At 67.8% G+C, this 54561-nt stretch carries 63 protein-coding genes; 31 read left to right on the forward strand and 32 right to left on the reverse strand.

The annotated features are described in order from the left end of the window. The coding region (locus GOAMR_RS07635; RefSeq protein WP_040514697.1) for a transglycosylase domain-containing protein at positions 1–909 on the reverse strand (909 nt) is incomplete at its 3' end. A gap of 324 nt (positions 910–1233) precedes the next feature. On the opposite strand from GOAMR_RS07635, the gene GOAMR_RS07640 reads away from it, so the two are divergent. Further along, positions 1234–1536: a WhiB family transcriptional regulator gene (locus GOAMR_RS07640; protein ID WP_040514685.1), complete on the forward strand. Its 303-nt coding sequence runs from the start codon at positions 1234–1236 to the stop codon at positions 1534–1536. 397 nt (positions 1537–1933) lie between these two features. On the opposite strand, the gene bagB is transcribed toward GOAMR_RS07640, so the two are convergent. Both bagB and bagA read right to left on the reverse strand, forming a co-directional pair. Continuing rightward, the gene (gene bagB, locus GOAMR_RS07645; RefSeq protein WP_005185048.1) at positions 1934–3028 is read right to left on the reverse strand and encodes an ArsA family ATPase; all 1095 of its coding nucleotides are present in this window, start codon (positions 3026–3028) and stop codon (positions 1934–1936) included. Further along, positions 3029–4060: an ATPase BagA gene (gene bagA / locus GOAMR_RS07650; protein ID WP_005185052.1), complete on the reverse strand. Its 1032-nt coding sequence runs from the start codon at positions 4058–4060 to the stop codon at positions 3029–3031. 44 nt (positions 4061–4104) lie between these two features. Here bagA and sp36 point away from each other — a divergent pair, with 44 nt between their 5' ends. Both sp36 and GOAMR_RS07655 read left to right on the forward strand, forming a co-directional pair. Then, a complete protein-coding gene (gene sp36 / locus GOAMR_RS24470; RefSeq protein ID WP_005185054.1) occupies positions 4105–4269 on the forward strand; it encodes a Sp36 family protein in 165 nt (54 codons plus the stop codon). Positions 4270–4274: 5 nt separating this feature from the next. After that, a complete protein-coding gene (locus tag GOAMR_RS07655; protein ID WP_005185055.1) occupies positions 4275–4742 on the forward strand; it encodes a RidA family protein in 468 nt (155 codons plus the stop codon). 73 nt (positions 4743–4815) lie between these two features. Here the strand turns inward: GOAMR_RS07655 and GOAMR_RS07660 are convergent, their stop codons facing one another. From GOAMR_RS07660 to GOAMR_RS07675, 4 genes are all read right to left on the reverse strand, one after another. Further along, a complete protein-coding gene (locus GOAMR_RS07660) occupies positions 4816–5400 on the reverse strand; it encodes an MFS transporter (RefSeq protein ID WP_005185057.1) in 585 nt (194 codons plus the stop codon). Between the two features lie 55 nt (positions 5401–5455). Further along, positions 5456–6055 (reverse strand): TetR/AcrR family transcriptional regulator, encoded by a 600-nt coding sequence (locus GOAMR_RS07665; RefSeq protein ID WP_005185060.1) that lies wholly within the window; start codon positions 6053–6055, stop codon positions 5456–5458. Beyond that, positions 6039–7394 (reverse strand): MFS transporter, encoded by a 1356-nt coding sequence (locus GOAMR_RS07670; RefSeq protein ID WP_005185063.1) that lies wholly within the window; start codon positions 7392–7394, stop codon positions 6039–6041. Before GOAMR_RS07670 ends, GOAMR_RS07665 begins: the two co-directional genes overlap by 17 nt. A gap of 105 nt (positions 7395–7499) precedes the next feature. Continuing rightward, positions 7500–8492 carry a helix-turn-helix domain-containing protein gene (locus GOAMR_RS07675; RefSeq protein WP_005185065.1) on the reverse strand — a complete coding sequence of 331 codons (993 nt, stop codon included), beginning with the start codon at positions 8490–8492 and terminating at the stop codon, positions 7500–7502. A 72-nt stretch (positions 8493–8564) separates the two neighbouring features. Between GOAMR_RS07675 and GOAMR_RS07680 the strand changes: the two genes are divergently transcribed. The 4 genes from GOAMR_RS07680 (at position 8565) to GOAMR_RS07695 (ending at position 13337) form a co-directional block, all read left to right on the forward strand. Beyond that, positions 8565–10358 carry an FAD-dependent oxidoreductase gene (locus GOAMR_RS07680; protein WP_005185069.1) on the forward strand — a complete coding sequence of 598 codons (1794 nt, stop codon included), beginning with the start codon at positions 8565–8567 and terminating at the stop codon, positions 10356–10358. Continuing rightward, complete coding sequence (locus GOAMR_RS07685) at positions 10355–11467, forward strand: maleylacetate reductase (RefSeq protein ID WP_005185071.1); 1113 nt, start codon at positions 10355–10357, stop codon at positions 11465–11467. Before GOAMR_RS07680 ends, GOAMR_RS07685 begins: the two co-directional genes overlap by 4 nt. Next, the gene (locus tag GOAMR_RS07690; RefSeq protein WP_005185082.1) at positions 11464–12429 is read left to right on the forward strand and encodes a hydroxyquinol 1,2-dioxygenase; all 966 of its coding nucleotides are present in this window, start codon (positions 11464–11466) and stop codon (positions 12427–12429) included. Before GOAMR_RS07685 ends, GOAMR_RS07690 begins: the two co-directional genes overlap by 4 nt. Before the next feature lie 83 nt (positions 12430–12512). Next, complete coding sequence (locus GOAMR_RS07695; protein WP_005185085.1) at positions 12513–13337, forward strand: MBL fold metallo-hydrolase; 825 nt, start codon at positions 12513–12515, stop codon at positions 13335–13337. Between the two features lie 193 nt (positions 13338–13530). On the opposite strand, the gene GOAMR_RS07700 is transcribed toward GOAMR_RS07695, so the two are convergent. Together GOAMR_RS07700 and GOAMR_RS07705 are read right to left on the reverse strand one after the other, a co-directional pair. Continuing rightward, positions 13531–14205, reverse strand: coding sequence for a Crp/Fnr family transcriptional regulator (locus GOAMR_RS07700; RefSeq protein WP_005185087.1), 675 nt, complete (start codon positions 14203–14205; stop codon positions 13531–13533). A gap of 178 nt (positions 14206–14383) precedes the next feature. Then, the gene (locus tag GOAMR_RS07705) at positions 14384–14677 is read right to left on the reverse strand and encodes a hypothetical protein (protein ID WP_050942630.1); all 294 of its coding nucleotides are present in this window, start codon (positions 14675–14677) and stop codon (positions 14384–14386) included. Between the two features lie 355 nt (positions 14678–15032). Between GOAMR_RS07705 and nth the strand changes: the two genes are divergently transcribed. From nth to GOAMR_RS07725, 4 genes are all read left to right on the forward strand, one after another. Further along, positions 15033–15731 (forward strand): endonuclease III, encoded by a 699-nt coding sequence (gene nth, locus GOAMR_RS07710; protein WP_244427321.1) that lies wholly within the window; start codon positions 15033–15035, stop codon positions 15729–15731. Continuing rightward, positions 15728–16483, forward strand: a complete 756-nt coding sequence (locus GOAMR_RS07715) for a TlpA family protein disulfide reductase (protein WP_040514689.1) — start codon at positions 15728–15730, stop codon at positions 16481–16483. Before nth ends, GOAMR_RS07715 begins: the two co-directional genes overlap by 4 nt. Beyond that, positions 16480–17289: an NUDIX hydrolase gene (locus GOAMR_RS07720; RefSeq protein ID WP_050942631.1), complete on the forward strand. Its 810-nt coding sequence runs from the start codon at positions 16480–16482 to the stop codon at positions 17287–17289. Before GOAMR_RS07715 ends, GOAMR_RS07720 begins: the two co-directional genes overlap by 4 nt. 66 nt (positions 17290–17355) lie before the next feature. Further along, positions 17356–18555 (forward strand): MarP family serine protease, encoded by a 1200-nt coding sequence (locus tag GOAMR_RS07725; RefSeq protein WP_005185098.1) that lies wholly within the window; start codon positions 17356–17358, stop codon positions 18553–18555. A gap of 153 nt (positions 18556–18708) precedes the next feature. Here the strand turns inward: GOAMR_RS07725 and GOAMR_RS07730 are convergent, their stop codons facing one another. From GOAMR_RS07730 to acs, 3 genes are all read right to left on the reverse strand, one after another. After that, positions 18709–19659 (reverse strand): alpha/beta fold hydrolase, encoded by a 951-nt coding sequence (locus GOAMR_RS07730; RefSeq protein ID WP_005185100.1) that lies wholly within the window; start codon positions 19657–19659, stop codon positions 18709–18711. A gap of 2 nt (positions 19660–19661) precedes the next feature. After that, on the reverse strand, positions 19662–20225 hold the full coding sequence (locus tag GOAMR_RS07735) for a phage holin family protein (protein WP_083836887.1): 564 nt from the start codon (positions 20223–20225) through the stop codon (positions 19662–19664). 81 nt (positions 20226–20306) lie between these two features. After that, positions 20307–22259, reverse strand: a complete 1953-nt coding sequence (gene acs, locus GOAMR_RS07740) for an acetate--CoA ligase (RefSeq protein ID WP_005185105.1) — start codon at positions 22257–22259, stop codon at positions 20307–20309. Between the two features lie 279 nt (positions 22260–22538). Here acs and GOAMR_RS07745 point away from each other — a divergent pair, with 279 nt between their 5' ends. From GOAMR_RS07745 to GOAMR_RS07800, 13 genes are all read left to right on the forward strand, one after another. Continuing rightward, entirely contained in the window at positions 22539–23285 is a 747-nt protein-coding gene (locus GOAMR_RS07745) for a Fic family protein (RefSeq protein WP_005185108.1), read from the forward strand. A 1522-nt stretch (positions 23286–24807) separates the two neighbouring features. After that, complete coding sequence (ssd, locus tag GOAMR_RS07750) at positions 24808–25878, forward strand: septum site-determining protein Ssd (protein ID WP_005185111.1); 1071 nt, start codon at positions 24808–24810, stop codon at positions 25876–25878. Between the two features lie 100 nt (positions 25879–25978). Continuing rightward, entirely contained in the window at positions 25979–27163 is a 1185-nt protein-coding gene (locus tag GOAMR_RS07755; protein ID WP_005185114.1) for a TadA family conjugal transfer-associated ATPase, read from the forward strand. Further along, on the forward strand, positions 27163–27969 hold the full coding sequence (locus GOAMR_RS07760) for a hypothetical protein (RefSeq protein ID WP_005185116.1): 807 nt from the start codon (positions 27163–27165) through the stop codon (positions 27967–27969). The genes GOAMR_RS07755 and GOAMR_RS07760 overlap by 1 nt, the downstream gene beginning before the upstream one ends. Next, positions 27966–28574 carry a type II secretion system F family protein gene (locus tag GOAMR_RS07765; protein WP_005185127.1) on the forward strand — a complete coding sequence of 203 codons (609 nt, stop codon included), beginning with the start codon at positions 27966–27968 and terminating at the stop codon, positions 28572–28574. The genes GOAMR_RS07760 and GOAMR_RS07765 overlap by 4 nt, the downstream gene beginning before the upstream one ends. 44 nt (positions 28575–28618) lie before the next feature. Further along, entirely contained in the window at positions 28619–28756 is a 138-nt protein-coding gene (locus GOAMR_RS25085; protein WP_005185130.1) for a DUF4244 domain-containing protein, read from the forward strand. 82 nt (positions 28757–28838) lie between these two features. Continuing rightward, positions 28839–29234, forward strand: a complete 396-nt coding sequence (locus GOAMR_RS07770; protein ID WP_005185131.1) for a VRR-NUC domain-containing protein — start codon at positions 28839–28841, stop codon at positions 29232–29234. Positions 29235–29297: 63 nt separating this feature from the next. Further along, the gene (locus GOAMR_RS07775) at positions 29298–29681 is read left to right on the forward strand and encodes a hypothetical protein (RefSeq protein WP_005185133.1); all 384 of its coding nucleotides are present in this window, start codon (positions 29298–29300) and stop codon (positions 29679–29681) included. Then, positions 29678–29866 carry a hypothetical protein gene (locus GOAMR_RS07780; RefSeq protein WP_005185134.1) on the forward strand — a complete coding sequence of 63 codons (189 nt, stop codon included), beginning with the start codon at positions 29678–29680 and terminating at the stop codon, positions 29864–29866. Before GOAMR_RS07775 ends, GOAMR_RS07780 begins: the two co-directional genes overlap by 4 nt. Continuing rightward, positions 29863–30420, forward strand: coding sequence for an antirestriction protein ArdA (locus tag GOAMR_RS07785; RefSeq protein WP_005185139.1), 558 nt, complete (start codon positions 29863–29865; stop codon positions 30418–30420). The genes GOAMR_RS07780 and GOAMR_RS07785 overlap by 4 nt, the downstream gene beginning before the upstream one ends. 29 nt (positions 30421–30449) lie before the next feature. Beyond that, positions 30450–30683 carry a hypothetical protein gene (locus GOAMR_RS07790; protein ID WP_005185143.1) on the forward strand — a complete coding sequence of 78 codons (234 nt, stop codon included), beginning with the start codon at positions 30450–30452 and terminating at the stop codon, positions 30681–30683. A gap of 44 nt (positions 30684–30727) precedes the next feature. Next, on the forward strand, positions 30728–31063 hold the full coding sequence (locus GOAMR_RS07795) for a hypothetical protein (protein ID WP_005185147.1): 336 nt from the start codon (positions 30728–30730) through the stop codon (positions 31061–31063). A gap of 26 nt (positions 31064–31089) precedes the next feature. Further along, the gene (locus GOAMR_RS07800) at positions 31090–31692 is read left to right on the forward strand and encodes a hypothetical protein (protein WP_005185154.1); all 603 of its coding nucleotides are present in this window, start codon (positions 31090–31092) and stop codon (positions 31690–31692) included. Positions 31693–31755: 63 nt separating this feature from the next. Here the strand turns inward: GOAMR_RS07800 and GOAMR_RS07805 are convergent, their stop codons facing one another. Next, positions 31756–31947: a helix-turn-helix transcriptional regulator gene (locus GOAMR_RS07805; protein WP_138943639.1), complete on the reverse strand. Its 192-nt coding sequence runs from the start codon at positions 31945–31947 to the stop codon at positions 31756–31758. Between the two features lie 229 nt (positions 31948–32176). On the opposite strand from GOAMR_RS07805, the gene GOAMR_RS07810 reads away from it, so the two are divergent. Further along, positions 32177–33307: a DNA methyltransferase gene (locus GOAMR_RS07810; RefSeq protein WP_005185157.1), complete on the forward strand. Its 1131-nt coding sequence runs from the start codon at positions 32177–32179 to the stop codon at positions 33305–33307. Between the two features lies 1 nt (position 33308). Here GOAMR_RS07810 and GOAMR_RS07815 read toward each other — a convergent pair whose 3' ends face one another. From GOAMR_RS07815 to GOAMR_RS07830, 4 genes are all read right to left on the reverse strand, one after another. After that, complete coding sequence (locus GOAMR_RS07815; protein WP_005185158.1) at positions 33309–34673, reverse strand: 5-methylcytosine restriction system specificity protein McrC; 1365 nt, start codon at positions 34671–34673, stop codon at positions 33309–33311. After that, positions 34670–35632 (reverse strand): McrB family protein, encoded by a 963-nt coding sequence (locus GOAMR_RS07820; RefSeq protein WP_005185161.1) that lies wholly within the window; start codon positions 35630–35632, stop codon positions 34670–34672. The genes GOAMR_RS07815 and GOAMR_RS07820 overlap by 4 nt, the downstream gene beginning before the upstream one ends. Further along, positions 35625–36287, reverse strand: coding sequence for a hypothetical protein (locus GOAMR_RS25330; protein ID WP_005185166.1), 663 nt, complete (start codon positions 36285–36287; stop codon positions 35625–35627). The genes GOAMR_RS07820 and GOAMR_RS25330 overlap by 8 nt, the downstream gene beginning before the upstream one ends. 257 nt (positions 36288–36544) lie before the next feature. Continuing rightward, a complete protein-coding gene (locus GOAMR_RS07830) occupies positions 36545–36868 on the reverse strand; it encodes a GntR family transcriptional regulator (protein WP_005185171.1) in 324 nt (107 codons plus the stop codon). Between the two features lie 243 nt (positions 36869–37111). Between GOAMR_RS07830 and GOAMR_RS07835 the strand changes: the two genes are divergently transcribed. The 4 genes from GOAMR_RS07835 (at position 37112) to GOAMR_RS07850 (ending at position 39991) form a co-directional block, all read left to right on the forward strand. Then, complete coding sequence (locus GOAMR_RS07835; RefSeq protein ID WP_005185173.1) at positions 37112–37696, forward strand: recombinase family protein; 585 nt, start codon at positions 37112–37114, stop codon at positions 37694–37696. A 443-nt stretch (positions 37697–38139) separates the two neighbouring features. Then, on the forward strand, positions 38140–38430 hold the full coding sequence (locus GOAMR_RS07840; RefSeq protein WP_005185175.1) for a helix-turn-helix domain-containing protein: 291 nt from the start codon (positions 38140–38142) through the stop codon (positions 38428–38430). 49 nt (positions 38431–38479) lie between these two features. After that, the gene (locus GOAMR_RS07845; RefSeq protein ID WP_005185178.1) at positions 38480–39574 is read left to right on the forward strand and encodes a J domain-containing protein; all 1095 of its coding nucleotides are present in this window, start codon (positions 38480–38482) and stop codon (positions 39572–39574) included. 24 nt (positions 39575–39598) lie between these two features. Then, entirely contained in the window at positions 39599–39991 is a 393-nt protein-coding gene (locus GOAMR_RS07850) for a hypothetical protein (protein ID WP_005185179.1), read from the forward strand. Positions 39992–40055: 64 nt separating this feature from the next. On the opposite strand, the gene GOAMR_RS07855 is transcribed toward GOAMR_RS07850, so the two are convergent. The 7 genes from GOAMR_RS07855 to GOAMR_RS07885 all read right to left on the reverse strand — a co-directional run bounded on the left by GOAMR_RS07855 (position 40056) and on the right by GOAMR_RS07885 (position 43781). Next, positions 40056–40403 (reverse strand): hypothetical protein, encoded by a 348-nt coding sequence (locus GOAMR_RS07855; RefSeq protein ID WP_005185181.1) that lies wholly within the window; start codon positions 40401–40403, stop codon positions 40056–40058. Between the two features lie 67 nt (positions 40404–40470). After that, a complete protein-coding gene (locus GOAMR_RS07860) occupies positions 40471–41391 on the reverse strand; it encodes a hypothetical protein (protein ID WP_005185183.1) in 921 nt (306 codons plus the stop codon). A gap of 1 nt (position 41392) precedes the next feature. Further along, positions 41393–42034 (reverse strand): hypothetical protein, encoded by a 642-nt coding sequence (locus GOAMR_RS07865; RefSeq protein ID WP_005185187.1) that lies wholly within the window; start codon positions 42032–42034, stop codon positions 41393–41395. After that, positions 42031–42318, reverse strand: coding sequence for a DUF3040 domain-containing protein (locus GOAMR_RS07870; protein WP_005185190.1), 288 nt, complete (start codon positions 42316–42318; stop codon positions 42031–42033). Before GOAMR_RS07870 ends, GOAMR_RS07865 begins: the two co-directional genes overlap by 4 nt. Beyond that, positions 42305–42709 carry a hypothetical protein gene (locus GOAMR_RS07875; protein ID WP_138943640.1) on the reverse strand — a complete coding sequence of 135 codons (405 nt, stop codon included), beginning with the start codon at positions 42707–42709 and terminating at the stop codon, positions 42305–42307. The genes GOAMR_RS07870 and GOAMR_RS07875 overlap by 14 nt, the downstream gene beginning before the upstream one ends. 29 nt (positions 42710–42738) lie before the next feature. After that, the gene (locus tag GOAMR_RS07880; protein ID WP_005185205.1) at positions 42739–43593 is read right to left on the reverse strand and encodes a hypothetical protein; all 855 of its coding nucleotides are present in this window, start codon (positions 43591–43593) and stop codon (positions 42739–42741) included. Next, positions 43593–43781: a hypothetical protein gene (locus tag GOAMR_RS07885; RefSeq protein WP_005185209.1), complete on the reverse strand. Its 189-nt coding sequence runs from the start codon at positions 43779–43781 to the stop codon at positions 43593–43595. The genes GOAMR_RS07880 and GOAMR_RS07885 overlap by 1 nt, the downstream gene beginning before the upstream one ends. 112 nt (positions 43782–43893) lie before the next feature. Here GOAMR_RS07885 and GOAMR_RS07890 point away from each other — a divergent pair, with 112 nt between their 5' ends. Then, positions 43894–44139, forward strand: coding sequence for a hypothetical protein (locus GOAMR_RS07890; RefSeq protein WP_005185211.1), 246 nt, complete (start codon positions 43894–43896; stop codon positions 44137–44139). Further along, positions 44136–45593 (forward strand): type IV secretory system conjugative DNA transfer family protein, encoded by a 1458-nt coding sequence (locus GOAMR_RS07895; protein ID WP_005185215.1) that lies wholly within the window; start codon positions 44136–44138, stop codon positions 45591–45593. Before GOAMR_RS07890 ends, GOAMR_RS07895 begins: the two co-directional genes overlap by 4 nt. Before the next feature lie 77 nt (positions 45594–45670). On the opposite strand, the gene GOAMR_RS07900 is transcribed toward GOAMR_RS07895, so the two are convergent. The 8 genes from GOAMR_RS07900 to GOAMR_RS25090 form a co-directional block, all read right to left on the reverse strand. Further along, positions 45671–46060, reverse strand: a complete 390-nt coding sequence (locus tag GOAMR_RS07900) for a hypothetical protein (protein WP_005185218.1) — start codon at positions 46058–46060, stop codon at positions 45671–45673. Positions 46061–46144: 84 nt separating this feature from the next. Continuing rightward, positions 46145–46393: a hypothetical protein gene (locus GOAMR_RS07905; RefSeq protein WP_005185219.1), complete on the reverse strand. Its 249-nt coding sequence runs from the start codon at positions 46391–46393 to the stop codon at positions 46145–46147. Further along, on the reverse strand, positions 46393–48360 hold the full coding sequence (locus tag GOAMR_RS07910; protein WP_005185220.1) for a hypothetical protein: 1968 nt from the start codon (positions 48358–48360) through the stop codon (positions 46393–46395). Before GOAMR_RS07910 ends, GOAMR_RS07905 begins: the two co-directional genes overlap by 1 nt. Positions 48361–49288: 928 nt before the next feature. Then, positions 49289–50431, reverse strand: a complete 1143-nt coding sequence (locus GOAMR_RS07915) for a DUF2637 domain-containing protein (protein ID WP_005185221.1) — start codon at positions 50429–50431, stop codon at positions 49289–49291. Continuing rightward, the gene (locus GOAMR_RS07920; RefSeq protein ID WP_005185223.1) at positions 50428–50979 is read right to left on the reverse strand and encodes a hypothetical protein; all 552 of its coding nucleotides are present in this window, start codon (positions 50977–50979) and stop codon (positions 50428–50430) included. The genes GOAMR_RS07915 and GOAMR_RS07920 overlap by 4 nt, the downstream gene beginning before the upstream one ends. Beyond that, entirely contained in the window at positions 50976–51212 is a 237-nt protein-coding gene (gene nrdH / locus GOAMR_RS07925; protein WP_005185225.1) for a glutaredoxin-like protein NrdH, read from the reverse strand. The genes GOAMR_RS07920 and nrdH overlap by 4 nt, the downstream gene beginning before the upstream one ends. Beyond that, entirely contained in the window at positions 51209–53371 is a 2163-nt protein-coding gene (locus GOAMR_RS07930) for a DNA primase family protein (protein ID WP_005185228.1), read from the reverse strand. Before GOAMR_RS07930 ends, nrdH begins: the two co-directional genes overlap by 4 nt. Positions 53372–53504: 133 nt before the next feature. Continuing rightward, positions 53505–53675, reverse strand: coding sequence for a MerR family transcriptional regulator (locus GOAMR_RS25090; RefSeq protein ID WP_170319131.1), 171 nt, complete (start codon positions 53673–53675; stop codon positions 53505–53507). Positions 53676–54561: the final 886 nt, after the last annotated feature.

Below are 54561 nucleotides of genomic sequence, written 5' to 3' on the forward strand. Positions count from 1 at the left end.
GGCCGCGATGCAGCCCTGCTGCGGGGTGCGCGGCTTGCGCAGCACCCCCAACGGCTCGGCCTGTGCCTTCTCGATCTCCGCCCGCATCTCCGGGAAATTGGTGATCATCGTGTCGAGCACCGTGTTGCGGCGCTCCAACGAACCCTCAGGATTGGTGTACGGGTTCAGCGCCTCGCTCGACTGGACGGTGCCGGCCAGCAGCGCCGACTCGGCCAGCGTCAGATCCTTCGCCTTCTTGCCGAAGTACGTCTGCGCGGCCGCCTCGATGCCGTACGAGTTGTTGCCGAACGGCACCACGTTCAGATACCGGGTGACGATCTGCTTCTTGGCCTCCTGCTTGGCGGCGGCGTCGCTCAGACCCTTCTCCCGCTTGGCCTGATCGCGCAGTGTCTGCTCCATCGTCAGCGCCATCCGCACCTCGCGCAGCTTACGGGCGGGGGTGGTCTCCACCGCCGACTCGCGCTCGGCCTCGGTGCGCGCCAGTACCAGCAGCTGATAGTTCTTGATGTACTGCTGATCCAGCGTCGACGCACCCTGCTGGACCTCACCCGACGACGAGTTCTTCAGCGCGGCGCGGATCGTGCCCTTCCAGTCCACGCCGTCGTGCTCCAGGAACCGGCGGTCCTCGATCGAGATGATCGCGCGGATCATGTTCGGCGAGATGTCGTTGTAGCCGACCTGATAGCGGTACTGGTCGTAGAGGACCGCGAGCGGCTTGCCGTTGACATCGGTCATCGTCGTGACCTCGGGCATCGCCCCGTCGACCAGCTCCGACGACACGTTCTCCACCGCCGACGCCGCCCGGTTGGACACCACTCCCAGCCCGCTCGCCGCGGGGTACAGGAGCCCCGCCACGAGGACTCCCGCCAGGAGGCACGCCCAGGTCAGGGGCCAGAGCTTCTTCAGCAGCAACACCCCGACAGGATACGTGCCGATCACACGACGCCGTCAAACCTCCACACCCGGCGGGCCGTCGGGACGATGAGGACCGACGCGGGACTTCCGGACCTTGCCACCCGTTTGGACGGTGGTGCCAATTTTGTCCGCTCCTGGACTTGCATACGCAATCGCGGAACCCTAGATTAAGGATCGAATGTGACTCACGTAACATTCGATTTCCAGAGTGGCGCAGTACTCGTTGTGATTGCGGCCCGCCGGTGCTCCCACACCGGGCGACCAGGTCACACGCGCACCGCGCAGACGCTGAGACAGGGCGAAGGAAAGGGTCGGCGGATGGCGACAGCGGCGGTTTTCATCGGAGAAGATCGGCAAGTATGGGTTTCCCAGGCCAGATGCCGCGGCGGAGACCCCGACGAACTGTTCGTCCGCGGCGCAGCCCAGCGCAAAGCCGCCACCATCTGCAGACACTGCCCCGTCCAGCTCGAATGCGGAGCCGACGCCCTCGACAATCGCGTCGAATTCGGAGTCTGGGGCGGCATGACCGAACGCCAGCGGCGCGCCCTCCTGCGCCAGCACCCCGAAGTCACCTCCTGGGCCGAATTCTTCGAAGCCCAAAAGCGCCGCCAGGCTGTGTAGGATTGCGCCCGCTCGCTTCGCTCGCGGATCGCGGGTCTTGCGGGCCGGAAGTCGTGTTCTTCCCTCGTCGCACTCGGTCGCAGGCTCCCTCGCGCTCCTCAGTCCAGAACACGACGGCCCTCCAGACCGTGGTGGTTGCGGTAGGTGGGCGCCCGCTCGCAGGCTCGCGGATCGCGGGCCGGCAGGGCCAGGAGTCGTGTTCTTCCCTCCTCGTTCGCGCGGGCTCGCAAGCTCCCCCGGCTCACTCCTCGGTCCAGAACAGGTGTTTCCCGGTGGTTGAGGTGCGAAGAGCCGCCAGGCGATGAGCCTCGAAACCCGGTGAGACGACGTTGTCATGGTGCGGGGTTTCGAGGCTCGTCGCTCACGCTCCTCGCACCTTAACCCGCGGAGGCGAGAGTCACCCCCGGCTGACTATCTGTTCGGCGACCGCCTGTAGGGCGGCCTTGTCGGCGACCTCGAAGGGGAGGGCCGGGACACCGACGATCGGGACGGCCGGATGGGCTGCCGTGAAGCGCTGCAGCAGGTGGAGTTCGCGCTTGGCCGTCGTGGCGCGGTCGGCGTGAATGGTGAGCACCCCGCGGGTCAGCTCGTCGGCAACCCGATCCAGGGCCACCTGCACCGACGAATCGGTGACCGACGTCAGATTCGGATGAGTGCGGTTGAGGATCAGGCCGGCCAGCGGCATCGACTCCTCCGACAACCGGTCGACGAAGAACGCGGCCTCGCGCAGCGCGTCGGCCTCCGCGGCCGCGACCACCACGAACCGGGTGCCGGGCTGCTTGAGCAGCTCATAGGTTTTCAGCGCCCGCTCCTGGAAACCGCCGAACATCGAATCGAGGGACTGCACGAACGTCGCGACGTCGCGCAGCATGTCGCCGCCGATGATCGTCGAGACCCCGCGCATCGCCAGACTCATCGCGCCCGTCACCATCCGGCCCACCCCACGGCCGCCGCCCACCAGCATCTTCATCAGACGACCCGACAGGAACGAACCCAACCGTTTCGGAGCATCCAGGAAATCGAGCGCGTTCCGCGACGGCGGCGTGTCCACGACGATCAGGTCCCAGCGATTCTCCGAGAGCAGCTTGCCCAGCTTCTCCATCGCCATGTACTCCTGCGTCCCCGAGAACGACGACGCCATCGTCTGATAGAAGGAGTTCTCCAGGATCGCCGCCGCCCGCTCCGGCGTCGAATGCTCGATCACCATGTCGTCGAACGTGCGACGCATATCGAGCATCATCGCGTCCAGCGACCCGGCACAGTTGAGCTGCACCGGCTGCGGTTCGTTCGTCAGGGCCGTCATCCCCAGCGACTGCGCGAGCCTGCGCGCCGGATCGATCGTCAGCACCGCCACCCGTCGGCCCTGCTCGGCGGCATACATCGCCATCGCCGCGGCCGTCGTCGTCTTACCGACCCCGCCCGCACCGCAGCAGATCACCACGCGCGTGCCCGGATCCTTCAGGATCGACGCCATCTTCAGGTCGACAGCCATCTACGCACCAGCCTTCCGCAGCATGCCCGCCAACTCGTACACCGCACCCAGGTCGATGCCGTCGCCGATCTCCGGCAGATCCAGGACCGGCAGGTCCACATTGTCCAGTTGCCCGCGCGCTATCTGCTGGGCCTGATGCCTGCGCGCGTAGTCGATGGTCTCCGTCAGCAACCCGGCCACATCCGCGTCCGACGCGTGGAACCCTGCGTCGGCCAGCTGCTCCTTGATACGTCCGGCGTCGATCCGGCCGTCGGCGATGTCATCGACCTCGGCCTCCGGCAACAGTGGCCTGCGCACCCGGTTGACCAGCACCGTCCCGATCGTCAGCTGTTTGCTGTGCAGCTCGTCGATCGCCTCGATGGTCTCCTGGATCGGCATCGCCTCCAACAGCGTCACCAGATGCACCACCGTCTGGTCCGAATGCAGCAGACGCACCACACCCTCGCTCTGGTTGCGGATCGGGCCCGACTTGGCCAGATCGGCCATCGCCTTGGTGACGTCCAGGAACGACCCGATGCGGCCCGTCGGCGGCGAGTCGACCACCACCGCGTCGTACACCGCCTTGCCCTGCTTGTCGACGGCGATGATGCGTTCCTTGATCTTGCCGGTGATGATGACATCGCGCAGACCCGGAGCGACCGTCGTCACGAAGTCGATGGCGCCGATCCGCTTCATCGCCCGGCTCGCGAAACCCAGGTTGTAGAACATGTCCAGGTATTCCAGGAGCGCGTGTTCGATGTCGACGGCCAGCGCCGACACCTCGCCGCCGCCCTCCGCGGTGGCGATGCGGGTGTCGGTGGGCGGCAGCGGCGGAATGTCGAAGAGCTGCGCGATGCCCTGCCGGCCCTCTACCTCCACCAGCAGGACCTTCTTGCCGTCGGCGGCCAGCGCGAGCGCCAGCGCGGCGGCGACCGTCGTCTTACCGGTGCCGCCCTTGCCGGACACGAAATGCAGCCGCGCGCGTGCGGCACTGGCGGGCCAGACGTCGGTCTGCGACGACGCGTCGGGCGTTAGGGGTACCTCATTGACCACACCGATCACCTTAATGGGAAGACCCCGCCGGTTAGGGTAGGTCCATGAGTGAACTCACCGCGTGGGAGTACGTGACCGTGCCCCTGCTGACCCATGCCACCAAACAGATCCTCGATCAGTGGGGCGCCGACGGCTGGGAACTGGTCAGTGTGCTGCCCGGCCCGACCGGCGAACAGCACGTCGCCTACCTCAAGCGACCGAAGGGCTGACCGGAATGAGCTGGTCGCAGCGTCTCACCGAACTCGGGATCACCCTGCCGGCGGTCGTGCCGCCCGTCGCCGCGTACACGCCCGCGGTGCAGACCGGAAACCTCGTCTACACGTCGGGACAACTGCCGATCGTCGACGGCGCACTGCCGCTCACCGGCAAGGTCAGTGAAACCGCCGAAGGCGTGGTGAGTCCCGACGACGCGTACGCCGCCGCCCGCCAGTGCGCGCTTAACGCGCTTGCCGCCGTCGACGCGCTCGTCGGTCTCGACTCGATCGTCCGCGTCGTCAAGGTGGTCGGTTTCGTCGCCTCGGCACCCGGATTCACCGGGCAGCCCCAGGTCATCAACGGAGCCTCCGAGGTGCTCGGCGAGATCTTCGGCGACGCCGGCGTACACGCCCGCTCGGCGGTCGGTGTGGCCGAACTGCCGCTGGCGGCGCCCGTCGAGGTCGAGCTGATCGTCGAGGTCGCCTGACCTTCCCGTCCTGAACCCCACCTATGTCCGGCGGCATCACAATAATTGCGATGCCACCGGACATAGGTGGGGTTCAGGTCAGGAGTGCTGTCGCACTGCGCGGAACCTTCGATCTCCGGGCGAGAAAACCGAGCACGGCGCCGGGAATGGCAACAGCGACAAGCATGACTGCCGTCGGGGAGCCTGCGGGAAGCAAGCCGACGACGACCATTCCGGCAGGCACCGCGGCCGACGACAGGAACTGGTCGACGGAGCTGAGGCGGGCAAGCGGCCGGTGGTCGAGTTCGGTCTGCAGCGTGGTGGTCCAGATGATGCCGCCCAGGGTCACCGCGGTTGGGCCGATCACGAACGCCACGAATAGCGCGACCACGGAAGCCGTTGAGCCGCCTACGATGTAGATCGCCAGGGCGCAGGCCTGCATTGCGATAGCGGCGCCGACCGCGGGTCCGGCGACATTCCAGGAGATGCTCGTCGTCGCGGCAACCAGTGTTCCGGCGAGGCTCCCCACGGCCATGCAGGTGGCCAGGCCGGCCCATGCACCCGTGCCGTGATGTGGCAGAACCGCTGCCGGTGCACCGACGGCCATGGCACCGACCAGCACGGAGGACATCGTCCAGAGCAACAGACCGGTCAGTGCCCAGGGGTTGTCCCGAATCACCGATCTGAACGTCGGTGCCGGATTATCCTCTACCTGCTCGACGTGTGAGTGCGCTTCAGGCGGTGAACAACTCGTCGAGATGCTGGGCGAGTATCGGGGCGACGGTCTGCGGAGTGTAGAGCCCGATGAGGATGCCGGTGCCGATGCCGTGTTCGAGTGCCATCAGCCGGTCTGTCTCCAGCGCGGGGTCGTGGCCGGGGGTCAGTTCGCCGCTCTGCGCTGCCTCGGTGAGGATGCCGAGCAGCCGGTTCCGGTTGATGCGGACCCCGTCAGCCGGCGACCGAAGCGGCGACCGCGTTGTGGCGGCCAGTGCCAAGAAGGCCCGGAAAACCAGGTGAAACTGTCTGCTCGGCGGATCGTCGGGCAGGGCCTCGGCGAGATAGGCCTCGATGAGTGCTCGGGACGTCACGGGCTCGGTGAGGGCGTCGACGCGTTCGCGTAGGCGCTGTTCGCTCGACCTGGCGAGATGGTCCATGGCCGCCGCGATGAGCAGCTCCTTGGTGCCGAAGTAATACTGCACGAGGCGAAGTGATACCCCGGCCGCGTCGGCGACGCCCCGCATGGTCACCTCACCGAGACCGCGGTCTGCTGCCAGCGCGAGCAAACCGTCGATGATCTGGGTGCGTCGGGCGTCGTGATCAACGCGAACGGGCATGGGAATCAACACCTTTCATTCTGATTGCGGTGGCGGTGAGGGCCACCGCAATCATCACCCCGCCGAGTGCGGCGAAGGCCGGGCCGAACTCGTTGTACCCGTGGGTCAGTGGCGTGAGTGCGGCCAATCCCAGTGCTCCACCGAGTTGTTTGGCGGTGTTCAGCAGGCCCGATGCGGCACCGGCATCGGATTCGTCGACCCCGGACGTCGCGACGATGCTCAGCGGTGTGTTGAGCAGCCCACCGCCGATCCCGATGATGACCGACGGTCCCAGGATCGACGCCACGAATCCGGTGGGCGAGGCGCATGCGGGCCAGAACAGCCCGGCGGCGGTGATCGCGGCACCCGCGCCGATCACCGTGAACGGGGCCAGGTGCCGCAGCAGTGCCGGGGCAGCCCACACACCGACGAGCGCGGTCACCACGGTCAGCGGCACAAACCCCAGACCGGCCTGCGCCGGCGACAGGCCCAGCGAACCTTGCATGACATAGGTGAGGAACAACCAGATCGGCGCCTGGAAGCAGGCACCGACCGCCAGTACCAGCAGATTCCCGCGCACCAGAGACGCGTTGTGCCAGAGGTGCCGGGGGAGCAACGGTGACGGCGACGCGCGTTGGTACAGGATCGTCACACCCAGCAGCACTACGGCAGCAACGACGGCCGACACCGCCGACGCCGATGCCGCGGACGCCGAACTTACGGCATACGTGAGGACGAGCAGCGTCGCGGTGATCAACACGGCGCCGGCTGCGTCTGGCCGCGCCGGAGCGTGTCGGTGACCGGACGGCAGCGCCCGCGCGGCCACGATCACCGCCGCGCCACACGGGAGATTGATGAGCAGGACTGCGCGCCACGAGACCGCGTCGGTCAGCAGGCCGCCGACGATCGTGCCCGCGCCGCCGCCGACGAGGCTGACCGCGGTCCAGACGGCGATCGCGCGCGTCCGAAGGGAACCCTCGGGGTAGGTCGTTGTGATGGCGGTGAGGGTGGCGGGGGACGCGATCGCGGCACCCATGCCCTGCACAGCGCGGGCGGCGATGAGTATCGCGGCCGAATCGGCGAGGCCTCCGACCATGCTCGCGGCGGTGAACAGCAGCAATCCCGCGATGAACACCCGTCGCACGCCCCAGAGGTCGGCGAGCCTGCCGCCGACGAGGAGTCCGCCCGCGAAGGTGAGCGCGTAGCCGGTCACGACCCACTGCACGGTGCCGTCGGCCATCGCCAGGCCGGACTGGATGTCGGGTAGGGCGACATTCACCACGGACACGTCGAGGACCAGCATGAACTGGCCTGCCGAGGCCACTGCGAGCGGCGTCCACGGTGGTGTCGTCCGGATCATCTGTCGCGTGTCTCCTCCATTTGTTGATACAAATGTATCAAAAGACAGGGTCAGTGACACCGCCGACGGGGTGGCCGGCCGTCCCTGGTGACGCCGTCGCCGCGTTTACATCGTCAGTGCCGGTTGCCATCTCATGGCGTCCCGGGCCGTCACCCCGAAACGGCGTTTGAACACCGTCGAGAAATATGTTGTCGACGTGAAACCGCACCGCGCGGCGACGTCGGTGGCCCGCACGCCGGTGGTCGTCCCGGTCAACATGCCGTATGCCAGGTCGAGGCGCCGGGCGAGGACGTGGCGGGGTACCGACGTGCCGGCCTCGGCGAGGATCCGCGACAGTTGCCGTTCGGAGATCCCCACGGCCGCTGCGACGTCCGTCGCGGACAGCGTCGGGTCCGTCAGGTGATCGGCGATGAAAGACCGTGCGGCGGCGCGGTATGCGATCGACGAACGGACCCGGCCGTCGCCGGCGAGTACCGCGACCAGTTCGATCGCCGCCTGTTCGTCGGCAGGGACCGGAACGGGTGAGGCCACAGCCTGTCCGGCAAGTCGCACAAGGGCTTTCGCATGGGCTGCGGTGGCGGTGTCCACCACGACCGGCGTGACCTCGGCCGCACCGGTCAGCTCCGTCAGCACCGTGCGGGGAACCTTCACCACCAATTCCTGCACGCCGCGCCCGAAATGCCGGAAAAACGGTGTGTCGACGTCGCAGATCAGCATCTGACCCGGCCGCATCACGGTCCGGACGCCGCCGTGTTCTACCTGCACCTCACCACGCAGTGCGGCATAGGCGGCGATCGCGTCACCGGGCCGATCGTCGACCATCGGACGGTCGCGGTGCACCCTGTGCGCGGTTCCGGTCACATGCGCGAGATGCACCTGATCGAGCTGCAGGTTCACCTCGCGGGCCCGGAATGTCTGCGCCGCGGGGACCGTGCACGACAGTTCGATCAGCGTGGCCGCGTTGTACTCCTCCCAGGGCCGGACCGCGCCGGCATCGCCTCCCGGAACCTCGAAACCCTGCGTGCGGCGCAGGATCGGCGGTGGTGTGCCGTCGCGGCGCGGCCCGTCGCCTGCTCCCGACATTCTCATTTCCGCCATCTGCTGTCCGCTCTCTTCGTCCACCAGGTGTGACCGGTGACACTGAATCTGTTCTAGCAGAAAGGTGAACTCATGCCGGTATTCAATGACGGGATCGTCGAGACGGAAATCCCCGGTGGCGAACTGGTGGAAACCGACGTTCTGATCGTCGGTTCGGGCCCGGCCGGGGCGTCGGCCGCGCTGTTCCTGTCCAGACTCGGTGTCCGCAACATCATGATCACGAAATACCGGTGGACCGCCAATACGCCGCGGGCGCACATCACCAATCAGCGGGCGATGGAGATCTTCCGCGACATGGGTATCGAGGATCAGGTGCTGGCCGACGCCACCGAGCACGACCTGATCGGCGACACCGTCTTCTGTACGTCGATCGCGGGTGAGGAGATCGGGCGCATCCACACCTGGGGCACCAGACCCGACCGGGAGGCCGACTACCGGCTGGCGTCGCCGTGTCTGGTCGTGGACATCCCGCAGACCTATCTGGAGCCGATCCTGGTGCGCAACGCGACGGTCGCCGGCACCCAGACCCGGTTCTCCACCGAGTACTGCGGCCACACCCAGGACGATCAGGGTGTGGTGGTGCAGGTGCGGGACCGGCTCACCGGCTACGAATACCGGATCCGGGCCAAGTACCTGATCGGGGCCGACGGTGCCCGCTCGAATGTGGCCGCCGACATCGATCTGCCCTACGAAGGCCAGATGGATATCGCCGGATCGATGAACATCACGTTCAAGGCCGACATCTCCGCACTTGTCGACCACCGCCCGAGTGTTCTGTACTGGGTGATCCAGCCCGGCTCCAACGTCGGCGGCATCGGCACCGGGCTGGTGCGGATGGTCCGGCCGTGGGACGAATGGCTGATCGTCTGGGGTTATGACATCAACGGTCCCGCACCGGAACTCGACGACGAGATGGCGGTCGGCATCATCCGTGATCTGCTCGGTATGCCCGAGCTGGAACCGGAGATCACCGGCTACAGCCTGTGGGGTGTCAACGAAATGTACGCCACCACGCTGCAGCGCGGCCGGGTGTTCTGTGTCGGTGACGCGATCCACCGTCACCCACCGTCAAATGGCTTGGGCTCCAACACCTCTGTTCAGGATTCGTACAACCTGGCGTGGAAACTGGCCGCCGTGCTGCAGGGTTACGCCGCCGAGTCGCTGCTGGATACCTATACCGCCGAACGGGCGCCGGTGGCCGAACGGATCGTGACCCGTGCCAACAGGTCCGCACGCGAGTTCGGCGACATCTTCGAGGCCCTGGGAGTTGTCGGACTCGACGGCGCGCAGATGGCCGCCGCCCTCGAGGAGCGTAAGGCCGACACACCCGCCGGTGCCGCCAAGAGAGCGCAGCTGGTCCACGCCATGGAGACGAAGAATTACGAATTCAACGCTCACGGAGTCGAATTGGGGCAATTCTATGAATCCGCCGCCATCGTCTCCGACGGCACCCGGCCGGTTCCCGAGCCCGGCAAACAGGACCCGGACCTGTACTACGCGGTGTCGACGTCACCCGGTGCTCATCTGCCACACGCCTGGGTCGGCGACAACACCACCCGGCTGGCGATGATGGATCTGGCCCCGTACACGCGCTGGACCCTGTTCACCGGTATCTCCGGGGGCGGGTGGTCCGACGCGGCCGGCACCGTCGCCCGCGAACTCGGGGTTCCGCTGGACACCGTCGTGATCGGACCGGGCCAGGCGGTGACCGACCTGTACTACGACTGGGCGCGGCAGCGTGAGGTCGAGGAATCGGGTGCGGTCCTGGTCCGGCCCGACAAGCACATCGCCTGGCGGGCAATGAGTGTGCCCGACGACCCGACAGCGGCGCTGCGGACCGCGCTCACCACGGTGCTCGGCCGATGACGTGGGCATTCCGGCACCGGACACTGCCGCAGCGGGTGACCTTCGCGGCGGAGGCGATGCCCGAGGCGGTGGCCGCCGAAGCCGAAGAACTCGGGGCGTCGCGGGTGATGCTGATCGCCTCGGACCGGGAGAGCGCGCAGGCCGACAGGATCGCCGAACAGGTACCCGTCGTGTTGCGCCACGACGAAGTGGTGATGCACGTACCGGTCGACGTGGCCGGACGTGCCCGTGCGGCCGCCGCCGGATCGGGTGCCGACATGCTGGTCAGCATCGGCGGGGGTTCGGCCACCGGGCTGGCCAAGGCCGTCGCGCGGGACACCGGACTGCCGATCGTCGCGGTGCCGACGACGTACTCGGGCAGCGAGGCGACCAACGTGTGGGGGCTCACCGACAACGGCATCAAGACCACCGGCGTCGACGACAGGGTGCTGCCGGCGGCGGTCGTCTACGACGCCACCCTCCTGACCTCCCTGCCCCGGGAGCTGACGGTGGCCAGCGCGCTGAACGCGTTGGCGCACTGCGTGGATTCGATGTGGGGTCCCCGCACGGATCCGATCGACCAGGCGCTGGCGCAGGAAGGGATCCGGGCGCTGGCCGCCGGGCTGACCGGCTTCGCCGACGCGGTCGGCGACGAACGTCTTGCAGGCATCGAACAGACCCTGTACGGCGCCTATCTGGCCGCGGTGAGCTTCGCCTCGGCCGGATCGGGCATGCATCACAAGATCTGCCACGTCCTCGGCGGCATGTTCGGCCTGCCGCACGCGCAGACCCATGCGGTGGTGCTGCCGTATGTGCTGGCGTTCAACGCCCCCAACGCCCCCGGGGCGGAACGCCGCATCGCGCAGGCATTCGGGTCGGCCACCGCCGGCGCCGGGCTCAGCGCCTTGCGGCACACGCTCGACGCCCCGGTGGCGTTGAAGGACTACGGCATGCCCGAGGCCGGCATCGCCGAGGCCGTCACGCCGATCATGGCGGCGATACCGGCCGGCAACCCGACACCCGTCACCACCGATTCGCTCACCGCACTGTTGCGGGCGGCGTGGTCGGGGGACGATCCCGACGCCGTCCGGGCCGGCCACGACAACCAGACAGGATCTCAACAACAATGAGCGAGAACAAGATCGACATCCGGCTCGCCGACGCCGAAAGCCGGCACGAGACACCCCATCCGGCGCTCTCGGCCGCGCAGGTGGCCGCGGAGGACGATGTGCTGGACCGGGTGGTGCACTCGTTCGACCAGTGCACCGACCCGCGGCTCGCACAGGTGATGCTGGCGCTGGTGCGGCACCTGCATTCGTTCCTGCGTGAGGTGCGGCTCACCGAGGACGAATGGGCCAGGGCCATCGAGTTTCTCACCGCCGTCGGGCATATCACCGACGACAGGCGTCAGGAATTCATTCTGCTGTCGGACACCCTCGGCGCATCCATGCAGACCATCGCCATCAACAACGAGGCGTACCGGGACGCCACCGAGGCCACCGTTTTCGGCCCGTTCTTCGTCGAGGACGCACCCCGGATCGAACGCGGCGGCGACATGTCCTTCGGTGCGTCCGGGCAGCCGTGCTGGGTGGAGGGCACCGTCACCGACACCGACGGGACGCCGTTGCCCGGTGCGCGTATCGAGGTGTGGGAGGCCGACGACGACGGCCTGTATGACGTCCAGTACACCGACGGCCGGGTGGCCGCCCGCGCGCACCTGTTCACCGACGACGACGGGAGTTACCGCTTCTGGGGGCTGACCCCGACGCCGTACCCCATCCCGTACGACGGGCCGGTCGGCGCGATGCTGCAGGCCGTGGGCCGCTCCCCGTACCGCGCCTCGCATCTGCACTTCATGGTGACCGCGCCAGGGTGCCGCAGGCTCGTCACCCACATCTTCGTGCGCGGCGACGAGCTACTCGACAGGGACAGTGTTTTCGGGGTCAAGGAGTCGCTGATCAAGGACTTTGCCGAGCAGCCCGCGGGAACGGCCACCCCCGACGGCCGGGCGATCGACGGCCCGTGGACGAGAGCCCGTTTCGACATCGTCCTGGCCCCGGCCGCGACCGATTCCGCTACCGCCGATGCGTGAGCGCCGGTCTCCGGGCCGGGATGGAACAACGCACGGAACCGGGGACTGAAGAAGAGGATGCCGGGCGGCGTAGTGTGCGAAAGATGACCGAAGATGTTCGTGACGGGGCCCCCGCCCACCCCGCGTATGGCGTGCTGCGGCCGGTGACGCCGTTCGCGTCGGTGCTGCTGTGCAACAACCCCGGCATGATGGAGCTCGACGGCACCAACACGTACGTGTTGCGGGCCCCGGGCCATCCCGAATGCGTGATCGTCGACCCCGGTCCGCCGCGGCACGGCAAACACGTCAAGCGGATCGCCGAGCAGCCCGGCATCGTGCTCACCCTGATCACCCACCGGCACCACGATCATGTCGGCGCCATCCCGAAACTGTACAAACGCACCAAGGTGCCCACGCGGGCGCGGCTCGACGAACACTGCCGCGACGCGCCGCCGCTACGCGACCGGGAGGTCATCGAGGCCGCCGGGCTGAAGATCACCGTACTGTTCACCCCCGGGCATTCCGGGGACTCGGTGAGTTTCCTCGTCGAACACGGCGACGACCGGGCGATGCTCACCGGTGACACCATCCTCGGCAGCGGCACCACCGTCCTCGACCCCACCGACGGCGGTCTGCGCGACTACATGAACTCGCTCAACCGGCTCATCGTCGAGGGGGAGCAGTGCCACCTGCTGCCGGCACACGGACCCGACCACCCGGCGCTCATCCCCGTGGCCCGGTTCTACAAGGCGCACCGGGAGGAACGGATCGACCAGATCGTCGCCGCGCTCGATGCGATGGGCAAGTCGCCTCACGAGGCGAAACCGATGAAGGTGGTCAAGCGGGTGTATGCCGACGTAGACAAGAAGCTGTGGCCGGCGGCGAAGATGTCGGTGAAGACGCAGTTGGAGTATCTGCGGGACGTGTGAGGGTGCGGTTTTTGGCGGTGGTGGCGTTATGCGCGTCCCTCGCCGGACCCAACGCGTCCCTCGCTCCTTCGTCGCTTCGGCCTCAGGGATCAAGATGATTGGTCACTTCGGCCTCAGGGATCAAGATGGTTGGCGGAACGGAACGATGCCCGTCACCGTGAGGTGACGGGCATCGTCGTAAAGCTGTGAACCGCTAGCGGGCGCGGCGGGCCAGCCGCTCCGAATCGGCGATCAGCACGCTCTTGCCTTCCAGCCGCAGCCAACCGCGCTGGGCGAAATCGGCCAGGGCCTTGTTGACGGTTTCGCGGGAGGCGCCGACCAGCTGGGCGATCTCCTCCTGCGTGAGGTCGTGGGTCACGCGCAGCGCGCCCGCCTCCTGGGTGCCGAAGCGCTGCGCGAGCTGCAGCAGCTGCTTGGCCACACGGCCGGGAACGTCGGTGAAGATCAAGTCGGCCAGGTTGTTGTTGGTGCGGCGCAGGCGTCGGGCCAGCACGCGCAGCAGCTGTTCGGCGATCTCCGGGCGGTCCTGGATCCACTTGCGCAGGGCGTCGCGGTCCATCGACACCGCACGCACCTCGGTGACCGTGGTGGCCGACGACGTGCGCGGACCCGGGTCAAAGATGGACAGCTCGCCGAACATGTCCGACGGTCCCATGATGGTCAGCAGGTTCTCACGACCGTCCGCCGACCGGCGGCCGACCTTCACCTTGCCCGACAGGATGATGTACAGGCGGTCACCCGGCTCACCCTCGTGGAAAATCACATGTCCACGCGGAAAATCGACCGGTTGAAGTTCTTTGGTGAGCGCCGCGACGGCGGAGGGCTCGACCCCCTGAAAAATGCCCGCCCGCGCCAGTACTTCCTCCACTAGGAACCTTTCTCGTTCAATCACCCAACTCAAGGTGACAGGCTACTCCGGCACCCAGCATAAGTGTTGAATGGGTCACTTGTGCGTCAATGTGGTGTTCGGGTCTCGATAACATGTGTTGCGGTAACAATTCGGCCCACCCCGATCAGCATCGGAGTGGGCCGGAAGTCTTGGCCGGTCAGCTCGCCCGGAAGCGTGCCCCCTGGAGATCGACCTCGCCGGATTCGGTGAGGAGGCCGGATTCGGTGAGGAGATCGTCGCGTCCGGCGCGGCGGTCCCGGAGTTCGTCGAGCGCGGCCGGCAGCCCGGTCTTGGCGAGATTGTTGACGTCCTGGTCGTCGGCGTCGGCCAGGAACTCATCGACGTGTGCCGCAGACACCGACAGCCTGTCGATGCGGCACTGCACCCTGTCCATCGCGACGGCGAACAGCATGAGTACGGCGGGGACGAGCAACGCGGCGAGCCCTTGCATACGGACAGTAAACACAATCGCCCCCTCGAGGGCGAAACCCAGAGCCGTGCTGTCACCGACTTGTTATCAACCGCATGGACGACACGCCAGAACGCACCGCGCACCGATCTCGGACGATGACGCGCGAGATCATCGCGCAGATCACGGACGCCGGCCGAAGTGAATCGCGCCATGTCTGTCCCCGGCCGGCCCGACCCGGACAGACGTGGCGGACACCCGGGGACTCTCTCAGCCACCAGGCACTAGTCTGAATCCGGTGAGCCCTCGAACCACACCGGCGACGTCGTCGGGGTCCGTGCGGTCGGCAACCCGCCGCGACGAGACCCGGCTCGGTCTGGTGCGCCGGGCCCGGCGGATGAATCGCACCCTCAAGGTCGCGTTCCCGCATGTCTACTGCGAACTCGACTTCACCACCCCGCTCGAACTGTCGGTGGCCACCATCTTGTCGGCGCAGTGCACCGACGTGCGCGTCAACCAGGTCACCCCGGCACTGTTCGCGCGGTACCCCGACGCCCGCGCCTACGCCGAAGCCGACCGCACCGAACTCGAGGAGCTGATCCGGTCCACCGGCTTCTACCGGAACAAGGCCAACTCGATCATCGGGCTCGGTCAGGCGCTGGTCAGCAGGTTCGACGGCGAGGTGCCGGGCAGGCTGGAGGACCTGGTGACGCTGCCCGGGTTCGGGCGCAAGACCGCCAACGTGGTGCTCGGCAACGCATTCGGTGTTCCCGGGATCACCGTCGACACCCACTTCGGGCGGCTCGTCCGCAGATGGCGGTGGACCGAGGAAACCGACCCGGTGAAGGTGGAACGGGCCGTCGGCGAACTCATCGAACGCAAGGAGTGGACAGACCTGTCGCACCGGATCATCTTCCACGGCCGCCGGGTCTGCCACGCCCGCAAGCCCGCGTGCGGCGTGTGCATCCTCGCCAAGGACTGCCCCTCGTACGGGGACGGGCCCGTCGACAAGCTCGCGGCCGCCGCGCTGGTGAAGGGTCCCGAGACCCCGCATCTGCTCGCGCTGGCAGGGATCGGTGACGCGGTTACCGAATGATGAGCACGGACGAACCGCGCGACACAGCAGCACAGAGCACACCGGACTCGCGGGACGGGACGACGCCGACCCGCACGTCGCGACCGTCGCGCTTCCCACCCGCGGCCAGATGGACGATCGTGTTCGTCGTCGTCATGGTCGCGCTGGTGGTGGCCATCTGGCCGCGCGGTGACGACGACCGGGTGATCTCCGGAGACACCACGACCACGGTCGGCACCCAGACCAGCGTCCCCGTCGACGCCGGTGAGCTCGCCGGGGCCCGGACCGAGGCCGCCCTCGCCGACTGTCCGGCACCCACCGCGGCGCCCGGCACCCACGCCGCGCTCGCCGGGATCGTCGCCGAATGCCTCGGGACCGGCAGGCCGTACAACCTCGGCGAAGGCACCGCCGGCACCCCGCTGCTGATCAACATGTGGGCCACCTGGTGCTATCCGTGCCGGCAGGAACTGCCGATCCTGTCCCGGTACGCCGCCCGCGCGGGCAGCAAGGTCAACGTGCTCACCGTGCACGCCAAGGAGGGGGCCGGCAATCCGTACCTGGTGCTGAAGTTCCTCAGCGAACTCGGCGTGCGGCTCCCGGCCACCCTCGATACCAACGGCAAGATCGCGGCCGCCCTGCGTGCCCCGCGGGTGTTCCCGTCGACCGTCCTGGTGCGCGCCGACGGTACTGTCGCCAAGGTCCTGCCGCAGGTCTTCCACAACACCGACGACATCGCCGGTGCCGTACGCACGCACCTGGGGGTGGACACGTGAGCACAACTCCTGCCGACGGTGATCAAAGCCACGGACCTCTGGTCCCGCAGGAGCAGATACCGCCCTGGCTGCACACCCTCACCGACGACGTCTCGGCCGTCACCGCTCGAGTCCTCGGCCGCGGCGGCGACCGGACGCGCTGGATGTCGATGATCCAGCGCAACAAACGCACCGCCGCGGTGCTCATCCTGTTCGCCGGCTCGTGGGACGCCGATCCCACCGCGCACGGCGGGCTGCCCGGCGACGTCGACGTGCTGCTCACCCAGCGCGCACCCACCCTGCGCCAGCACAGCGGTCAGGTGGCCTTCCCCGGCGGCAGCTTCGACCCGGGCGACGAGTTCCCCGTCGGCACCGCGCTGCGCGAGGCCAACGAGGAAACCGGGCTCGTCGCCGACGGCGTCGACATCCTCGCCAACCTGATGCCGTTCCCGGTTCCCGCCTCCGGATTCGAGGTCACCCCGGTGATCGGGCACTGGCGTGAACCCGGACCCGTCGGGGTCGTCGACACCGGCGAGACCGCCCGCGTCAGCCGCGTCAACATGCGGGAACTGCTGCACCCCGACAACCGTTTCCAGGTACAACGGTCCGTCCTGGGAGGCAGTGTGTACAAGGGTCCGGCGTTCTTCGTCGACGGCATGCTGGTGTGGGGATTCACCGGCGGCCTGATCGCCGCGATCGCCGAGGTGTCCGGGTGGGAGGTCCCCTGGGACAAGGACGACGTGCGGCCCCTCGACGAGGCGATCGCCCTCGCCGACCTCCCACAGTCGAGCTGGGTCAATCCGGTCGGCGAGGACCACGGTCGATGACGGGCGCAGGATCATGACGGGGGCGGGGAGTAAGACGGGGGCGGGGAGTAAGACGGGGGCAGGGACATGACGGACTCGGTGTGGGTCGACCTCATTGTCGTCGGTGTCGCGATCCTCGTCGGCATCAGCGGCTACCGGCAGGGCGCCATCGCGTCCGCGCTGGCATTCATCGGTGTGCTCACCGGTGCCGTCGCCGGGATCCTGCTCGCCCCCAAACTGATGGAACAGGTCGACTCTCGGGAGACACGCCTGTTCATCGGCATCGCGCTGCTGGTGGTGCTCGTCATCTCCGGCCAGGTCGCCGGCCTGGTGCTGGGCCGCGCCGCCCGCGGCGGCATGCGTTCGCAGGCCGCGCGCGTCGTCGACAGTGTCGTCGGGGTTGTCCTGCAGGTGGTCGCGGTGATCATCGCCGCCTGGCTGCTGGCCATCCCCGTCTCCAACTCCGGCCCGCCCAAGGTGGCCGGCGCGGTCCGCGACTCGTCGGTGCTCGGCGTCGTCGACGACCTCGCACCCCAATGGCTGCGCAACCTGCCCAACGACTTCAGCGCACTCCTCGACAACTCCGGCCTGCCCGAGGTCATCGGGCCGTTCGGGCGCGCACCCGTCACCAGCGTCGCGCCGCCCGACGACACGCTCGCCCAGACGCGGGTCGTGAGCCGGGTACGGCCGAGCGTCGTCAAGATCGTCGGCGTCGCACCGAGCTGCAGGCAGGAACTCGAAGGCAGCGGATTCGTCGTCTCCCCCGAACGGGTCATGACCAACGCGCACGTCGTCGCCGGCACCCGGCGGCTCACCGTCGAAGCCGAATCCGGGGAGCAGCTCACCGCCCGCGTCGTCCTGTTCGACTACAACAACGACGTCGCCGTCCTCGACGTCCCCGGCCTCACCGCCCCCGCCCTCGACTTCGCCGGCAAGCAGGCGAGCACTGGCGACGACGCGGTCTCCCTCGGCTTCCCCGGCGGTGGCCCGTTCACCGCCACCGCGGTCCGGGTGCGCAACGTGATCCGCCTGTCCGGACCCAATATCTACGGCTCACAGCAGGTGCGCCGCGAGGTGTACACCGTGCGCGGGCAGATCCGGCAGGGCAACTCCGGGGGGCCGCTGATCAACAGCAAGGGCGAAGTGCTCGGCGTGGTGTTCGGCGCCTCCCAGGACCCCGCCGACGAAACGGGTTTCGTGCTCACCGCCGAGCAGGTGAGCACGGACCTGCAAACCTCGGCCAACAGGTCGGCGAGAGTGAGCACGCACTCGTGCATCGGCGACTGATCCCGATCGCCGACCGACGAGCCACCTCCGCCGGTTGAGGTGTGAGGAGCGTAAGCGACGAGCCTCGAAACCCCGTGAGCCGACACATGTCATCTCGCGTGATTTCGAGGCTCGCAGGCTCGCACCTCAACCGGCGGGATGGCAGGGAAAGGATCAGCTCTTGATGAAGTCCAGCAGGTGGCGGGTGACCGCTTCGGGTTGTTCCTGGTGGGCGAAATGGCCGCTGCCGGGGATCTCGGCGTAGGTGAAGTGTGCCGCGTAGCGGCCGGAGCGGCTGAGCGGGCGTTCGAAGATGTACGGGTCATCGGCGCCACGCAGCGCCAGGACCGGCACCGACAGCCTGCGGTCCATGAGTTTCATGAATTTGGCGCCGTCGGGGCGGAACTGGGAACGGAAGGCCCAGCGCCGGTACTCCAGGCTGGAGTGCGCGACGTACGGGATCTGCATCGCCGACCTGTTGTGGGTGACGGTGTCGGCGAAGTCGGTGGTCCGCTGCCACTGCGGTGACGACAGGTGCCGGAAGTAGTGGTCGACGAACCGCGCGTCGTGGCCGGTGAGCCGGCGTTCACCGAGCCTCGGCAGCTGGTTGTGCAGGAAGCCGGACAGGAACGCCTTGCGCTGCACCCGGTGCAGCAGCACGTCCCGGCGCAGCGATCGCGGATGTGGGGAGGCGACGACGGCGATCCGGTCGACGACCCGCGGATGCAGGGTGGCCGTCGCCCAGCACACGAGACCCCCGTCGGCATTGCCGACGAGGGTGGCGGTGCGATGGCCGAGGGACCGGACCAGGCCGTTGGTGTCGCCGGCGAGGGTCCAGCCGTCGTAGCCGCGGGGCGGTTTGTCGCTGTCCCCGTAACCGCGCAGGTCGACGGCGACCGCACGGTAACCGGTGTCGGTGAGAGCCTGGAGCTGATGCCGCCAGCCCCACCAGAACTCGGTGTATCCGTGCAGCAGCAGAACGAGCTGCCTGTCGGGTGACCCCGTGGGGTCGCATTCGACGGCGTGAAACTTCAGCCCGTTGGCACGCACATCGAAGTGATGCCACTCGATGTCATGCCAGGGGCCGGGAAACCGGACGCTCGAGGGATCCGGCGCAGCGGCCAACGTCAGCGCCGCGGGTCGTGCGCCGGCGGTATCGGCGGGTACCCGGCCCGGGCGTCGACCGCGGGGGGTGCGTCGTTTCCGGGAATGCCGCGCGGCAGCACGGTCTGTACCTCTTTGACGGACTCGATGGTCTTCTGCGGCCCGCGGACCTTCCGGAAGATGATGTAGCCGACGACGCCCGCGATGATCGTGACGGTCAGCAGGATGAGGAACACGATCAGCCACGCCAGCCACGCCGGCAGCCATACGTCGAGCAGTACGGCGAGAAAGAAGAAGAAGAACAGGCTGGTGTACAGGGCCATCACACCGGCGACGGCGAACAGGCCGGTACCGGCGCCCGCCTTCTTACCCGCATCCACCAGCTCGGCCTTGGCCAGCGCGACCTCGGCGCGGAACAACGTCGACACGCTGGCGGTGGCGTCCTTGACCAGATTCCCGATGCTGGGTTCGCCGTCCTTGCCGACGTTCGCATCCCGCAGCGGGATCGACGGGACACTCTGGTTGCCGGGGGGCACGGGTCGGCTCACTACATCCTCCGTAGATCGGGTATGGGCATATGTTGCCATGCTTTGCCCGCAATACCACGACGCAGCGCCACCGGGATTTCTCGCCGGTGGCGCTGCGTCGGGATCATGCGGGCGGGATCATCAGGCCTTGCGGGTGCGGATCGCCTCGAAAACGGACGGATCGACCAGTGTGGAGGTGTCACCGAGTTCGCGGCCCTCGGCCACGTCCTTGAGCAGGCGGCGCATGATCTTGCCCGAGCGGGTCTTGGGCAGTTCGGGCACCACGTTGATCTCGCGCGGCTTGGCGATCGGGGAGATCTCGATCGACACCTGCTGGCGCAGCTCGGCGATCAGCTGTTCGCCGGTGTTCTCCACCCCTTCGCGCAGGATGACGAACGCGACGATGCCCTGGCCGGTGGTTTCGTCGGCGGCACCGATGACCGCTGCCTCGGCGACCCCCGAATGCCCGACCAGCGCCGACTCGACCTCGGAGGTGGAGATGCGGTGCCCGGACACGTTCATCACGTCGTCGACGCGGCCGAGCACCCAGAGGGCGTGGTCGTCGTCGTAGCGGGCACCGTCACCGGCGAAGTACCAGCCCTGCTCGGCGAAGCGTGACCAGTAGGTCTCCTTGAAGCGGACCGGGTCGCCCCAGATGCCGCGCAGCATCGCCGGCCACGGCTTGTCGAGCACCAGGTAGCCCTGCTCGCCGGCACTGACCGGGTTGCCGTTGTCGTCGACGATGTTGGCGCTGATACCGGGCAGCGGCGCCATCGCCGAACCCGGCTTGGTGGCGGTGACGCCGGGCAGCGGGGAGATCATGATGCCGCCGGTCTCGGTCTGCCACCAGGTGTCGACGATCGGGGCCTTACCGGCGCCGATGACCTCCCGGAACCACCTCCAGGCCTCCGGGTTGATCGGTTCGCCGACGCTGCCGAGCAGGCGCACGCTGGACAGGTCGTGGGCGTCGGGGATCTCCCGGCCCCACTTCATGAAGGTGCGGATGAGGGTGGGCGCGATGTAGTAGATGGTCACGCCGTACTTCTCGATGACCTCGAAGTGCCGGTGCTCGTTGGGGGAGTTGGGGGTGCCCTCGTAGACGATCTCGGTGGCACCGTTCGACAGCGGCCCGTACACGAGGTAGGTGTGGCCGGTGACCCAGCCGATGTCGGCGCCGCACCAGAAGACGTCGCGGCCTTCCTTGTGGTCGAACACGTAGTGGAAGGTGTAGCTGGCCTGCGTCAGGTAGCCGCCCGAGGTGTGCACGATGCCCTTCGGCTTGCCCGTGGTGCCCGAGGTGTACAGCAGGAACAGGGGATGCTCGGAGTCGAAGGCCTCCGGCTCATGGGTGTCGGACTGCTCGTCGACGGTGTCCTCCCACCACACGTCGCGCCCCTGCACCCAGTTCAGGTCGGGGTCGTGGTTGGTGCGGCGCACCACGAGCACCTTTTCGACGGATGCGGCGGCGTCGTCACCGGTGCCGAGGGCCTCGTCGACGGCCTCCTTCAGCGGGGCGGGCTTGCCGCGGCGGTACTGGCCGTCGGTGGTGATGACGAGCTTGGCCTCGGCGTCGTCGACGCGGGAGCGCAGCGCACCGGCGGAGAAACCGGCGAACACCACCGAGTGGGTCAGGCCCAGGCGGGCGCACGCCAGCATCGAGATGAGGGCCTCGGGGACCATCGGCATGTAGATGGCGACGCGGTCGCCGGCGACCAGGCCGATGGAGGAGAAATAGTTGGCGGCCTTGGACACCTCGGCCTGCAGCTGCGCGTAGGTGATGTCGCGGCTGTCGCCGGGCTCACCCACCCAGTGGATGGCCACCCGGTCGCCCTTGCCCGCGGCGACGTGCCGGTCGACGCAGTTGTAGGCGACGTTCAGTTTGCCGCCGACAAACCAGTTGGCGACGGGGGCGTTGCTCCAGTCGAGGACATCACCGAAGTCGGTCGCCCAGTCGAGACGACGGGCCTGCTCGGCCCAGAACTCGAGCCGGTCCGCCTCGGCCCGGTCGTAGAGTTCGGCGCCCGCGTTGGCCTGGGCGGCGAACTCCTCCGACGGCGGGAAGCTCTCGACGGGGTGGGCGGAGGTGGAAGTCATCTTTTCCAGGCCTTTCTCTTCGGTGAGTCTCTACCGGGCTAGTCTTTCGGACCGCAAACTTTTAGGTATGGTCCGACGTCCATGATCGGGGTTCGCCCGATCATGGACGGGCTGCGCACGGCGAGGGACGCCGCACGTTCTCGTGTGATTGTGAGGGTAGTCACGTTGGGGTGGCGTTGCGGGCGAGTACGGTCCGATTCGCGCCGAATGGTCGCCGTGGTGCGCCGAATGGACCAGGCGGGGCGGGCCGATAGGGCGGGCGTCGATAGGGTGGGCATCGTGGGAATCGATCCGCTGGCACCGCTCGTCGCCCTGCCCGGCGTCGCCGAGGCGGCCGAGAAGGCGCGCGACGCCCTCAGCGCCGTCCACCGGCACCGCGCCAACCTGCGCGGCTGGGACAAAACCGCGACCGAGGCGTCGTGGCGTGCGGGCAGATCGTCGGCGGCCATCGACGGCGGCAGCGTCGAACTGCGCCGCGACGGCGACTTCGATGATCCGATCCTCGCCGGGGCGATGCGCGTCGCCCAGGCCCTCGACGGCGACTCCCTCGATCAGCTGACCGGCGTGTTCCGGCGCGCACCGGCCCAGGCACTGGCCCGGCTGCACATGCTGGCCGCCGCCGACATGGTCGACGATCCCGACGAACTCGGCCGGCCCCGCGCCGGAGCCGACGTCGCGGCCCGGCTCGACCTGCTCGGCCAGCTCATCAGCGGCGCCACCACGGTGCCCGGTCCGGTGCTGGCGGCCGTCGTCCACGGTGAACTGCTCACCCTCGACGCGTTCCCCACCGCCAACGGCATCATCGCTCGCGCCGCGTCGAGACTGGTGTGCACGTCGACGGGCCTGGACCCGCACAACCTGGGTGTCCCCGAGGTCACCTGGCTCAAACGCATCAAGGATTACCGGGCCTTCGCCCAGGGATTCGCCGCCGGCACGCCCGAAGGTCTCGGAAACTGGATCCTGCTGACCTGCGAAGCACTCGAAGCCGGTGCCGCAGAAGCGAAATCCATAGCCGACGCGGTGTAGATGCGGCGGGCCTGAGTTCTTCTGCCCCTTGGTCCCATTCTTCCTCAGTCGTTCGCGCAGGCTCCTTCGTCCAGAACGGGCGGGGCAGAAAAACTCAACCCGCCCGGTCGGCCAAACAGGTGGTCGCCTCGGCATCGGCCTCCTGCGAACGATTCCACCACTCGGCGACGGGCCGATGCCAGGGTGACCAGGAATCCTGGTCGCGTGGGAAGTTCGGGTGGAGCGTCCCCGGTCTGGACTGACGACTGAGCCGGGGGAGCTTGCGAGCCCGCGTGAAGGAGGAGGGAAGACCGGGGGTGAGTGGAACCCGAGACTTCCCACAAAATAAAACGCGGGCGGTGTCCTGACATCTGCCAGGCCACCACCCGCGTAGCACGGACCCAAGTTACCAAGCGTGCTTGGTGGGTTGTGGGATCACCTCGGCGAGGGACTGTGGCTTTCTCTCGACTCTCACGAAGCGGATTCGTCCTGATCGGCTGCTGCCGTGTCCGGGTGAAGCGCCGCTCTCATTCGGAGATCCGCGCGCTGGGCGACGGTCGTCGTGTGATTCGGGACCTCCCCGAATCCTCGTCGTCCCTAGCGGGTCTGTGAGAGTTGTTGATCGGTCTCAGTGTCGCAGGTGCACAACGCTTTTGCCTTATTGCGGCGCGCTCCGCGTGGGTGCTTGCCGCCCGTGCTGGGAATTGCCCGACTTGGGGGTTCGTGCCTTCTCTTCCGGCTCGAACTTGGCCTTCCGGGATTCCGTAACAACGTTTGTACACCGTGATTCCGGTCACAGCAAGACGTCTCGCCGTCCAATTTTCGGGCCCGGATTTTGTGGTGCGAGATCGCCGGCCGGGGTGTATATGCACCTTGGGAATACCTGCTTTTACCTGCGAAGATGCCCGGAAGTGGGTGGACTGTGGTCCGGATCGCGGATGCCCGGGCGAAGCGGACCGCAGTCCATCGCGCATATGCGCTGGCCACCGCATGAAACCGAACAACATCCACGCAGGTAACGGATCGGCTTGCATCCGCTCAGATCGTGTGTATAGTCGTGGATACCCGGTTGTAATACCGGAGCGATTCAGCCCGACCCCCCGGGGCTGAAACGCCGACAACCCCGGCCTCCTCCCCCCTGGCCGGGGTTGTCCTCTATTTTGGGGAAAGTCTGTTGAGACTGCGCTTACCGCCGGTCTTCCTCCATCGCTCGGGGTCGCAGGCTCCCCGCTCGCTCCGTCGTCCAGACCGGCGACGCTCCGTCTCAACAGACTTTCCCTGGCGGCCAAACATGTTGTTGCGGTGGCATATGGCCTGTTGCCTTGAGTGGTTGTTCCCGCTGGTTGAGTTGGGGGTTGTTCTCGCTGGTTGGGGTGTGAGGGGTGTTCCCGCAGGTTGAGGTGTGACGAGCCGTTAGGCGAGGAGCCTCGAAACCCGGTGAGACGACGATGTCCCTGTGGATGGAACCTGACTTATCCACAGATTCCGGTTTCTGGGGTCCGCGCGGCGATGGCGAGGCAATTCTCCGCTGACGATGTCAGGCATGCCTGATGACGTGCTCGCCCTCATCGACGACCACCTGACCGACGACGTCGCGCGCTGTGCGGCGGCCGCCGGATACCGCCTCGTGCGCCGCGAACCCGGGAACTGCCGGCGCGACTGGCTCGGGGCGCGTGCCGTCATCGTCGACGCGGCGGCGGTCAGTGCGCTCGCCGCGCTCGGACCGCCCCGGCGGGCCGGGATCGTGGTCGTCGGGTCGGGAGACGGCGCGGTGTCCTGGCCGGAGGCCATCGGGCTCGGCGCCGATCACACCGTCGTCCTGCCGGGCGGCGACGCCGAGCTGGTCCGCGTCCTCAGCGAGATCCGGCGACCGCGCAGGCATTCCGCCGGCGCGATTGCCGTCATCGGCGGTCACGGCGGAGCCGGGGCCAGCGTGCTGGCAGCCGCGATCTCCCTGAAGTTGTCCGACAATGGAACTCACACAATGCTTTTCGATGTCGATGCGCTGGGTGGCGGGACTGATCTGCTGCTCGGTCTCGAATCGGTGTCCGGGCTGCGCTGGCAGGATCTGACCGTCGAACGCGGGGCCGTCGGCGGGGACGCGCTGGCCGCCGTTCTGCCCCGATACGGCCCGCACCTGTCGGTGCTCGCGCCCCGACGCCCCGCAACCGGCGACGACGCTCCGATCCGCCCCGAAGCGGTGGTCACCGCACTCGACGCGGCGCGCTCCCACGGCACCCTGGTCGTCGTCGACACCCCACGGGCCGCCACCGCGCTTCGCGACAGCGTCATCGACTCCGTCAACCTCGTCGTCGTCGTGACCGTCGCCTCGCTGCACGCCGTATCCGCGACCAGAGCCATCGTCCCCGGAATCCTCGACCGTGGTGCCGACGTGGCGCTCGTGGTGCGCGGGCCGTCGCCAGGAGGGTTGCGCGCCAACGCGATCGCCGATGCGATCGGACTCGGCCTGCTCGCCTCGTATCGTCCCGACCCACGGCTGCCGTCCCGGCTCGAACGGGACCGGCTGCGCGTGTCCGCGCACGGTCCGCTGGGCCGGGCGTGCGACGCGATCATCGCCCGGGCCGCCCACCACACCCCGGTCCGGCAGCCATGAGCCGCCGACCGGGTGTGCGAATCATCCACAGGCCCAAGTTATCCACAGATTCACTGTCCGGCCGGGCAGGTGAGCGGGGAACGGCGGAATCGGAGGCACGATGAACGGCATGCCCATCGACGACGGCCTCCTTGATCGCGTACGCGACAAGCTCGCAGCCGAATCATCGGACACCACACCGGAAGTCATCGCCGCCGCGATCCGTGCCGAAGCGCATGGGGTGCTCGGTGACGCCGACCTCCTGGCGGCGCTGCGGCATCTGCAGACCGAACTCACCGGCGCCGGCCGGCTCGAACAGCTTCTGGCCGAACCGGATATCGCCGACGTTCTGGTCAGCGGGCCGCGGCAGGTGTGGGTCGATCGCGGGCACGGACTGCAGCGCACCGGCATCGTGTTCGACGACGAAGCCGCCGTCCGCCGACTCGCCGGCAGGCTCGCCCTCAACGCCGGCAAACGTCTCGATGACGCCCAGCCCTGGGTCGACGGCCAACTGTCGGGCGTCGGCCGCCGCGGCTACACCGTCCGGCTGCACGCGGTGATCCCGCCCGTCGCCGCCGACGGAACCTGTATCTCGTTGCGGGTCTTACGAACAGCCAGCAAAGACCTCGGATCACTCATCGAATCGGGCGCCGTTCCCGCTGATGCGGTGCCGCTCATCATGCGTATCATCGACGCCCGGCTCGCCTTCGTCGTCGTGGGTGGCACGGGCTCCGGAAAGACCACGTTGTTGAACGCGATGATCGGGCAGATGGACGCCGCCGAACGGATCATCTGCGTCGAGGACGCGGCCGAACTGCGACCCGACCACCCGCACGTCGTGCGGATGGTGGCACGCACCGCGAATGTCGAAGGGGCGGGCGAGGTTCCGGTGCGGGTGCTGGTGCGCCAGGCGCTGCGGATGCGGCCAGACAGGATCGTCGTCGGTGAGGTTCGCGGCGCCGAGGTCATCGACCTGCTCACCGCGCTCAACACCGGCCACAACGGGTGCGCCGGAACCCTGCACGCCAACTCCATCGCTGAGGTACCGGCCCGGATGGAAGCACTTGCCGCACTGGGCGGAATGGGCCGCGAGGCCTTGCACAGCCAGCTCGCCGCCGCCCTCGACGTGGTGATCGGCGTCGAACGCGACCGCGACGGGCGCCGGGGCGTCGCCGAGATCGGGGTCGTCCGGCGCGGCGCCGACGGCCTGGTCACCATCGCCCCGGTGTGGGTGCGCGGCACCGGAATACTCGACGGGGCGGTATTCGACGGGGCCCGGCCCGCACTCACCGGAGGCGGGCGGTGATGGTCCCGGTACTGTGCGCGGCGGCGGTGGCGGTGCTGTGGTGGCCCGCCAGTCGCACCGAATACCGGCTGACCCGGATGCGGCCTGCGGTCCGGGAACTGCGGACACCGCACTGGACCTGGGCGGTGCCTATCTTGATCATCGCGCTGGCAATGACTTTCGGAGTCGAGGTGGCGGTGGCCGCGACGATGCTGGCCGCTGTCCTGCTGTGGCGCGACGCCCGGCGCCGACGCAGACTGGCCGCCGAACAGGCCGACGCCGACCTGCTCACCGCGCTGTCGATCATGATCGCCGAGATGTCGGTCGGCGCCCTCGCCGCGAACGCGTGCGCCGCCGCCGCGGCCGAACTCGCCCACGTCAGACCGGATTCTGCGGTGTCACAAGGACTGTCGTCGCTGGCGGGCCGGGCGGTGCTCGGTGGCCAGATCTCCGTCGCCGGCCTGGAAGCCGCCCGGGGCGGGGCCGATTCCGGGGTGTGGGAACGCATCGGCACCGCCTGGCACCTGTCCGACCGGCACGGCCTGCCGATGGCGGACCTGCTGGTGGCCGTCCGCACCGACGTACTGGCGCAGAACGCCTTCGACGCCCGGACCCGGGCCGGGCTGGCCGGGCCGCGCGCGACCGCGTCGGTGCTGGCCGGTCTGCCGGTGCTCGGTATCGCACTCGGTCAGGCCACCGGCGCCAACCCGGTCGGTGTGCTCACCGGCGGCGGACTCGGTGGCATCCTGCTGATCGTCGGCACCGCGTTCATTGTCGCCGGATTGTGCTGGTCGGACCGGATCGTCGAGAAGGTGAGTGCGCGGTGAACGCGCCGATCCTGCTCGCCGGGCTGTGCGCGGCCGCCGGGATGCTGCTGTGGCCGTCGCCGGAATGGTTGCTGCACAGGGTGAATCCCCAGGAAGTGGGGGAAGGTGACGGTGCGCTAGAGGTACGGCCCGACGACCCGTTCACCGTGGCCGCGGCCCTCGACCTGTTCGCGGTCTGCCTGCGGTCGGGACTGCCGGTCGAATCGGCTGCGCGGATCGTCGCGGCGTCGGCACCGGACAGTCTCGCCGCACCCATGACGACGGCGGCCGACCTGCTGGCCCTCGGCGCCGACCCCGACCACGCCTGGACCCTGGCCGCCGACGAGACCGACAAAGAATCATCGTGTGGCACATGGTATTTCCGGTCCCTGGCGATGCTGGTACGCAGATCGGCCCGAGCCGGGGCATCGCTGACCGCAGGTATCGACGAACTCGCCGTCGCGATCCGCCGTCGCGCCGAGGACCACGCGCTGGAGAAGGCCGAACGCGCCGGGGTCGCGATCAGCGGACCGCTCGGTCTGTGCTTCCTGCCCGCTTTCGTCTGCCTGGGCATCGTCCCGGTCGTCGTGGGCCTGGCCGGGGGAGTGTTCGCCGGAACCCTCTGAACCACAATCAGATCCGAATCAATAACAAGGAAGAGGAGACAACCATGCAGGTTCTCAAGACGATCGGCGAGCACCGGGCCGTCCGCAGAATCCAGGCCGAGGTGCTGCGCCTGGCCACCGACGACGACGGGATGTCCACGGCCGAATACTCCATAGAACCTAATTACACCCTGCGACATTGAGACCTTCTCGGCCCCTACCGCGATTGACTGTGACAACATAAAGGGCTGTGCCGCAGTAGATTTCGTCGGTACAATCGACACTATGAGCACCCGATCCAGCGCGCCCCGCGAATCCGCCATCGAGCTGCATCTCGTCCAGCGCTGCGCCGAGATAGGCGTCCTCTGCCTGAAGTTCACGTCACCAGGGCACGTCGGCGTACCCGACCGAGCCCTGATGGGCCACGACGCCAACGACGACTCGGTAACCCTGTTCGTCGAGGTCAAGCGGCCTGGTCAGCACCCCCGTCCCGCCCAGGTCGCGATGATCCAGAAGATGCGCGACCACGGCCAGCACGTGGTCGTCGCCGACAGCAAGAGCCAGGTCGACGCCCTGCTCGACGACTACTTCACCCGCCCTGCGGTTCCGATCACCGAGCGCGACCCGCACGACGCGTCTCTGCCCGGTCGCACCGGAGCCGTCATCACCGCGTTGACGTAGCGGCCCACCGGCACAGCCGGCGGCAGCTGACCTCCTCGACACCCATGTCGAGGAGGTCTTCTCATGTCCGCACCCACCACCACCGTCACCGATCCGTGGATCGAGCGCTTGATCCACGCTGGCCATCTGGCTCCCGGCGCCCGCGGCATGAGCCGCGCCGAGGCCGCCGAGCTGCACAACCAGGCCAACGCACTCGGCCCCGTCGACGACGACTACCTCTACACCCCGGGGCAGGCCCAGGTAGTCGCCCGCGACGCGCTGGCCGTCATCGGAATCGACGTGCCCGACGGCACCCGCGTCGTTCTCACCGACGGTCGTGCCGGCCACCGGGCAGGCGCGTACCTACTGAACCCCGGCCAGATCGAGACCGCCGTCGAGCAGCACCGCCTCACCACCGGCGAATCCCTATCTGCCGATGCCCTGATCGAGGCCCTCCCGTGGGAATGACCGCCGCCACCGACCACGAGCCCCTCATCGCCCGCGCCTGGGACGTCGCCGAGCACCACCGCCTCACCGGCGATCACCCTCTCGTGCGGGCGATCTGGGCGCTGGAGGACGCCATCGACCACAACACCACCGACCCTGGCCACGCGGCCCAGCGCGTCGAAGCACTGATCGGAGAGCTGCCATGACCACAACTCACCCACGCCCCGCCGTCGACGAGCCACGCGTGTGGATCGGCTGCCTCGCTTGTTATAACGAGGGCCGGCTGCGAGGCGACTGGTTCTCCGCGGCCGAGGCCGCCGACATCACCCCGCGCCAGATCCACGGCGGCAGGGCCACCTCGCACGAGGAACTCTGGGTCTTCGACCACGACAACATCCCCGTCGACGGCGAGTTCGCACCGATGGACGCGACCGGCTGGGCCGAGGCCTACGACGAGCTGGACAGCCCCGAACAGTGGTCGGCGCTGTGCGCCTGGGTCCGCTCGGGATCGTACGTCGCGCAGGGAGATACCGACCTGCCCTGTGTCGGCGACTTCGAGGAGCACTACGCGGGCGAATGGGACTCGTTCCGCGACTACGCATTCCAGCTCGCTGAAGACTTGTGCCTGTTCGACGGTCTGCCCGACGACCACATCGCCGTCAGGTATTTCAACTGGGACAGCTGGATCTCCGATCTGGAGAGCGACTTCACCGTCGTGCCCACAGGTCGCGGAAGCCGCTTCATCTTCCGCGACCTCTGACTGTCGTACCTCAGCGACAGGATGGCGCGGTGCCGTCCGTACCGCTCACCGTCGCTGCCCGCGACCTGCGTGTCGGGGACCGGATCGTCGGCTTCACCCCCGACGCCGACGCGGGCATCACCGGGATCGAACCGATGGCCAGCGGCGGCCTCATGCTGTCGCTGGTCATCATCGACCTCGACGGCCACGAAATCGCAGGTAGAACCGTTTTCATTGCCCATCCCGACGTCGAGTACCGCATTCACCGTCGGTCCAATTGGTGATATAGGTCACAGTCGGCCGAGTTATATATAGACAAGGAGGGCGCTTGTACTGCGAGGCTGCATTCGAGCGGGTTCGATTCAGCGACCTGCGCCGAGGCGACGTGCTGGTCGACGTCCCCAACCTGATGTGCGTCGTGAACATCGACGAGCCCGTCCGCGTCGACGGCCCGGGCCTCGCATTGGTCGCCGTGCGCGCCTACACCCCGGGCGGGGCGCGGATCGGTACCCGTGACCAGGCCATCGCCATCGTCGACGACCTCGACGGCGTCCGCCTCGTGGCGGTCCGTGGCATTCCGAACTGGCGGCCGGACCCTCGGATCGCCACCGCTGACCATTTAATGGCCCGCATCGCTCCGATCGACCCGGCCAGCACCGACTGACCTGTACGACCACTGAGGGAAAGCCATTGTCCGAGATCGACATCGAGGCGTCCATCGCACTGGCCCGCGAGGCCGAACCCGAGTTCACCGAGCGCGAGGCCGCGAGTTTCGCCCGAATCCTGCGCGGTGAATCCACCCGCCGCGCGGAGAGCGTCAGGCTTGCCGGGACGATGGGGGCGGAGTACCGCGACCAGGGGAACCAGATGCCGCCGGAAGTGTCCGCCAGCATCTCTCGACTTCTGTGCGCCCTGATATTCCACGTCGTCGACGTGAACGGCGACCACCGCAACGACCCGGAGACCATCGCGAACTACAAGCCCCCGACCCCGGTCACGGTCCAGTTCACGCTGAGTCGCGGCGAGCACGACGCGCAATGGCTCGACTACATGATCGCCGAGGTCGGCGGTGACCCGGACCTTTGGCTCGAAGGCCTCATCGCCGCCGATCGCCAGCGCGCCATCGAGCAGATCCCGGCGAGGTTGGAGCGCATGATCGAGCGCGTCGCCGAGAACATGCGCTCGACCGGCGAGCAGCCCGGGGTTCGCGATGCCCACGGCGAGTCGCGGAAGCCCCGCCGCCCGCGGCGCTGGGACTGGGACACGTCCGCCTGGCGCGAACCGAAAGCGTAGAGCCCGCAGGACGAAGCGTTACCAGGCCGGTTGTTGCGCTCGACGTCGTCAGCATCGAACAGGTCATCGCGACCGCGCGGCTGTCCACTCGTCCACGGTGTCGACCGTCCACCCTCGCACCTGGCGCGCGGTGACCCCGCCGATCAAGACGTCGGGCTGCGGGAACTGGCCGCGCCGCAGCATCGAGCGCAACGCCTCCACCGGGACGCCCGTGCGCGCAGCGACCTCGGCGGTGCTCAATGCGCGGATGGGCATGCGCTGAATGCTATCAACGACCCCTGCTTGGGTCACATACACGCACTTAACCTGTAGTATTCCTCTTGGGTCTGACCCGACCTAGGGTCAGACTCGGTGCCGAAACCGCCGCCCGACGCCCGGACTGCGGCCACCCGACGTCCGATCCATCCCCTACTATCAGCGCGTCTGTTCGATTAGCTCCCCCGCGATGGGCGAGACTGGCACAGCGCGCGAGAAGGAGACCAGAATGTCGATCGCCCCGGATAGCGGGCTGTCCACTCCCGACTCGAAGCCCAATCTGGGCGTCGTCGGCACCGGAGCACTCTCGGACTGGGAGCCGGGACTGCGAAAGGCCAAGCAGAAGATCGTCACCGGGGATGCGCGCGACACCAGGCTCAAGGCCGATTCCGTTGACCTGGTGGTCACTTCGCCGCCGTACTGGCAGAAACGCGACTACGGCCACGATGACCAGATAGGCCAGGAGTCGACGCCGCAGGGATACGTCTCGGCGATGATGGAATGCCTCGCGGAGTGGAAGCGCGTCCTGCGCCCCACCGGATCGGTCTTCCTCAACGTCGGCGACACCTACCACAAGAAGTCGCTCGTCGGCATCCCCGGCCGCATCGAGGCTGCCGCGGTCGACGCGGGCTGGCTCGTGCGCAACCGCATCATCTGGACCAAGGACGGCGGCATGCCCGAGCCGGCGAAGAACCGGCTGGCCAATCGTCACGAGTACGTCATCCACCTCGCCCCGAAGCAGAGCTACTACTACGACCTGCACGAGTACGCCGAGACGTACGGCAACGGCGCCAACCCCGGCGACGTCTGGCACATCAACCCCGAGCGCAACATGAGCGCCCACCTCGCCCCGTTCCCCCAGGAGCTGGTCCGCCGTGCGGTGATGCTCGGCTGCCCGCCCCAGATCTGCACGACCTGCGGCGCACCCCGCACCCGTGTCCTGGAGCGCACCCGCATCCTCGATCCGAACCGTCCGCAGGCGCGTCGCGCGATGGAGCTCGCCGACGAGGCGGGCTTGTCCGACGAGCACATCCGCGCCATCCAGGCCACCGGCGTCTCCGACGTCGGCAAGGCCACGAAGTTCCAGTCCGGCACCGGCCGCAACAGCAAGTCCGTGCAGGCGCTCGCCGCCGAAGCGAAAGACGTTCTCGGCGGGTACTTCCGCGAGTTCACCTTCGCCAAGAAGGTGACGAGCGGCTGGACCGACTGCGGCCACGGCACTCCGGCCCGGGGCGTCGTGCTCGACCCCTTCGTCGGCACCGGGACGACGCTGGGCGTGGCGGTCGGTCTCGGCCGTGACGCCGTCGGCGTGGATCTCGTACCGATGGTCGACCAGCAGACCCCACGCGCGGTGAAGTAGTTCAGCCGGTGGCCGCGATCAGCGCTTCGAGCGACTGAGCCATCGCGAGCATCTCGGCGTCGAGGTCGTCGGCGGCCAGGTCCACCCGGTACTGCGCGACGACCACGTCGCCGATCGTGCCGGAGACGACCAGGCCGCCGTCGGCGTTGTGACGCCGCGGGTGGATCGTCAGCACCACCGGGCTGCGGTACCGGACGCCGTAGGTCATCACCTGTTCGAGCTCGGACCTCTCGGCATGGCGCGTCACGTTGGTGTACTTCACGTCGGCGACGAGCGGGAATGCGCCGTCGTCGTCCATGAAGAGCACGTCGGGCGTCGCGTTCGGCGAGGCGCCCGACACCTCCGAATGCGGCGGCAGCGACACCGCCTTCTCATCCGCGACCTTCTCGTACAGCCGACGCCTCCCCGGTTCCAGGTTGCCGTCCAGCACCGACAGCCCCGGGCTGTTCTGCAGGGCGCGCTGCAGGCTCAGCCGGACGAACTCCTCGAACAGGTCCTCGGTCTTGATCAGCAGCGACCCCACCGACATCGAGCCGCTGTCGGCATCGAGGTCGAGCCCGTGCCCGCTCAGGGCGGCGACGGCCAGATCTAGCGCTGGCCGGTAATAGCTCCTCGCGTCGGGCAGCTCGCCCGCTCCACGCACGAGCGCGTCGTCCAGAAACCCGCGCCGATGGTCGTCGGCCACCTCGTCCAGCAGCCGCAGCGCATTGCCCAGCCGCGAGATACGTTCTCGTGCACCGGAAACCAACTGGCGTGCAGCGTGCGCGCGGTGCAGGTGCATCGCCGCCGCACGCACGCAGCGGTTGGCCGGGTTGTCGGCGGTCTTCTCGAACCACGAGTACACCGCCTTGTGGTCGATCCCGCGCGAGGCGTAACGGTTGATGGTCGCGCCCATCTCGATGCGGCCGTGCGGATACGACGACCCATCGACCCGTCGTCGGTAGGTGCGCAGCAGTCCGCGCTCCTCGATCTCCTCCACCGCGACCAGGAACGCGTCGGTGACGACGTCGAGCATCCAGTCCTCCCAGTGCTCAGTCGCCTGGTAGGTCCGCATCGCGGGCAGCGCCGTCGGCACGTAGCCGCACACCGACACCATGTGAGTGAGGTTCGTCAGCGGGAAGCGCGGGCGCACCTGAACGCTCACCTCGTCGGTGAGCGCGAACACGCCGCTCACCCCGCGGGCTCGGACACGCAGCCTGCCATCCGCGAAGTCGACGTCGACGTATCGGTTGAGCACGCCCTCTGCGACGCGCAGAGCGCCGTCAGCGCCCAGCAGGTCTGCCGGCGAGACGGGTATCTCCGCGTACTCCTTGCACCCGACGATCTGGCGCCCCGGCGTGGTCAGGTGGACGCGCGCCGACGTCACGGCGTCTCGTCGGGCTCGTCGTCGGGATCTGTCCCTGCTACCGGGCCCTCGAAGATCTTGTTCCATCCGCCGACGACCTCCTTGAGGGTCGGCTCGTCGTACTTGAAGGCTCGCTCGATCAGGTAGCGCAGCTGGTAGTTCCACACATCGCGAAGACTGTCCTCGTCCACGACCGACCAGAAGTACGCGTGGCCGACGGACGCCGCCGGGGTCTTCTTCGCCCTGCCGTTGGTCTTGCCGAACCAGGCCAGCAGCCGAGCGGCCAGGTCGTCGGGCACCCCATTGGCGTCGAGCCGTTCGCGCAGTACAGCGGAGTCGGGCAGCATCTCGATCTTGGCGAAGCGCCGCTCGAACGCCGCGTCCACGTCGTCCACCCCGCGGTCCAGCGGGTTCATCGTCGCGATGATGTACAGGTTCGACGGGATGGCCAGCTCGTCGCCCGAGGGCAGCGAGAACGGGATGTTGCGCTTGGACCGCTCGACGTAGGTCAGCGCTTCGCCGAACACGCGCCCGACGTCCGCTCGGCTGAGCTCGTCGATCACGAGCACGTACAGCCGATTCTCGACATCGTCGCCGGCCCGCTTCACCAGTCTGAGGAACACGCCTTCCCGCGGCTCGAAGCCGCTGCCGTCCTGCTTCGGACGGAACCCCTCCATGAAGTCTTCGAACTGGTAGGAGGCATGGAACTGGATGAACTCTGTCCGGCTCTCGTCGCCCTCGGTCAGCAGAACCGCGGACTCCTTGGCCAACCACGATTTGCTCGTGCCCGGCGGGCCGGTCAGGATCACCCCGCCGAACTGCTCACGGAGACGGGAGATCTCCAGGAACTGCGGGTCTTCGGGATCGAGCGGCGACGCATCGGGAGCGCTCGACCCCTGCAGGACCACAGCAGGTGCTGCCACACCGATGCCCAGATCGTCTGCCGTGAGGCGCCTGGCGCCGGGGATCGGATCAGTCATCTTCCGGCTCCGCCAACGTGCTGTCCATGTCCAGGACCTCCTCTGTCGTGGCCGCCGTCAGCGGCTCGAACCACTCGATGTCGGGCTCGTCGCCGATCGTGAACAGCACATCGAAGTCGGTCCCGGGTCCGGTCGCATCGAACCGGAACACGTGGCGGAAGCCCTCGATCAGGTCACTGGCCGTCGCGGCGCTCGGGTCGAAGCTGTAGTTGCGCAGGAAATAACCCGCAAACGGCCACGCGGGCTGCCGTTTGCCCTTCAGGTGGGCGACGAGCGACTGCTGCGCATGGTCGTTCGGCAGAGTGAAGTTGCCCGCCGAATCGAGCATGAAGCGCGACACGCTCCGCAGCGACTTCGGCGCGTAGCTCCCTGGGATGTTCGGATTCAGCCAGTAGCCGGCCGGATCATGCTTCGTTCGTGACGACACCGGCCTGTAGTGCGGTTTGTTCGGCGGGCCTCCATCCACTGCGAGCAGAGCTGATACGTCGCCCCACCTCGGCTCGATGTCGATCATGGACCCGTCCTCGACGCCACGCTTGCGGATGTGCAAGTACGCGATGAACTGCTCGTGGATGAACGGCTTGTGCAGCGTCTCGATGCTCCGGCGCACAGCGTCGACGGTAAGCACCTTTCGAGGCGGATCGGGAATGGTCACCCGGCGAGGCTATCTCGAATACCGAACGAACCGAGGGACCAATGCCGACCGTGACGAGCGAGCCCGAACCAACGATGAGGCGATCACGACCGTCCGCAAGCCGGTGGTCCAGCGGGCGCACGTGGACGAACGCGTGACCTGGACGGCCCCGCGTCCGTAGGAGCCGCCCGGCTCGCCTTCTCGTTCGCGGTACCGCCAACGCACGCCATCGACTGAACAGCGAGTCCGTACTCTCAGATGCGTCGCGCCATCAGGTCTCAGCAAGCCCGGCGCAGGCTCCGCACGATCTCGGCCGCACGCGACAGCATCTCCTCAACCTCGTTGAGGCGTGCCTGGAAGTCTTCCTCAGGTGCCGGCCCCTGGCCACGGTCCACAACCGCCCAGCGACGCGGAGCGTCGAGCCGTTCCACGAGTCCCTCGTCGATCAGCGGCGCATAAGCGTTGCGAATCGTCTGCACGCCGCCCACGTTGAACATCGCCGTCAACTCCGCGATCGTCGGCAGCAGGTCTCCCGGGTTGCTCCGATTCACCTCCTGTCGGAGGAATGCCGTGATCGGCTCGTGCAGTGGAGTTCTCGCCATATCCATCTCCTTGATTCGAGGGAACCGCTCATTTGTGAGCGATGCGCTCAGATTAGCAGCTCTCGGTCACGTACACCACGTCCACCTGGGGTACTCCCAAATGGACACTCCAGATCGGCTGCGTATCGCGTCACAATAGGGTGGGGTATAGGAATTTATGGACATGTGTCACATGATCCCTTAGACTAAGAGTGACAGAACCGAGTGCCGCGACCGATGCGGACGCACCGAACGGAGATGAATATGACCGGCCAGCGCGTCGGCTACGTACGCGTCAGCACCACCGAGCAGAACGAGGTCCGCCAGCTCGACGGTGTCGGGCTGGACAAGGTGTTCACCGACAAGGCCAGCGGCCGCACCCGCGACCGCCCCAAGCTCGACGAGATGATCGCCTACGTCCGCAGGGGCGACACGGTGTTCGTCCACAGCCTCGACCGTCTGGCCCGCAACGTGACCGACCTGCAGGGCATCATCGCCGAGCTGAACGCCAAAGGGGTGCGCGTCGAGGTCACCACGCAGGGGTTGGTGTTCACCGGCGACGACAACCCCATGACCAAGCTGCTGCTCCAGATGCTCGGTGCCGTCGCCGAGTTCGAGCTGGCCACCATCCGCGAGCGGCAAGCCGAGGGCATCGCCAAGGCCAAGGCCGCCGGCAAGTACCGCGGCCGGAAGGCGGCGCTCACCGCCGAGCAGGCCGCCGAGATCGCCCGGCGCCACGCCGGCGGCGCCGGCGAGGGCATCACCGCCCTGGCCACCGAGTTCGGTGTCAGTCGGCAGACGGTGTATCGCTACCTCTCCCAGACTGAAACCACCGCCCCGCCAGGATGAACCATGACGGATCGCGCCCGTGGTGGGCGCGTCCTGTCGTCGGCAGTACCCCGCGTCATCACTCCGGCACAGCCGTCGACTGGCAGGGGTCGGACCATTGTCGAATGTCACAGTCGCATAACAGATTTGGTCGTGCCTGATAGGATTGGCCGGGTATAGAGCGCACAGGGATTTCTATGGCCCTGACCAGGCACTTCTCGCCGCGCCGCCTCCCAGGCATTCGCCTTCTTCTTTGCGTATAAACGCTCTTTGTGGCGTTTACGCAGTTCAATCGGGGTCATCCGGCCGGATTACTTTCTCTGGCCATTCCCCACCCGCCCTCGCGGTCCGCTCGGGTCGCCACTACGCTCACCGTGTAGCGCTAGCGCTACAGATGCCGACGCGGCGTCCGAACAAGGGGAGACGCGAAGAGATGAACGATCGGTCCGTGGGATCATCGTCGGGTGCCAGCACCCGACGACCGTCTCAACGAGGCCCAGCTCAGGGTCCGGCGCGTGCGTAGACAGGCGCTGGCCAAAGCGCTGGTCACGGCCCGTCATAAGGCGGGGCTGACCCAGGACCAATTGGCCGACAAGTCGGGCCTGTCCCGGTCGGCCATCGCGCGCGCCGAGGCGGGCGAAGCGAGCCTGTCCAGCGACCGGTTTTGGGACTTGGCCAAGGCATTGGGCATCCGCCCCAGTGCCCTGTGGCTCGCGGCCGAGGCCGACGAGGCCGCGTCCCGCACGCTCGACTGACCGTTCATCTCTCCGCGTCTCCTCATCACCCACAAGGAAGAGGAGACACGTGCCCGGAATAGACCTGTACGCCATATATGGCCTCGACCGGACCCACCCGCCCGAAGCGCTCGCCGCGCAGCTGACGGCCCAGCTCAACACCACCGACCCGCGAGACACGTTAGGCCGCAACCGGATCGATACGGCTCGCGCCATCCTGGGTGATCCGCAACGTCGTGCCGCCTACGACGCCCAGCTCAGCGACCCGTCAGCGCCTCCTATTACCGAGCAGGTGCTCGCACTGATCGCGGGCCGGCCGATGCCCACCGCACCCCGTAGCGGATTGGCCGCCGCGTTTGCCACGACCCGAGTTCGCGTCCTCGCCGGAGTAGCCGCAGCGCTCGCCCTCGCGCTCGTCGTCAGCATCACCGCCATCGCGTGCAGCGCTGGCGGTGACGATTCGGGCAACACCGCGAGCACCACCGCCAGCGGGAACTCGACCGGCCGCGACGGCGGAAGCACGGGCGCCAGCAGCGTCAGCTGCCAGTACACGGGCAACCGCCTGCTGGACGCCGCCAAGTGGACGTACACCGACCAGCAGCCGACCAAGGCTCTATTGGTGGACAAGGCGATCGACCTCCCGCCCCAGTTCGCCCACTTGGCCGATTTCACCACGTCCTCGGTCAGCGGGCCCGGTTGGGAGGAGGGCCTGGTCCAGCTGCAGAACCACGACATCGCCGTGAGGATCATCAACGGCGCGGGCATCGTCGCCGACCGCAGCTTCGGAAACAGCTGGGGCATCGACGAGGGCGTCCTGACAGAGACCGTCGTCACGCCCGACGGCACGGTCGCCTCCACCCGCGATCTCCGCGAAAAGGCCCCGGGCCAGTACGGCCTGCAGGCGCCCTCGGACCTGGCCCGGGGCCAGCAACTGGGCTATTACCGCATGCAGGGAATCGACGGCGTGACGCTTCCGGCCGCTGCGGCCGGTGACGAGACGAACAAGTACTACGCCCTGTCCGTCATGGCCGACGCGTACCAACAGAGCACCGTCTGGCTGCTGCTGCGCGGGTCAAGCGCGCTCTACCGATCCACGATCGTGCTCACCACCAACGACGGCGTCCGCCTGGGCGCTGTCATCGACCCGACCAAATGCACCAACTGACCACCGTGTGAAAGGACAACCACGATGAACAGATTCCGCAAGACCACCACCACCCTGGCAGCCGCTGGGGCCATCGCCGCCGGCACCCTGGCCGGCACCGTCGTAGGCGCGGGCGAGGCCTCGGCCAGAATCGACTCCGGGGAGTACACGTGGACTACGACCAAGACGCTCACGGGAGCCCGTGGCTCATATCCCGTCACGGTCAGGGGCAACATCCTCACGCTGAACTTGCCCGGCACGATCATCGGCGCATCGAAGCACGCACGCCTGCATCCCACGCGCACCGGCGCATGGATGGATTACGGCGGCAATCGATATGTGTTCTCCCGCAAAGGGGCTCGGTACACCGGCCAGGAGCACTGGCTCATGATTAACGGCGCCGTCGTCGGCACCACCACGCTGACCCCGCGGCGCTGACCCGCATAACCCAAAACAGAACCCCCGCACCGAGATTCGGTGCGGGGGTTCCTTGCCACGCTGGTCAGCGGATATGCGCCCACGTGCTGCCGTTGATGGTGACGCTGTAGGTGCCGTTTTCGCCGTCGTGCAACCCGACCGACTGGCCGGCAAGGGTCGTGCGGGCACCGTCCGCAGTGGGAACGAGCCGTCCGGACAGCCCTGCGACGGTGATCACGCCGTCGCGCACGGTGACCGGCACCGAGGCGACGGGCGCGGCCAGCGGCAGGACCGGGTTCACGACCGAGGCGGTGTAGTGTCCGTCGTGCACACCGGCCGTGTCGGCGGCTGCGGTGCCCGTGCCCAGGGCCACGGCTCCGGCGGCGGCACCGGCCAGGGCGGTGGCGGCGATGGCGGTCTTGATGTTCGTCATGGTGTAACTCCTTGTCTGGTAACTGATTTCGGGGCTGCGGACCGCTCGACCTTCCAGGGACTGTGGACTACTTGCTCGGGACTGCGCTGCTCGAACTACCCCCCTCTCCCGTCTCGTCATCGCCACCGGAAGACTCCGCGGGGGTGCGCTCGATCTGGATCTTCGCGAGCTTGTCGCCAATCAGCGCGTATGACGTCAGCTCGCCGCCGAATGCCCGGATCGGCTTGATCAGCGACACCGCTGTCGGATGGTCGTCGCTGCCGCCTTCGCCCACCACGCGGTAGGCGCCCTCGTCGATGGTCTTGCAGGCCCGGAGCGCATCCTTGTCATTGCCGTCGCCGTAAGCCTCACCGAGCACCGAGAAGCCTCCGCTGATCGCCACCGGGACCTTCCACCACAGGGCTTTACCGTTGGACTGAGCGCTCTCGGTCGACGCGATGTAGACGCCCAGCCGCTCGTCGGAGAGCTGCAGGATCACCCGCTGCGCTCGCTGGCCGGCCTCGTCCTCCCTGGTCGCGAAACCGACGGGCATGTCGATCGCCTCCACCACGCGCAGCTGCGTGCCGGGCGCCGCCGCCCCGTCCTTCCACACCGCGGCCAGGATCTCCGACTCGCCGCACCCGACGCCCGCCACGGGCTCGGGGGCACTGCTTGACGCGGCTGTCGAACTCGACGGCGCGACCGACTGCCGCACCTCGCTCGACTTCGCCTCGACCCGCTCAGAGATCGACGGCTTGGGCGTCGGGGGCTCCATCCGCGTCAGGACCACCGCGCCGGCCGTGACCGCGACGACGAACGCCGCGCCCGCGATCACCGGCCACCTGCGACGGCCGGCTGCTGGTCGCCCTTCGCGCGCAGCAGGCCCTTCCTCCACCGCACGTTCGTCCGAAGGCGGCTTCGCCTGCGACGCAGCCAGATCCACGGCCTCGTACCCGTCAAGATCCTCCGGATCGATCGGTTCACCGTTCTCATCCACGTACTTCGCCATCTCAAGCCTCCTCAGTCTTTTTCTTGCGCATGACGATCGGCTCGTCGTCCGCGACCGGCCGCGCAGCGGTCGCGGTCGGCGCCGGGGGAATCTGCGCGACTGCGGACGCGTCCTTGTGCTTTAGAGCGTCAAGTGACTGCATCAGGTACTTGGGACCCACCAGCGCGGTCGCCAGCCCAACCGCGGCGGCGATCATCAACGGCTGGTTCCCGCCGACAGCGGTGACGATTCCGAGCATGATCGACCGCAGGATCATGAACCCCACTGCGTATGCCGCAGCGATCAGCACCCACCGGATCATCGACGACCGAGCGAGGAACTCCTCGTACGCCGCGTGCCCGGTACGCAGGAACTCCTTGAACTTGTCGATGTTGGTCTCGGTGCCGGCCGCCGCCTTCACCGCGGCCTCTGCGGCCGCGCTCCGGGTGAAGACCCCTGCGGTGTACATGAACGTCACGAGCTTCACCGCGAACACCGTCGCGAACGCAGAGGCCTCCTCCAGCCAACCGGCCTGGGCCAGGCCCATCGCGAGGAAGAAGAAGAACGCCGCCACGCCGATGGTGAAGGCGAGCCTGACCAACTCCGTCGCGCCGGACTCGACGATGACATCGCCACCGCCCTCTTTACTCACTTTCTGACTCATCGCCGGTCCTCACTGTCATCGGCCGCCTTGCCGTCCACAACGCCCGGCACGATGATCGCCGCGATGCCGGCCACCACCGCCGCGCCCGCGACCCACCGCCACGGTCCGCCCAAGGCGATGCCGAGCACGACGACGGCGAGACCGGCCAGGACCGCGAGTAGGACCAGTGCGGTGATCCAGCGGCCGTGCGGCGCTTGGTGTTCCATGCCGTCGTCCTCTCGGTCCTCGATCGGTGTGGTCGTCGGTAGCGGTTCGGTGTCCCCGAGCAGTTCAGCGATCGTCATCGGGGATCTCCTCGTTCTTTGGCGGATTGCGCCGTGACCAGTCCTGCACGTAGCGGCGGAAGGCCTCGTCCCGACCCTCGGACCAGGCCCGCAGGCGTCCCGGCAGCGCGGCGAGTCCGGCCCGCACGCCCTCGCCCCGGTGCCACCGCCACAGGGTGCGCAGCGCATCGGCCACGCCGCTGAGCACCAGCACGCCCAGCGCTGCCGCGACGGCGATCCCAGCGGCGTCGTCCAGCCATCCCTTCACCGCCAGCCCGGCGATCGCGGCGGCCGCCACCACCGACGCGCCGACCGACCACCACAGCAGCGCACGGGCGTTGCTCGAACGCTTGCCGGTCAAACCCGCGTACTGGTCGGCCACCCACAGTTCAGCCTCTTGCACCTTGCTCATAACGTTCTCCTCGTTGATCTCGTTGTCGTTCACCGGAGTTTCTCCACACCGTCGGGTGCGAACCCGACCTCGTCCGCCTGGGCACCGTCATCGCCGGCGAAGTCCTCGTCGTCGTCCACGCCGTCGTCGTCGAACGGCTCCGGCGGCACGTAGACCGGGAATGCCGACGGGTCGTAGCCGATGTCGATCTTCTCGGCCTCCGGGGTCTCCCTCCAGGTGCCGTCTGCGTTCTGCTTGGAGGACTCGACCGCCTTGCGCGGCACCGCTGCCCAGCCCCAGGCGCGGATGAAAAACGCCGTTGCACTCAGCGCGATCACCAGCTGCCACGCCGCCCACGACGCGACCCACTCGCCGAAGGTCAAGTCCGGCCACACCATCGGGAAGCGCGGGATCAGCTTGAGGCTGGGACCGGTCAGCGGCCCGAGGAACTTCAGCACCGCACCGATGACCACCGCGGCGGTCGCCCACGGCCACCACCACAGCCGCCCGATGCGCGGCGAGCACCGCTCCATCAGCCAGTAGATGCCGCGACCGGCGGCGACGCCCGCGCCGACCAGCCCCGCGGCGAGGGCGCCGAGCACCGCCATCGCGATCAGGCGCGCCAGGCCCTCGCCGGCGTCCTGCTCGGACAATGCCCGACGCCACCACGGCGGCACGATGTCATCGCCGGCGGCACTAGCACCGATGCCAATGCCCGAGCGGGCCCGGCGATCGGCCCGCCGACTCAGTACCTGCGACCGACGACGGCGGGCGCTCGCGGGCCGCTCGCCCTTGGCCAGCTCACCGGCGCGCTCGCGCTCCCAGCGGTATTCGAGCGCGCCGGGCAGCACCGTCAGCCGGTCGGCTACAGCGCTCGCCCGCTCGCGCAGGTCGTCGGTCCACATCACTGGCCACCGTTCAGGCAGCCGTCCAGTGCAGCCTGGTCGGCGGCCGGCAGGCACGCCACCGTGCGCTCGTACTGCGTCTGCGTCCCCTCGCGGACTCCCACCGGACCCGCGATCGACCAACCGATGACGAACGGGATCGCCGCCACCACCAGGTATCCGACGAGTTTGAAGCCGATCTTTCCCATATTTATGCACTCCTGTCCCGAAATCGTCGCTGTTCGTGCCGCATGGTTATGCGGTTATGCGCATAGCTATACAGTACGCTGTAGATGGATCCACGACAAGAAGGAGTGAACGATGACCCGACTGGAAACGCACCAACAGGTGCCCGTGACCCCGCAGGAGCGTGCTGAACTGCGCGAACTCGCTGCGGCGCACGGCGTTTCGCCCGGAATCTTCGCCCGCGCGCTGCTCATGCACGCCCGGGGCCTGCTCGGCGACCCGGTGCTGGCCGCTCGCATCGACGCCGAGAAGCGTGGCCGCGCAACCCGATCCAGCGAGGCCGCCACCACGGCCGCCCGCGCCCGGTGGGGTGTGAAATGAGCCGCCTCGGACGCAAGCAGCAGACACCCGCCCAGCCGCCGCGACCGGTCCCGCCGCCGGACGAGCCCTATGCAGGACTGCTCATCGAGGACGTGCCCAACGACCCCCATGCCGTCGACGAGCGCAATGCCGGCCGCCTCGCCGGCCAACGCGCTGCAACCGGACCGCATCTTCTGGTGACCTCGGTCACGGGAGCGGGAAAGTCGAGGTCCGTTCTCGGAGTCAACGTAATCGGTTGGGGCGCAAGGCCTGTCGTGTGCGTCAGCTCGAAAGGCGACCTCGCCGAACTTACTATCCGCCAACGCGCGAAGGTCGGTCCGGTCTACCTGATGGATCTTTCCGGCGGCGAGGTCCGCGACAGCGAGCTCCAGGGGGTGCCGGTGACCCGCGTGCAGGCCGATCCGTGCGCCCTGGTCCACGACGACGATTCAGCGCTGCAGATGGCCGCTCTGCTCATGGAGGTCGGCGAGCTGGGCGCCGGCAACGGCAGCGGCAGCGGCGGCGACTCCGCGACATGGCAGACCTTGGCGCGCAGGCCCTTCGCGGCGCTGCTCCAGGCGTCCGGCTACTACACGCACCCGGAGCGGGGCCTGACGTGGGGCGGTGGTGCGCGCTGGGCAGTGGACGCCGTCGAGAACTCCAGCACCGACGAACCTGCCGACGAGGCCGAGCGCGAGGCCAAGCGCAAGGATCTCGACAGCCCTTCCTGGGACGTCGCCTACAAGCGCAACCTGATCCAGGGTAGTTGGCACGCAAAGTCGTTGCTGTCCGCGCAGCGGCTCGATCCGCGGCAGAGGGATTCGATCGGCATCAACATGCGCAACGGCATGAGCTCCTGGGCCGAGCGGGCCATCTCCGATCACGACCCCAAGAAGGTGCCGCCGTTCCGACCCGAGATGCTGGCCGAGCACCCGGGGGCGACCTTGTACATCGTGGCGCCGCTGGGCGGCCCCGGGGCACCAGCGGCCACCGCCACCATCACGTCGATGGTCGACTTCTGGCGCAAGCGGGTCGGCGCACTGCCGTCGCTGCTCATGGTGATCGACGAACTGCCCAACACCGCGCCCCTGCCCAGGCTCGCCAACTGGGTCGGCGAGGCCCGAGGCCTGGGCATCCGACTCTGCGTCGCGGTGCAGGGGACATCGCAGTTCGAGCCCCGCTGGGGATCGGCGGGGCTGCGGATCTTGCGCGACACGTTTCCAGCGATCCTCATGCTTCCCGGCGCCCCGGAACCCGAGCTGATCGAGCGGGCGGCCTGGTCGGCCGGCAAGACGCAGCGGGGGTCGTCGTCGCTGGACTCCACCGCCAGGGCATCCCAGTCGCGCGAGACGACCGCGGCGGCCGAGGAGGCCGAGCTGGTGCCCAAGCGGCGCGGCCAGGCCCGCCTCATCATCGCCGGCACCCCCGGCGTCAAGGTGCGCGTGCCCGATATGAGCGACCTCAAGGGCATGTGAACGCCCGACAAGAACAGACCCCGGTACCGATCGGTACCGGGGTCTGTTCTTGTCCGTGGACGCAGTTCAGTTCAGTTCTACATCGACTGCATCTGCACCTGCCCCTTGGACTTCTCAGCCTGGGAGCGGATCGCCTCGCGGTTGCGGTCGAGATCCTTGTTCGCCTGATCCAGCGCCGACTGCGCCTCGTTGTTGCCACCGGATCGGGACTGTTTGGCTGCCGCCTGCCGCGCCTGAGCTGCCTTGTCGGCGGCATCCTTGGCCGCAGCGGCACGGGCTTCCCGCGCCCGGTCAGTGGACGCCTTCTGCTGGCGCTTCGCTGCGCGGAACTCGTCGCTGTGCTCGGCCTCCGAGCCGTAACGACGAGCGACCTCGGCTTCCCCTCCTGGGCGGCTGAGGAGGTCCCGCATGTGGGCTACCCGTTCGGCGTCCACCTCGTCATGGCGCTGCTGCGCATCCGTGGCCATCGCTTCCTCCGATCTCGGTGCCGGTCTCGGTGATCGGCTCAATGCGATTCTACTGCATGATTATGCGTCTATGCGCATACCCAATCAACGCCCTAACTCGTCACGCACCCGGATCGCGGTATCGCGGTACCTCCGCGCCAGCTCGCGCAATTGGCGCGCCTCCTTACGGTCGGCATCGACCTGGTCCATGTACTTGAAAAACATCAGCGTGCCGAAGCCCTGCTCGCGGGCGGCCGCGTCGTAGCGGTCCTGCGCGATCTGTTCGCGGACCCGCGCCCGGTGAATCAGACCATCGGCCTCGGCGAACAACTCAGCGCTCGTCACGTCACCCATCAGTCACCCACCCCGAAGCCCTCGTTCTTGGCCGCCGACTCTTGTGCGGCGACCGCACCGGCACTGTGTTCCACGTCGTCAGCCGCGCCGTCGACGACCGCGCCCAGACTGGCTGCTCGCGCACCCAGCGTCTCGGTCGGCACCGGCCGGCGCGCCTGTTCGTATCGCTCGGCGGTTTTCTCATCGACCCACTCCGCCACCGTGCGCGCGGTGCCGTCGGCGCGCTTGGGTCCCTTGAGTTCGCGCATCGTGTCGAGCTTGGCCGCGGTCATGGCCGCATCAGCGCGTGCCGGGTCGTAGGAATCCAACGCGGCATGCTCGTCCGCCAACCGACGCTTGATGATCTTCGCCGCGTCCCGGATCTTTTCCGGCCCCCGACCACGCAGCGGAAATTTCTCGTACAGGGCGCGCGCCTTCGCCGGATCGCTGTCGAGCCCCCGGACGTCATCGCGCACGGCCTCCACCGCGATCACGGCATCGAGCACCGCGGCGTCAGCATCCGCCCTGATGCGTGCGGCGTCGGCCTCGGCACCGTTGGCGATCTCCTCGGCTTTCGCCTGAGCGCCGCCGACGATCTCGCGCGCCTGCTCCTGGGCCCCTCGGACCTGGTCGGCCATCTCACCGCGGACCTTGCCCTCGATCTGGCCTCGGAATTTCGGCGCGCCATCCGACTTCCACCACGTCGCGTGCTCGGCGACATGCGCCTTGTACTTCGCAGCCACCTCTGTATCGATATTGCCCTCGCGCTCGTCGAGGCCGGCCTCTCGCTGGTCCAGCGCGGCGGCCCGCCCATCCAACTCGGCCCGTTCGGCGGCCAGCGCCTCGGCCTCCAGCTGAAGCGACACCGCGGCTGCCGCCGCTTCCCGACGCTGCGCGTCCAACTCGGCAAAGTCGTCTTTTTTCAAGCTCGTGCGCTCGGGGTTGGCCTCCAGCTCGACGGCGAACCCGGCGTCGATGAGGTGCTGGCGGTAGGTCTCCTGGTATGCGCTCATCTTCGTGCGCCCGGTGATCGCCACCTCGCGCTGTTCGCCGTCGACCTCGCGGGTCACCGTCGTCTCGCTCGACTGCCCCCACATCTGCTGGGCCTCGGCCTTGAGATCCGCGTTCGCGCGCACCGGTCGGCCGTCGGGGTGGCGCAGCAGCTCGTCGTCGGCATTGCGCAGCCGGCCGCGTTCGTCCAGCCGAGCGATGTCGGTGGCCTTGATGTGCGGGGCGTCGCGCAACGTGCCGTCGGCGGACACCGCGACGACCTTGTCCAGGGTCAGCGGCTTCTTGTACCGCACGATCGGCTCGCCGTCGGCGTCGAGCATCTGGCCGTCGGCGCCCACGCCCATGTCCCGGTGCACCTCGGCGAACGTGTCCGCCATGAAGTGCACATGCACTTGTGACTCATCAAAATTCCAGACGACGCCGTGGATGCTGTCGTGGCCACCGCGCAGCACGTCGGTGGTCAGGTGCCTGTGCGTTTCCTCGAACCACCGCCGCACCTCGGCCTTGCCCGCCTCGTCGTCGGGCATGACCCAGCGGCTGCGCCGCCCCACCTCGACGCCGGCGTCGTTGGTCACCGGGTAGAAGTCCGGCACCTCCTTCAGGAGACTCTTCGGCACCCAGCTCACGATCGTCGTGGTCTCAAAAGTCTTCGGGTTCCACTTGCGTTTGACGGCGTCGATCCGGGCATCGCCGTACTCCAGCACGGGCTCGATCCCGTCGGCCTTCGTCAGTTCGCGGAACCCGCCCTCACCGTCGTTGACATAGGCAGTATTTCGCCGAGTATCCGCAGCGACGATCGAGTGATTCCTCGCCGCCTGCTTGGCGACGTCGGATTCGTCGAGTGCGCGCATCGCCTCCCTGAGCAATCGCGCCCTGTCGCCGCGGGTGTTCGACGACGCCGGCTTCCCCGGCACCGGCTCGCCGTGGCGCAGATGCTGCGCGTGCCATCCGGCCCGGCTCGTACCGTCGTCGGCCACCGTCGCCACCTCCTCGCTGCGCTCGTCGGGTATGTCCACCTACCGTCGGCGCGGGGCCCTGGGCTCGCTGCGCTCACCCTGCCCGCACCACCGTCCGGTGGACCTGAATTCGGTGCCAGCGCGGGGCCCTGCACATCGGCCAGTCCGGTCGCTGCGCTCCCTCCCTGACCTCGTGCTGCCCACGCTACCACCAAATTCAGTTTAGCGCCTTAAAGCGAAAACTACCCTCGCTGCGCTCGGCGGGCTGCGCCCGGTTTCCGCGCGGCGGCATGATCCCGGCCTGCGGCCGGGAAATCCAGGTGCTAACGCACCTGGGAGGGACCGCACCGACCCCTCGATCCCGGCCTATTCGGCGGGATCTTCGGATCGGATGCTCAGCCCGTGGCCGGCCTCGGGTGCTCGCTCGCTCGCACCCCACGGCGGGCCACCGGGAGAAGGGGACGGAACCCAGCGGCGACCGATTGGCCACCCCCGCACCGACTCTCGACATGAGCACCGGCACCGATGCGCCGACCCGGCCAGCCGGGGTCGTGACGGCGCATCGGAGTGGGTGTCGTGATGCGGCTTCGAGAGCCGTTGCGAGACGGCGGAATTGAGCCTCGAACTTTTCTGACGGGTAATTCCGGACGCCGCTGTTGGCTACGTTGGCCTCCACTAACGGCTGTTGATAGCCACTTATGTTGGCTATCAACGCCTTCACACAACGATGTTGGCTACGTTGGCCTTTCGTAGTGGCCCTTGCTGGACAGCACTGTCGGCCATCAACGCCTTCACGCAGCGCTATCGACCATGTTCGCCTCCACTGTCGTCCATCGAGGGACGGCACTGTTGGCTACGTTCGCCTTCATCGTCACCGAAAACCGCGCCACGACAACGAAAAGACCCCGCCGTGGTGATCCGGCGGGGTCTTCCTGGTGAACGCGGGGGCCTACCGCACCGCGGTCAGCGCCGACCGATCGGCGCCCACGCTCGACGCCTTGGCGATCCACCCACTGACCGTGCTCTTTGGCCGGCCGACCGCCTCGGCGATTTCGCGCCTGCTGGCGCCCGCTTCGTCCATCCGCAGCACCGTCGCCAGGTCGTCCAGCGCGGCGGTGATCCCCGTGGCCGCGCTGACGCGCTCAGCCTCGGACAGCCACTCGACCGCTTCGGCCGAGTCCTCGTCCTGCCCGGTCGAGCCCCGCTCGTCCGCTCGGTCGCACGGGTCGACAGGCTGCTCGGACACCACGTCATCCAGCTCGTCCGGCCGGTCGACCGCTCCGGTCGACCACTGCTCGGACATCTGCTCGTCCGATCGGACAGGCAGGTCGGACAGAATCTCGTCCGCCCGATCGACCGGATGCTCGTCCACCCGTCCGGCCTGGTCAGGACCGGTCGACCTGATCTCGACCGCCTGCTCGACCGACCGGTCGTCCATCTCGTACGGTGCGGTCGCTCGATCGGTCGACCACTGCTCGTCCACCTGCTCGTCCGGTCGCTCGTCCGGTCGCTCGACCACCTCGACCGCATGCTCGACCGGAGCGGTCGGTCGCTGCTCGACCGGCTCGTACGGCGCGACCGGCCGATCGACCGACCGCTGCTCGGACAACGTGGCGGCGTCGGCCTCTTCGCGATCGAGACGCATCTCGGCCTCGGCGATCACGACGGCCAGCGTTCCGGCGAGGATCACCGAATCGATGATGACCGGGGCCATCCACGACAGCCCTCCGGACATGCCGTAGCGCTCGGCCATGTCCCTCAGCGCCGCGAACGACATCACGAACGCGATGGCGCCGATCACCGCGAACACGCCTGCGACCACACCGCGCAGCCGCACCAGCCACCGCCGCCGATGCGTCCAGTCCTGGATCAGGCCGACCAGCAGGTGCGTCGCCAGCAGCAGCGAGACCGGCGCCATGACGGCCAGCAGGACCGCGCCGAACCAGCCGCCCTCCTGACCGTCCCACTGCATCATCACCGCGTGCAGGCCGTTCAAGACCACCGACACCACCGTGAAGGTCAGGACCAATGCCCACGCCAGGCCCTTGTGGTACGTGTCCGGCTGGCCAGCCGGCCGCTTCGCCGCTCTCATGCCGCACCCCTCTTCTCCCCGGCCCGCTCGGCCGCGATCCGCGCCTCCGCACCGCACAGGTAGGGCATCACCCTGCGGCTGACCACCGCCCGCAGCAGCGCCGCGTCGTGCTCGGGGATCTGCGCCTTCGGGCCCTTGTTGAACAGCCGCCGCATGAGCGCGTGCTCGGCGGCGTCGATGACCCGCTCGCGGTGCAGCGCGTCGATGGCCCGGCGCGAGTAGTGCGGCCGGTCGAGGTCGCCGGCCACCGCGTGCTGGCGCAGCACCCGCACCGCTCGCGCGTCGGCCTGCTCCTCGGCGATCCGGTCGTCGTCGAAGCGCTCGACGCACGAGCTGCCCACCGGGTACAGCCGCGCCCCGGTGATCCGGTTGCCGACCATGTTCAGGTACCGCAGCCCCTCGTGGCCGCAGACGCAGGTCTCGGTCGGACCCCCCGCGTCGTCCTCGTAGAGCACCCTCCACTCGCTCTTCGCCTGCGCCCAGCTCTCGCCCTCGGACAGATCCACCGCGGTGCCGAGAAGGCGCCGCGCCCACGACGACCCACTCATGCCGCCACTCCCTTCAGATCCTTGATGCGCTCCGGCCGAAAGCCCGACCAGTGCTCCTCGCCGGCCACTACGACCGGTGCCTGCAGATAGCCGAGGGCCATCACGTAGTCGCGGGCCTCGGGGTCCTGGCTGATGTCGACGACGTCGTACGCGAGGCCATGCTTGTCGAGGGCTCGGTAGGTCGCGATGCACTGCCCGCAGGCCGGCTTGGTGTAAACGATGATCGTGTTCATGCGGGGTCTCCTGCGTCCGGCGCGTACGGGTTGTTGATGAACTGGTAATCGGGTTTGAACAAGTCGGGGTCGAGCTTCGGTATTGCCGAGCGCGTACTCGATCGCCGCACGCGTGTCGACTTCGCCGGTGCGGGCGTCGGCCGCTCTCCCGTGGCCACCAGGCCGCCGACCACGGCCGGACCCATCGATGCCTGATCGACCGGAGGGTCGACAGGGTCGGACGCACCGGCGGAGGAGACCTCTGCTGTGCCGGACCGGTCGCCCGCGTCGGCGAACGGATCGGTGAACTCGGTGCTGACCGCGTCGGGGTCGTCGCGGCGCAGCAGGCCGCGGTAGTTGGCCTTGAACATGTCGCCGGGAATGGTGGCCCGGCGGGTCCGGTAGTTCTTGTCACCGGGCTTGGTCGAGGTGTCGCCCCAGTTGACCAGGGAGTACTCGACGATCAGCGGCTCGGGGTCGACCATGCGCTGAGCCGGACGGATCGGCGCGGTGTGGTCGTCGCAGTACCACTGCGAGGTGGGGTCGGCGGCCACCAGTTGCCGCAGTTCACGGCAAAAGGCTTTGTACCCCAACGGTTTTCCGTTGGCATACCGACGCCCCATCCATGCCACGTAGAACTCGTGCAGGAAGGTGAATGGCAGCAGATCCCACTGGAAGATCAGCTTGTTGTCGTTCCACCACTCCAGCACGGGATCGTTGGACTCGCGGAACTCAGCCAGGGCGCACTTGACCGCGTCGGGCTCGGGCAGCTCGTAATGTGCCGGGGTCAACGCGTGGTCCAGCACCCGCTTGAGCACGTACTCCAGCACCTCGGGCCGGCGGAGGTAGTCGTTCTTGATGTACTTGCGCTCGGCGCCGGTGAAGCACTTCTCGAACGACACCAGGCACAGGCGCCGCAGGAAGCTCGGCGAACGGTCCTTTACTCGCGGACTGTCATTGAGGCATTGCACCATCACGCCGCGGTACCGGATCGTCACGCCGTCCCGGTTCTTCCGCTCGACCCGGACCGCGTCGCCGGTGATGATCGACTTGATCCCGGCCGCGTTGTCGACAAAACTGCCCACCGGGTTCTCGTCGGTCAGGATCGCCTGCGGCAGACCCGCACTGAGCAGCTCGGAGAGGCCGAAACGCTCACCAGCCGTCGCCAACGGCAGATCGATCCAGTTGCCGGCTCCGAGCACATTGCGCATGAGGCTCAGCAGCGTGCCCTTGCCGTTGTTGCCCCGCTCGCTAAAAAACCACAGCGATTTGTCCCACGCCACGTTCGGCCGGATCACGGCACCGATGGCCTTCCACAGCAGGTCGACGACCTCGGGGTCGTCGGACAGCGACTCCATCCAGCTCTCGACGTCCCAGTCGGTGCCGTCGTCGTCGTTGTGGATGACCGGGTTCTGCGCGTCGGGGTTGAACGGCGTCGCCGTCTTGGATGTAAAGATGTGCTCCGGGCTGAACGGCGACAGCTCGCCCGTCCGGTAATCGAGGATGCCGTTGGCCACCGCGATCAGGTCCGGATGCGCCACCCGGTCGCGCCGCGGCGCCCAATCGCGCAGGCACGCCCGCACATCGGGCCATGCCTTATCCGAAAGGTCTCCCCGATACCCCCGCGCGACCTGCCGAAGGTGCTCCTCATCGACGTCGTACAGCCCGGTCGCCGGATCGTAGAAGGCCAGGAGTTCGGACGAACTCGTGCCGTCGGGATCGCGCAGCACGACCACGTCGTGCAGTGCGAGCACCAGCGCGGCGACCTCGGGCAAACCGAGGGCCGCCAACGGTTGGCGCTTGTGTCCGGCCAACACCTCGTCTTTGATCAACATGTTCTGCGCCGCAATGGCGTCGTTGATCCGGCCGAACAAACCCCGTGCGACCACCACCGGGTTGCGCTCGGCGACCTTGCGCAGCGTCGGCAACCGGTCCGCACTCAAGTACTCCCGCGCCACCTCCGCGGCCAACTCCGCGACCGGCCGCGCGTACTCACAGTCCGACGCGTCGAGATCCAGCGCGGCGTTGAATCCGGCGCCGATCGCCTCGCGGTACTTCTCCACGCGCTCGGCCCACGCCCCGCCGCCCCACAGTTCGCGCTCCCTCCGCGCCGCGAGGCGAGCGGTCCAGTCCTCGCCGGCCTCTGCATCCGCTGCCGGCTCTGTGATAGATTTCGTCATGGCAGTGGTCTCCTTCCAGACACGCCACGAGCCCCGCGTCCGCACAGACACAAGAGCTCTCAGAACGTCGCCCTGGCCGGGGCGGCGTTCTTTTGTTTGTTAGGTATTCAGTTGATCGGCTGACCGAAGGCGGTCAGCCCGCCTCGGCGAGTCGCTCGACCGGGATGCGGTAGCTGCCATTCCGGCCGGCCGGCTGCTCGGCCCGGACGCGACCCTTCTTGATCCACTGCCGTACCGTCCATGCGCTCACACCCATGCGTCGCGCATAGGCACCGACGCTTTCAAATTCCGCCTTGTCGGTCATTCCAATTCACCTCCTCGGTCGATGCGATCGACGCTACCCACGAAACCCACGCAAAACCACTCATCAACTCGGAATCCATGCAGGTCAGGAACCATTCCAACCGCTGAACTAATCACGGACGGCAGACAAACGGCGACCCGCGAGTTTTCGATCTCGCCAGGTGCCGCGCTATGGGACTTTTTACTTGACAGACGCATCCGAAGGCCCGCGAATAACCGACCAGAAGCGGATGTGATCTCTGTCACACTCTCAGGTAGCGGCCAGCGGATCCCGATCACGACACCGCGAGATGCGTGCGCACCCACAGTTGCCCACCGGATCACCGGCCGCAACGATCCCCAACGAGATCACCGATACGTCCGATTCGAAGAGGCGATGTAGCAGTTCGCGCTACCCCACCTGCTACAACGTTCTCCCAGACCGGCCCGCAAAAAAGAAAAAAAGTAGCAGGTAGCAGGAAGAAAAAACTCAGATCCCATATATGGGAAAACGAGCATGGGAAACGCGCAACGAGGGCCCTCCAACGCGATGCGCGACCAACGCTACCTGCTACAAAAAAAGAAAAAGATGGCTATACCAGCGAAAACGTTGTAGCAGGTAGAAACAGCCACCTGCTACATCAGAAAGAAAACCGACTCGTGGGCTGCGACAACGTTGTAGCAGGAGAATCAGACCGAACTGCTACACCTGCTACATCGGCCATCGAGATCGCCGACATGGGAAGAGATGAGAGCGGCGGTTGAGATCGCCGACATGGGAAGAGATGAGAGCGGCGGTTGAGATCGCCGACATGGGAAGAGATGAGAGCGGCGGTTGAGATCGCCGACATGGGAAGAGATGAGAGCGGCGGTTGAGATCGCCGACATGGGAAGAGATGAGAGCGGCG

It is taken from the genome of Gordonia amarae NBRC 15530 (genome assembly GCF_000241345.1).
Taxonomy (GTDB): domain Bacteria; phylum Actinomycetota; class Actinomycetes; order Mycobacteriales; family Mycobacteriaceae; genus Gordonia; species Gordonia amarae.

Bases quoted from the DNA above. Each gene is read 5' to 3' on its own strand.
- GOAMR_RS07640 (WP_040514685.1), top strand. From the start codon at position 1,234: ATGGCGACAGCGGCGGTTTTCATCGGAGAAGATCGGCAAGTATGGGTT.
- bagB (WP_005185048.1), bottom strand. From the start codon at position 3,028: ATGGCTGTCGACCTGAAGATGGCGTCGATCCTGAAGGATCCGGGCACG.
- sp36 (WP_005185054.1), top strand. From the start codon at position 4,105: ATGAGTGAACTCACCGCGTGGGAGTACGTGACCGTGCCCCTGCTGACC.
- GOAMR_RS07655 (WP_005185055.1), top strand. From the start codon at position 4,275: ATGAGCTGGTCGCAGCGTCTCACCGAACTCGGGATCACCCTGCCGGCG.
- GOAMR_RS07665 (WP_005185060.1), bottom strand. From the start codon at position 6,055: ATGCCCGTTCGCGTTGATCACGACGCCCGACGCACCCAGATCATCGAC.
- GOAMR_RS07670 (WP_005185063.1), bottom strand. From the start codon at position 7,394: ATGATCCGGACGACACCACCGTGGACGCCGCTCGCAGTGGCCTCGGCA.
- GOAMR_RS07675 (WP_005185065.1), bottom strand. From the start codon at position 8,492: ATGGCGGAAATGAGAATGTCGGGAGCAGGCGACGGGCCGCGCCGCGAC.
- GOAMR_RS07680 (WP_005185069.1), top strand. From the start codon at position 8,565: ATGCCGGTATTCAATGACGGGATCGTCGAGACGGAAATCCCCGGTGGC.
- GOAMR_RS07685 (WP_005185071.1), top strand. From the start codon at position 10,355: ATGACGTGGGCATTCCGGCACCGGACACTGCCGCAGCGGGTGACCTTC.
- GOAMR_RS07690 (WP_005185082.1), top strand. From the start codon at position 11,464: ATGAGCGAGAACAAGATCGACATCCGGCTCGCCGACGCCGAAAGCCGG.
- GOAMR_RS07695 (WP_005185085.1), top strand. From the start codon at position 12,513: ATGACCGAAGATGTTCGTGACGGGGCCCCCGCCCACCCCGCGTATGGC.
- GOAMR_RS07705 (WP_050942630.1), bottom strand. From the start codon at position 14,677: ATGCAAGGGCTCGCCGCGTTGCTCGTCCCCGCCGTACTCATGCTGTTC.
- nth (WP_244427321.1), top strand. From the start codon at position 15,033: ATGAATCGCACCCTCAAGGTCGCGTTCCCGCATGTCTACTGCGAACTC.
- GOAMR_RS07715 (WP_040514689.1), top strand. From the start codon at position 15,728: ATGATGAGCACGGACGAACCGCGCGACACAGCAGCACAGAGCACACCG.
- GOAMR_RS07725 (WP_005185098.1), top strand. From the start codon at position 17,356: ATGACGGACTCGGTGTGGGTCGACCTCATTGTCGTCGGTGTCGCGATC.
- GOAMR_RS07735 (WP_083836887.1), bottom strand. From the start codon at position 20,225: ATGGCAACATATGCCCATACCCGATCTACGGAGGATGTAGTGAGCCGA.
- acs (WP_005185105.1), bottom strand. From the start codon at position 22,259: ATGACTTCCACCTCCGCCCACCCCGTCGAGAGCTTCCCGCCGTCGGAG.
- ssd (WP_005185111.1), top strand. From the start codon at position 24,808: ATGCCTGATGACGTGCTCGCCCTCATCGACGACCACCTGACCGACGAC.
- GOAMR_RS07755 (WP_005185114.1), top strand. From the start codon at position 25,979: ATGAACGGCATGCCCATCGACGACGGCCTCCTTGATCGCGTACGCGAC.
- GOAMR_RS07760 (WP_005185116.1), top strand. From the start codon at position 27,163: ATGGTCCCGGTACTGTGCGCGGCGGCGGTGGCGGTGCTGTGGTGGCCC.
- GOAMR_RS25085 (WP_005185130.1), top strand. From the start codon at position 28,619: ATGCAGGTTCTCAAGACGATCGGCGAGCACCGGGCCGTCCGCAGAATC.
- GOAMR_RS07770 (WP_005185131.1), top strand. From the start codon at position 28,839: ATGAGCACCCGATCCAGCGCGCCCCGCGAATCCGCCATCGAGCTGCAT.
- GOAMR_RS07775 (WP_005185133.1), top strand. From the start codon at position 29,298: ATGTCCGCACCCACCACCACCGTCACCGATCCGTGGATCGAGCGCTTG.
- GOAMR_RS07780 (WP_005185134.1), top strand. From the start codon at position 29,678: ATGACCGCCGCCACCGACCACGAGCCCCTCATCGCCCGCGCCTGGGAC.
- GOAMR_RS07785 (WP_005185139.1), top strand. From the start codon at position 29,863: ATGACCACAACTCACCCACGCCCCGCCGTCGACGAGCCACGCGTGTGG.
- GOAMR_RS07805 (WP_138943639.1), bottom strand. From the start codon at position 31,947: ATGCCCATCCGCGCATTGAGCACCGCCGAGGTCGCTGCGCGCACGGGC.
- GOAMR_RS07810 (WP_005185157.1), top strand. From the start codon at position 32,177: ATGTCGATCGCCCCGGATAGCGGGCTGTCCACTCCCGACTCGAAGCCC.
- GOAMR_RS07820 (WP_005185161.1), bottom strand. From the start codon at position 35,632: ATGACTGATCCGATCCCCGGCGCCAGGCGCCTCACGGCAGACGATCTG.
- GOAMR_RS07830 (WP_005185171.1), bottom strand. From the start codon at position 36,868: ATGGCGAGAACTCCACTGCACGAGCCGATCACGGCATTCCTCCGACAG.
- GOAMR_RS07835 (WP_005185173.1), top strand. From the start codon at position 37,112: ATGACCGGCCAGCGCGTCGGCTACGTACGCGTCAGCACCACCGAGCAG.
- GOAMR_RS07850 (WP_005185179.1), top strand. From the start codon at position 39,599: ATGAACAGATTCCGCAAGACCACCACCACCCTGGCAGCCGCTGGGGCC.
- GOAMR_RS07855 (WP_005185181.1), bottom strand. From the start codon at position 40,403: ATGACGAACATCAAGACCGCCATCGCCGCCACCGCCCTGGCCGGTGCC.
- GOAMR_RS07860 (WP_005185183.1), bottom strand. From the start codon at position 41,391: ATGGCGAAGTACGTGGATGAGAACGGTGAACCGATCGATCCGGAGGAT.
- GOAMR_RS07865 (WP_005185187.1), bottom strand. From the start codon at position 42,034: ATGAGTCAGAAAGTGAGTAAAGAGGGCGGTGGCGATGTCATCGTCGAG.
- GOAMR_RS07870 (WP_005185190.1), bottom strand. From the start codon at position 42,318: ATGACGATCGCTGAACTGCTCGGGGACACCGAACCGCTACCGACGACC.
- GOAMR_RS07875 (WP_138943640.1), bottom strand. From the start codon at position 42,709: ATGAGCAAGGTGCAAGAGGCTGAACTGTGGGTGGCCGACCAGTACGCG.
- GOAMR_RS07880 (WP_005185205.1), bottom strand. From the start codon at position 43,593: ATGTGGACCGACGACCTGCGCGAGCGGGCGAGCGCTGTAGCCGACCGG.
- GOAMR_RS07885 (WP_005185209.1), bottom strand. From the start codon at position 43,781: ATGGGAAAGATCGGCTTCAAACTCGTCGGATACCTGGTGGTGGCGGCG.
- GOAMR_RS07890 (WP_005185211.1), top strand. From the start codon at position 43,894: ATGACCCGACTGGAAACGCACCAACAGGTGCCCGTGACCCCGCAGGAG.
- GOAMR_RS07895 (WP_005185215.1), top strand. From the start codon at position 44,136: ATGAGCCGCCTCGGACGCAAGCAGCAGACACCCGCCCAGCCGCCGCGA.
- GOAMR_RS07900 (WP_005185218.1), bottom strand. From the start codon at position 46,060: ATGGCCACGGATGCGCAGCAGCGCCATGACGAGGTGGACGCCGAACGG.
- GOAMR_RS07905 (WP_005185219.1), bottom strand. From the start codon at position 46,393: ATGGGTGACGTGACGAGCGCTGAGTTGTTCGCCGAGGCCGATGGTCTG.
- GOAMR_RS07915 (WP_005185221.1), bottom strand. From the start codon at position 50,431: ATGAGAGCGGCGAAGCGGCCGGCTGGCCAGCCGGACACGTACCACAAG.
- GOAMR_RS07920 (WP_005185223.1), bottom strand. From the start codon at position 50,979: ATGAGTGGGTCGTCGTGGGCGCGGCGCCTTCTCGGCACCGCGGTGGAT.
- nrdH (WP_005185225.1), bottom strand. From the start codon at position 51,212: ATGAACACGATCATCGTTTACACCAAGCCGGCCTGCGGGCAGTGCATC.
- GOAMR_RS07930 (WP_005185228.1), bottom strand. From the start codon at position 53,371: ATGACGAAATCTATCACAGAGCCGGCAGCGGATGCAGAGGCCGGCGAG.
- GOAMR_RS25090 (WP_170319131.1), bottom strand. From the start codon at position 53,675: ATGACCGACAAGGCGGAATTTGAAAGCGTCGGTGCCTATGCGCGACGC.